General features: G+C 45.2%; 50 protein-coding genes and 1 tRNA gene (1 of these 51 running past the window's edge). 33 read left to right on the forward strand and 18 right to left on the reverse strand.

Features of this window, described 5'->3' with window-relative positions:
* The first annotated feature begins 406 nt into the window (after positions 1-406).
* The 6 genes from I5M27_RS04065 (at position 407) to I5M27_RS04090 (ending at position 6,969) form a co-directional block, all read left to right on the forward strand.
* Positions 407-2,419: a BatA domain-containing protein gene (locus I5M27_RS04065; RefSeq protein ID WP_234462393.1), complete on the forward strand. Its 2,013-nt coding sequence runs from the start codon at positions 407-409 to the stop codon at positions 2,417-2,419.
* 1 nt (position 2,420) lies between these two features.
* The gene (locus tag I5M27_RS04070) at positions 2,421-3,686 is read left to right on the forward strand and encodes a dihydroorotase (RefSeq protein ID WP_200504855.1); all 1,266 of its coding nucleotides are present in this window, start codon (positions 2,421-2,423) and stop codon (positions 3,684-3,686) included.
* Positions 3,687-3,747: 61 nt separating this feature from the next.
* Complete coding sequence (locus I5M27_RS04075; protein ID WP_200504856.1) at positions 3,748-4,263, forward strand: DUF4199 domain-containing protein; 516 nt, start codon at positions 3,748-3,750, stop codon at positions 4,261-4,263.
* 24 nt (positions 4,264-4,287) lie between these two features.
* The gene (locus I5M27_RS04080; RefSeq protein ID WP_234462394.1) at positions 4,288-4,833 is read left to right on the forward strand and encodes a DUF4199 domain-containing protein; all 546 of its coding nucleotides are present in this window, start codon (positions 4,288-4,290) and stop codon (positions 4,831-4,833) included.
* A gap of 6 nt (positions 4,834-4,839) precedes the next feature.
* The gene (locus tag I5M27_RS04085; protein ID WP_200504857.1) at positions 4,840-5,811 is read left to right on the forward strand and encodes a glycosyltransferase; all 972 of its coding nucleotides are present in this window, start codon (positions 4,840-4,842) and stop codon (positions 5,809-5,811) included.
* 15 nt (positions 5,812-5,826) lie between these two features.
* Entirely contained in the window at positions 5,827-6,969 is a 1,143-nt protein-coding gene (locus I5M27_RS04090; protein ID WP_200504859.1) for a glycosyltransferase, read from the forward strand.
* 155 nt (positions 6,970-7,124) lie between these two features.
* On the opposite strand, the gene I5M27_RS04095 is transcribed toward I5M27_RS04090, so the two are convergent.
* From I5M27_RS04095 to I5M27_RS04110, 4 genes are all read right to left on the reverse strand, one after another.
* On the reverse strand, positions 7,125-7,538 hold the full coding sequence (locus tag I5M27_RS04095; protein WP_200504864.1) for a hypothetical protein: 414 nt from the start codon (positions 7,536-7,538) through the stop codon (positions 7,125-7,127).
* 142 nt (positions 7,539-7,680) lie between these two features.
* Positions 7,681-8,052 (reverse strand): hypothetical protein, encoded by a 372-nt coding sequence (locus tag I5M27_RS04100; protein ID WP_200504866.1) that lies wholly within the window; start codon positions 8,050-8,052, stop codon positions 7,681-7,683.
* A 221-nt stretch (positions 8,053-8,273) separates the two neighbouring features.
* Positions 8,274-8,828 (reverse strand): hypothetical protein, encoded by a 555-nt coding sequence (locus tag I5M27_RS04105; protein WP_200504868.1) that lies wholly within the window; start codon positions 8,826-8,828, stop codon positions 8,274-8,276.
* 115 nt (positions 8,829-8,943) lie between these two features.
* Entirely contained in the window at positions 8,944-10,059 is a 1,116-nt protein-coding gene (locus I5M27_RS04110) for a glycosyltransferase family 9 protein (RefSeq protein ID WP_200504870.1), read from the reverse strand.
* Positions 10,060-10,398: 339 nt separating this feature from the next.
* On the opposite strand from I5M27_RS04110, the gene I5M27_RS04115 reads away from it, so the two are divergent.
* Positions 10,399-11,532 carry a COX15/CtaA family protein gene (locus tag I5M27_RS04115; RefSeq protein WP_200504871.1) on the forward strand — a complete coding sequence of 378 codons (1,134 nt, stop codon included), beginning with the start codon at positions 10,399-10,401 and terminating at the stop codon, positions 11,530-11,532.
* A 110-nt stretch (positions 11,533-11,642) separates the two neighbouring features.
* Entirely contained in the window at positions 11,643-12,116 is a 474-nt protein-coding gene (gene rlmH, locus I5M27_RS04120) for a 23S rRNA (pseudouridine(1915)-N(3))-methyltransferase RlmH (RefSeq protein ID WP_200504872.1), read from the forward strand.
* A gap of 126 nt (positions 12,117-12,242) precedes the next feature.
* Here rlmH and I5M27_RS04125 read toward each other — a convergent pair whose 3' ends face one another.
* Positions 12,243-13,226, reverse strand: a complete 984-nt coding sequence (locus I5M27_RS04125) for a TolB family protein (RefSeq protein ID WP_200504873.1) — start codon at positions 13,224-13,226, stop codon at positions 12,243-12,245.
* 331 nt (positions 13,227-13,557) lie between these two features.
* On the opposite strand from I5M27_RS04125, the gene I5M27_RS04130 reads away from it, so the two are divergent.
* Positions 13,558-14,754, forward strand: coding sequence for a hypothetical protein (locus I5M27_RS04130; protein WP_200504874.1), 1,197 nt, complete (start codon positions 13,558-13,560; stop codon positions 14,752-14,754).
* A 124-nt stretch (positions 14,755-14,878) separates the two neighbouring features.
* On the opposite strand, the gene I5M27_RS04135 is transcribed toward I5M27_RS04130, so the two are convergent.
* Positions 14,879-16,309 (reverse strand): gluzincin family metallopeptidase, encoded by a 1,431-nt coding sequence (locus I5M27_RS04135; protein WP_200504875.1) that lies wholly within the window; start codon positions 16,307-16,309, stop codon positions 14,879-14,881.
* 824 nt (positions 16,310-17,133) lie between these two features.
* On the opposite strand from I5M27_RS04135, the gene I5M27_RS04140 reads away from it, so the two are divergent.
* Positions 17,134-21,300, forward strand: coding sequence for an MBG domain-containing protein (locus I5M27_RS04140; protein ID WP_200504876.1), 4,167 nt, complete (start codon positions 17,134-17,136; stop codon positions 21,298-21,300).
* A gap of 109 nt (positions 21,301-21,409) precedes the next feature.
* Here the strand turns inward: I5M27_RS04140 and purB are convergent, their stop codons facing one another.
* The gene (purB, locus tag I5M27_RS04145; RefSeq protein WP_200504877.1) at positions 21,410-22,768 is read right to left on the reverse strand and encodes an adenylosuccinate lyase; all 1,359 of its coding nucleotides are present in this window, start codon (positions 22,766-22,768) and stop codon (positions 21,410-21,412) included.
* A 102-nt stretch (positions 22,769-22,870) separates the two neighbouring features.
* Here purB and I5M27_RS04150 point away from each other — a divergent pair, with 102 nt between their 5' ends.
* Both I5M27_RS04150 and I5M27_RS04155 read left to right on the forward strand, forming a co-directional pair.
* Positions 22,871-24,547, forward strand: coding sequence for an endonuclease (locus tag I5M27_RS04150; protein WP_200504878.1), 1,677 nt, complete (start codon positions 22,871-22,873; stop codon positions 24,545-24,547).
* 126 nt (positions 24,548-24,673) lie between these two features.
* Positions 24,674-26,656 (forward strand): transglycosylase domain-containing protein, encoded by a 1,983-nt coding sequence (locus I5M27_RS04155; RefSeq protein WP_317193549.1) that lies wholly within the window; start codon positions 24,674-24,676, stop codon positions 26,654-26,656.
* A 772-nt stretch (positions 26,657-27,428) separates the two neighbouring features.
* On the opposite strand, the gene I5M27_RS04160 is transcribed toward I5M27_RS04155, so the two are convergent.
* The 3 genes from I5M27_RS04160 to hemG all read right to left on the reverse strand — a co-directional run bounded on the left by I5M27_RS04160 (position 27,429) and on the right by hemG (position 30,540).
* Positions 27,429-28,373 carry a TerC family protein gene (locus I5M27_RS04160; protein WP_200504879.1) on the reverse strand — a complete coding sequence of 315 codons (945 nt, stop codon included), beginning with the start codon at positions 28,371-28,373 and terminating at the stop codon, positions 27,429-27,431.
* Between the two features lie 79 nt (positions 28,374-28,452).
* Complete coding sequence (locus I5M27_RS04165; RefSeq protein ID WP_200504880.1) at positions 28,453-29,184, reverse strand: polyprenol monophosphomannose synthase; 732 nt, start codon at positions 29,182-29,184, stop codon at positions 28,453-28,455.
* 18 nt (positions 29,185-29,202) lie between these two features.
* A complete protein-coding gene (hemG, locus tag I5M27_RS04170; protein WP_200504881.1) occupies positions 29,203-30,540 on the reverse strand; it encodes a protoporphyrinogen oxidase in 1,338 nt (445 codons plus the stop codon).
* Positions 30,541-30,770: 230 nt separating this feature from the next.
* Between hemG and I5M27_RS04175 the strand changes: the two genes are divergently transcribed.
* The 3 genes from I5M27_RS04175 (at position 30,771) to I5M27_RS04185 (ending at position 34,582) form a co-directional block, all read left to right on the forward strand.
* Positions 30,771-31,298 (forward strand): D-glycero-alpha-D-manno-heptose-1,7-bisphosphate 7-phosphatase, encoded by a 528-nt coding sequence (locus tag I5M27_RS04175; protein WP_200504882.1) that lies wholly within the window; start codon positions 30,771-30,773, stop codon positions 31,296-31,298.
* 219 nt (positions 31,299-31,517) lie between these two features.
* Positions 31,518-34,148 (forward strand): multicopper oxidase domain-containing protein, encoded by a 2,631-nt coding sequence (locus tag I5M27_RS04180; protein ID WP_234462395.1) that lies wholly within the window; start codon positions 31,518-31,520, stop codon positions 34,146-34,148.
* A gap of 122 nt (positions 34,149-34,270) precedes the next feature.
* Positions 34,271-34,582: a phosphoribosylpyrophosphate synthetase gene (locus I5M27_RS04185; RefSeq protein WP_200504883.1), complete on the forward strand. Its 312-nt coding sequence runs from the start codon at positions 34,271-34,273 to the stop codon at positions 34,580-34,582.
* Between the two features lie 206 nt (positions 34,583-34,788).
* On the opposite strand, the gene I5M27_RS04190 is transcribed toward I5M27_RS04185, so the two are convergent.
* On the reverse strand, positions 34,789-35,562 hold the full coding sequence (locus tag I5M27_RS04190) for a T9SS type A sorting domain-containing protein (RefSeq protein WP_200504884.1): 774 nt from the start codon (positions 35,560-35,562) through the stop codon (positions 34,789-34,791).
* 456 nt (positions 35,563-36,018) lie between these two features.
* Complete coding sequence (locus I5M27_RS04195; protein ID WP_200504885.1) at positions 36,019-36,414, reverse strand: DUF983 domain-containing protein; 396 nt, start codon at positions 36,412-36,414, stop codon at positions 36,019-36,021.
* 173 nt (positions 36,415-36,587) lie between these two features.
* On the opposite strand from I5M27_RS04195, the gene I5M27_RS04200 reads away from it, so the two are divergent.
* From I5M27_RS04200 to I5M27_RS04210, 3 genes are all read left to right on the forward strand, one after another.
* Complete coding sequence (locus I5M27_RS04200; protein ID WP_200504886.1) at positions 36,588-37,466, forward strand: AraC family transcriptional regulator; 879 nt, start codon at positions 36,588-36,590, stop codon at positions 37,464-37,466.
* Between the two features lie 315 nt (positions 37,467-37,781).
* Positions 37,782-38,669 (forward strand): hypothetical protein, encoded by an 888-nt coding sequence (locus tag I5M27_RS04205; protein ID WP_200504887.1) that lies wholly within the window; start codon positions 37,782-37,784, stop codon positions 38,667-38,669.
* A 144-nt stretch (positions 38,670-38,813) separates the two neighbouring features.
* The gene (locus I5M27_RS04210; protein WP_200504888.1) at positions 38,814-39,530 is read left to right on the forward strand and encodes an IS1 family transposase; all 717 of its coding nucleotides are present in this window, start codon (positions 38,814-38,816) and stop codon (positions 39,528-39,530) included.
* An 87-nt stretch (positions 39,531-39,617) separates the two neighbouring features.
* On the opposite strand, the gene I5M27_RS04215 is transcribed toward I5M27_RS04210, so the two are convergent.
* From I5M27_RS04215 to I5M27_RS04230, 4 genes are all read right to left on the reverse strand, one after another.
* Positions 39,618-39,701: transfer RNA gene (locus tag I5M27_RS04215), tRNA-Leu, on the reverse strand.
* 20 nt (positions 39,702-39,721) lie between these two features.
* The gene (locus tag I5M27_RS04220; protein WP_200504889.1) at positions 39,722-40,255 is read right to left on the reverse strand and encodes an iron-sulfur cluster co-chaperone HscB C-terminal domain-containing protein; all 534 of its coding nucleotides are present in this window, start codon (positions 40,253-40,255) and stop codon (positions 39,722-39,724) included.
* 64 nt (positions 40,256-40,319) lie between these two features.
* Positions 40,320-40,640: a putative quinol monooxygenase gene (locus I5M27_RS04225; protein ID WP_200504890.1), complete on the reverse strand. Its 321-nt coding sequence runs from the start codon at positions 40,638-40,640 to the stop codon at positions 40,320-40,322.
* Between the two features lie 141 nt (positions 40,641-40,781).
* Positions 40,782-41,558: an SAM hydrolase/SAM-dependent halogenase family protein gene (locus I5M27_RS04230; RefSeq protein ID WP_200504891.1), complete on the reverse strand. Its 777-nt coding sequence runs from the start codon at positions 41,556-41,558 to the stop codon at positions 40,782-40,784.
* A 101-nt stretch (positions 41,559-41,659) separates the two neighbouring features.
* On the opposite strand from I5M27_RS04230, the gene I5M27_RS04235 reads away from it, so the two are divergent.
* A complete protein-coding gene (locus I5M27_RS04235; protein ID WP_200504892.1) occupies positions 41,660-42,670 on the forward strand; it encodes a PhoH family protein in 1,011 nt (336 codons plus the stop codon).
* Positions 42,671-42,767: 97 nt separating this feature from the next.
* A complete protein-coding gene (locus tag I5M27_RS04240) occupies positions 42,768-43,196 on the forward strand; it encodes a GNAT family N-acetyltransferase (RefSeq protein ID WP_200504893.1) in 429 nt (142 codons plus the stop codon).
* Positions 43,197-43,362: 166 nt separating this feature from the next.
* Here I5M27_RS04240 and I5M27_RS04245 read toward each other — a convergent pair whose 3' ends face one another.
* The gene (locus I5M27_RS04245; protein WP_200504894.1) at positions 43,363-44,700 is read right to left on the reverse strand and encodes a M23 family metallopeptidase; all 1,338 of its coding nucleotides are present in this window, start codon (positions 44,698-44,700) and stop codon (positions 43,363-43,365) included.
* A gap of 222 nt (positions 44,701-44,922) precedes the next feature.
* Here I5M27_RS04245 and I5M27_RS04250 point away from each other — a divergent pair, with 222 nt between their 5' ends.
* The 13 genes from I5M27_RS04250 (at position 44,923) to I5M27_RS04310 (ending at position 57,186) form a co-directional block, all read left to right on the forward strand.
* Positions 44,923-47,034, forward strand: a complete 2,112-nt coding sequence (locus I5M27_RS04250) for a ComEC/Rec2 family competence protein (RefSeq protein WP_200504895.1) — start codon at positions 44,923-44,925, stop codon at positions 47,032-47,034.
* A gap of 215 nt (positions 47,035-47,249) precedes the next feature.
* The gene (locus I5M27_RS04255) at positions 47,250-48,023 is read left to right on the forward strand and encodes an enoyl-CoA hydratase/isomerase family protein (protein WP_200504896.1); all 774 of its coding nucleotides are present in this window, start codon (positions 47,250-47,252) and stop codon (positions 48,021-48,023) included.
* Between the two features lie 42 nt (positions 48,024-48,065).
* Positions 48,066-48,518, forward strand: a complete 453-nt coding sequence (locus I5M27_RS04260; RefSeq protein WP_200504897.1) for a sterol desaturase family protein — start codon at positions 48,066-48,068, stop codon at positions 48,516-48,518.
* A 16-nt stretch (positions 48,519-48,534) separates the two neighbouring features.
* Positions 48,535-49,416, forward strand: a complete 882-nt coding sequence (locus I5M27_RS04265) for a MerR family transcriptional regulator (RefSeq protein ID WP_200504898.1) — start codon at positions 48,535-48,537, stop codon at positions 49,414-49,416.
* A 583-nt stretch (positions 49,417-49,999) separates the two neighbouring features.
* A complete protein-coding gene (locus I5M27_RS04270; RefSeq protein ID WP_200504899.1) occupies positions 50,000-50,512 on the forward strand; it encodes an RNA polymerase sigma factor in 513 nt (170 codons plus the stop codon).
* Between the two features lie 87 nt (positions 50,513-50,599).
* Complete coding sequence (locus I5M27_RS04275) at positions 50,600-52,075, forward strand: phytoene desaturase family protein (protein WP_200504900.1); 1,476 nt, start codon at positions 50,600-50,602, stop codon at positions 52,073-52,075.
* 196 nt (positions 52,076-52,271) lie between these two features.
* Positions 52,272-53,105, forward strand: coding sequence for a phytoene/squalene synthase family protein (locus tag I5M27_RS04280; RefSeq protein ID WP_200504901.1), 834 nt, complete (start codon positions 52,272-52,274; stop codon positions 53,103-53,105).
* Positions 53,106-53,624 (forward strand): hypothetical protein, encoded by a 519-nt coding sequence (locus I5M27_RS04285; RefSeq protein WP_200504902.1) that lies wholly within the window; start codon positions 53,106-53,108, stop codon positions 53,622-53,624. It begins immediately after the preceding gene.
* Between the two features lie 188 nt (positions 53,625-53,812).
* Positions 53,813-54,310, forward strand: a complete 498-nt coding sequence (locus I5M27_RS04290) for a hypothetical protein (protein WP_200504903.1) — start codon at positions 53,813-53,815, stop codon at positions 54,308-54,310.
* On the forward strand, positions 54,310-55,002 hold the full coding sequence (locus I5M27_RS04295; protein WP_200504904.1) for a lycopene cyclase domain-containing protein: 693 nt from the start codon (positions 54,310-54,312) through the stop codon (positions 55,000-55,002). Before I5M27_RS04290 ends, I5M27_RS04295 begins: the two co-directional genes overlap by 1 nt.
* 26 nt (positions 55,003-55,028) lie before the next feature.
* Positions 55,029-55,874 (forward strand): 4-hydroxy-3-methylbut-2-enyl diphosphate reductase, encoded by an 846-nt coding sequence (locus I5M27_RS04300; protein ID WP_200504905.1) that lies wholly within the window; start codon positions 55,029-55,031, stop codon positions 55,872-55,874.
* Between the two features lie 96 nt (positions 55,875-55,970).
* Complete coding sequence (locus I5M27_RS04305; RefSeq protein WP_200504906.1) at positions 55,971-56,462, forward strand: VOC family protein; 492 nt, start codon at positions 55,971-55,973, stop codon at positions 56,460-56,462.
* Positions 56,463-56,472: 10 nt separating this feature from the next.
* Complete coding sequence (locus tag I5M27_RS04310) at positions 56,473-57,186, forward strand: fatty acid desaturase (protein WP_200504907.1); 714 nt, start codon at positions 56,473-56,475, stop codon at positions 57,184-57,186.
* Here the strand turns inward: I5M27_RS04310 and I5M27_RS04315 are convergent.
* Positions 57,183-57,671 carry the 3' portion of a DUF6544 family protein gene (locus I5M27_RS04315; RefSeq protein ID WP_317193550.1) on the reverse strand. The gene runs 333 nt beyond the window's last position, so only the last 489 of its 822 coding nucleotides appear in the window; the start codon falls outside the window, past its right edge; its stop codon occupies positions 57,183-57,185. The two genes, I5M27_RS04310 and I5M27_RS04315, sit on opposite strands and share 4 nt — an antisense overlap.

The raw sequence follows: 57,671 nt of genomic DNA on the forward strand, positions 1-57,671 counted from the left end.
GTGGGAGAGTAGGTAGCCGCCAACCCCATTTATCCAAAAACCCCAACTTAGAAATAGGTTGGGGTTTTTGCGTTTGGAGCTTGGTGGAATGGGAAGGATGATCCATAGTGAAAGAAATTTAGAAGCCTATGGGCTGAGTTTTGAGAGTGTAATAGATACCATTTAGGAACCGGCGGTAATTTGAACTTGAAGTATATTTTTAAAAATTGTTAAAGATCGTTACGGTAAATAGAAGTAATTATGGAAGTGTTTTCCAAACCGGTTTAGCTTTTTTTAGTCTTTTACATTCCGTTTAACTATATAGAAATTTTTTTCCTGAATAATTTTAACTGCTAAATACCAGAATATTAGATTCGGAGTTTATTATTTAACTTCCTTTGCCTAATTTCACCCAAAGTTTTCCGGAATGGTATTACAAACACCTTATTTTCTTTTTGGCCTCTTTGCAATTGCTATTCCGGTTATTATTCATTTGGTGCAATTGCGAAAACCGCAGCGCGTTCTTTTTACCAACGTGGCGTTTATCCGCCAGGTGGAGAAAATTACCTCCAATCAGCGCCGGTTAAAACATTGGCTCATCTTAATAAGCCGTATTCTTTTCCTCATTTTTTTAGTTCTTGTTTTTTGCCAGCCTTTTATTCCGGCTGCCGATAACAATTTTAGTAAATCTCAGAAGATCAAAGCCTATATTGATAACTCAGGGAGTATGCAAAATGTAGCGGAAACCGGCGGAGTTAGTCTTCTGGAAAAAGCTATTGATGAGATGACCCGGATCAGTAAAAATTTTCCGGAACAGGCAGGTATTCATTTGCTTGACAATGCTTTTAAAACGGGTAGTGGACAAAATCTGAATAAAAGGAATTTAAATCCTGCGCTGCATGATATTTCGTTTTCTCCTGCTAACCGGCAAACAGGGGTGATTTTATCGCGCCTGAGCCCGGATGCTACCCGAGATCAGGAACAGATTTTCTGGTTCTCAGATTTTCAGAAATCTTCATTTGATCCGGGTTTTTTAAGTAAAAACGATAGCGTTTCTGAAATTAACTTAGTAAAGTTAACTCCGGAGGCTGTTAATAATGTATTTATCGACAGTGTGGCCCTGGAAGATGAGTTGGTGCGAATAAATGAGAATAACCGGTTGTTGGTTAAAGTTTTTAACCTAGGAGCTGTAAAGAAAAGCAATATCAGTATAAAACTATTTATTGGCAACCGGCAGGCTGCAACTACTGCGGTTACGATTGAAGCAAATGGTTCTGCCAACGCGCAACTTGATTTCAGATTAACGGATTCTAAACTCCAACAAGGCCGGATCGAGGTAGAAGATCAACCGGTAACGTTCGATAATGTTTACTACTTCACCTTACAGCCAGCTACTGCAATCAGGATTCTGGATATCAGTAATGCGGCGCTGGCTAATACCAGCCGGCTTTTTTCAAACGAACCAATTTTTCAATATCAGCTTCAGAATGCAGGATCAGTAAACAGCCGTAGCATTATGCAGGCAGATGTAGTGCTGCTGAATGAAGTAGCCAGTTTGGATGCTGCGCTGCAGGATAATCTGAAAAAGTATGTTAAGGATGGGGGGAACCTAATTCTGATCCCAAATCAGAAAACTTCGGTCGCAGTTTATTCTAAGATGTTTAATGATCTTGGGCTACCTGTAAAAGTTTCTTCTGATACCGCTGTTTCGCAGTTGGCTTTGCCTGATATTAAGAATCCGTTTTTTCGGAATATTTTTTCTTCGCTGGACAAGCGCTTGCAAATGCCAAGAACGCCCAAAGTTTTAACCTGGCCACGGGCTGATGCCGATCTGCTAGTATTTAAAAACGGCAGCAATTTTCTGTCTCAGTTTAATTCGGGGAAAGGGAAAATATACGTTTTTGCCGCGCCATTTTCTGCCGAAAACAATGAATTTAGCCGCAATGCCTTATTTGTGCCGGTTATGTATAAACTGGCACTATCGAGTCATGCTGCTGCGCAACAATTAGCTTATAACTTCAGCCAGCGTACATTTTCGTTGCCGGTGCCGGCAGTAGATGTGCGAAAGAATGTGTTTAGCCTTGATAAGGACAGCCTGAAATTTATTCCGGAACAACAATTGCGCAACGGGAAAATGTATTTTACAGTGCCTTCCGAAATGGTTGAAGCCGGTTTTTATGCCCTGAAGCATAGCGATTCTACCCTTGCTACGCTGGCTTTTAATTATCCGAAAAGCGAATCTTACCTCGATACCTATTCCGCCGAAGAATTACGGCAATTGATGCCGAATAAAAATGTAAAGATCTTTGAAGCCGGTGCTAACGCCAGTTTCAGCGAGCAATTTATCCGCGATACGCAAGGCACATCGCTCTGGCAATATTGTTTGCTGTTGAGCTTAATTTTCCTTTTAGTTGAAATTCTATTAATCAGGTTCCTATAAAATGGATGTTCTTTTTAAAAACGTAAAGTTCTTCGCCCCCAATTCCCCTTTTCATTTACAATCGCAATCACTGCATATTCAAAATGGTAAGATCGTAACAATTGGGAAAGGAACTTCTCCGGCGGAAACGGAAGTGGATGCGGAGGGACTTTGGGTTTCGGCGGGTTGGTTTGATATGCACGCGGAAATTACAGACCCGGGTTTTGAGCACAAAGAAGATAGCGTTTCAGTGGCCAATGCTGCGGCAGCGGGCGGGTTTACCGAAATGCTTTGCTTTGCCAATACAGAACCCTTGCTGCAAACTAAAAATGCGCTGCAATCATTAACCCAACAAACCAAAAACCTGCCGGTAACTTTCCATGCGGTAGGCGGTGCGACGATGAATGGCGAAGGCAAAGACCTGACGGAAATCCTGGATATGCAGGCGCACGGAGCTATTGCTTTTTCGGATGGAAATATTGGGATCCAGCAGGCGGAGGTGGTTTTGAAAGCGCTGCAATATCTTCAGATCTCGGACGGTTTGCTGATTAACCGGGCGGAACACCTGAAACTGAACGACCGCGGGCAAATGCACGAAGGTTTGGTAAGTACCAGGCTTGGTTTGAAGGGGATGCCGGCTTTGGCCGAAGAACTGCACCTGACCCGCGACCTGGAATTACTGGCTTTTAACGGCGGCAAGCTCCACGTACCTTTTATTTCATCGGCAAAATCGGTAGAAAAGATCCGTGAAGCCAAAGCGAAAGGCATGCAGGTTACCTGTGGCGTAGCTACGTATCAGCTGGCTTTTACTGACGAACAAATTATTCCCTTCGATACGAATTACAAGGTGAATCCGCCGTTGCGTAGCGCTGCCGACAGAAAAGCGTTGATCGAAGGTTTGCTGGACGGAACGATCGATGTGCTGGTTTCAGGGCATAAACCGGAAGATGTGGAGAATAAGAAACTGGAATTCGACCATGCTGCTTTTGGGATGATCAATCTGGAAACGGCTTTTTCGGTAGCCCGCACTTTTGCCAGAGAATTGCCGCTGGAAGTTATTTTAGAGAAAATAATAACCAACCCGCGAAAGATCCTGAACCTGCCGCAACCGGAAATAAAGGAAAATTCCGACGCAAATCTGACCTTTTTTAAGCCGGATGGCACTTGGGTTTATGCTGAAAACAAGGTGCGCTCAAAGTCGAAGAACAGTCCGTTTATTGGCATGGAACTTACCGGAAAAGTCTTCGGAACGGTGCATAAAGGCCAATTTACCCGAAACGAAGCCTGATATGGTTGGATTTTCCCGAAACTGTTTTATCTTGCTTATCCATTAGTATATAATTTTCGCGATGCTCGACCAGGCAATTATCCGTACTGGAATTAAATTTGGTGTTTCCTGCGCACTGGCCGGCTTTTTAGTAGTTTTAGTGCTTTATTTTGCCGGGCTTAACCCATATGGCCAACTCATTATGTGGGGCTGGATCTTTATTCCGGTTGCTGTTTTCTGGGGGCTGAGCTATTTTAAAAAATTCAACGATCAGCAATTAAGCTTTATGAAAGCGCTGAAAGTGGGTTTTTCTATTGCCTTTTATTCTGCGCTCTGTTCCGCCATGCTGCTTTATGTGTTTTCGATCGTTGCCGGTTTCGAACCCATTCAGCGTCACATTACCGAGATGAAAGCGCTGATGGATGCCTCCCGCGAAGCAGCCCTGCAATCGAAAGTGATGACGAAAGAAGCTTTCGACCAAACGTATGCGCAACTCGATAAAACCACGCCCTATATGCTGGCTTTTGACGATTTCATCAAGAAATTTTTCGTCGGCTTTTTATCGGCAGTAGTAGGGGCGGTATTTTTCCGGAAATAAAACAGAATCTAAAACCATAAAACTATGAACGAAACAATGAATGAGACACTGAACGAGCAAAAGACGGTTACCATTTCAGCCACTGCGGTGCGCTATGGCTTAATTGTAGGCCTTATCTGCGTAATTTACAGCCTTATTCTTTCGCTGGCTGATCTTAGCATGAACCGTTGGCTCAGCTCCATTTCTTACCTGTTTATAATTGCGGGAATGGTTATGGCGTTCAAATATTTTAAAGCGCACAACGGTGGCTTTATGAGTTATGGCCAGGGCCTGGGAATTGGGACATTAATGTCGTTGATCGCGGGTTTTATTACCAGCGTTTTCATGTTCATTTATGTGAAGTTTATTGATACCACCATCATGGATAAAGCGATGGATATGCAACGGATAGAGATGGAGAACCGGGGGATGAGCGACGCCGAAATTGATCAGGCAATGGAAATGGCCGGTAAATTTGCTGGTCCGGAAATGGTTTTGATCGGCGGTACTTTTGGCTTTTTGTTCATCGGTTTTATAATTGCCTTAATTGTTTCTGCCATCATGAAGCATACGCGCCCCGAATTTGAATAATAATTAATGAATCAGCCTCAATTTGATATCTCGGTAGTGATTCCGCTTTTAAACGAAGCGGAATCACTACCGGAACTTACCGCCTGGATCACCCGCGTGATGCAGGCAAACAATTTTACTTACGAAGTGCTCCTGATTGATGATGGCAGCACCGATAATTCCTGGAAAATCATTCAGGAACTGAGCGCAAACAATGACGCGATAAAAGGGCTGCGTTTCAACCGGAATTATGGTAAATCGGCGGCGCTGAACGTGGGTTTTAAAGAAACCAAAGGCGAAGTAGTAATTACCATGGACGCTGACCTTCAGGACAGTCCAGACGAGATTCCGGAGCTTTACCGCCTTATAAAAGAAGAACAATACGACCTGGTTTCGGGCTGGAAAAAGAAACGTTTCGATCCGCTGAGCAAAACCATTCCTACCAAATTATTTAACGGCGCTACCCGCAAACTTTCCGGCATTAAACTGCACGATTTTAACTGCGGCCTGAAAGCTTATGACCAGCGCGTGGTAAAAAGCATAGATGTGTACGGCGAAATGCACCGCTACATTCCAGTAATTGCCAAATGGAACGGTTTCGGGAAGATCGGTGAGAAAGTGGTACAGCACCAGGAACGCAAATACGGCACCACCAAATTCGGACTGGAACGTTTTGTTTATGGCTTTCTTGATCTGATGTCCATTACGTTCGTATCGCGGTTCAAGAAACGGCCGATGCACTTTTTTGGCACCATGGGCACCATTTCGTTTTTTATTGGTATGCTCATAACGCTAGGCTTAATTGCCGAAAAAGTGGTGCGGGCCTTTAATAACGAAAGTGGTCGCGACGTAGTAGACCAACCGTTATTTTTCCTGGCTTTGGTGGCGGTAATTATTGGCGTGCAGTTGTTTCTGGCAGGTTTTTTAGCAGAAATGATCTCCCTTTCCGGTTCCCGCAAAAACGAATACCTGATCCGCGACCGGATTGGTTTAAAGTAAAAAACGCTAGGGAAAATGAGCAAAAAAGTCGTGATCATCGGACCGGCCTATCCGTTGCGTGGCGGTCTGGCCACCTTTAACGAACGCCTGGCGCGCGCTTTTAACGAGGCCGGCGACGACGCTGAAATTGTAACGTTCAGCTTGCAGTATCCCGATTTTTTATTTCCCGGCCAGACCCAGTTCTCTACCGATCCTGCGCCAAAGGACCTGAAAATCAAAGCGCTTATCAATTCGGTAAACCCGCTGAGCTGGCTCAAAACCGGTTTATATTTAAAAAAGCAGAAACCTGATATCGTGATCTTCCGGTTCTGGCTGCCTTTTATGGGCCCGGCCTTGGGAACCATTGCCCACATCATTTCCGGAAACAAACACACCAGAATTCTGGCCATAACCGACAACGTAATACCGCACGAAAAGCGCCCAGGCGATTGGGTTTTTACGAAGTATTTTCTGAGCGCTTGTCACGGCTTTATTACCATGAGCCGCTCAGTGCTGGAAGATCTGAAAAAGTTCGTACCCGAAAAACCGGCCGTTTATCATCCGCATCCGCTTTATGACAATTTCGGCGAAAGTCAGCCCAAAACGGTAGCCAAAACGGCCTTAAAACTCGACCCCGAAACCAATTACCTGTTATTTTTCGGGTTCATTCGCGCTTACAAAGGCCTGGATCTATTGCTCGAAGCGTTTGCCGATGAGCGGTTAGCGAAATTGAAAAACGTAAAGCTGATCATTGCCGGCGAATACTACGAAGATGCGGAACCGTACGAAAAACTGATTCAAAAGTACAACCTCGAAAACCGCCTTGTTCGGGCCACCGATTTTATTCCGAACAGCCAGGTAGCCACCTATTTCAGTGCCGCCGACTTAATTGTGCAGCCCTACAAAAATGCCACCCAAAGCGGCGTTTCCCAGATTGCCTACCACTTCGATAAACCCATGCTGGTTACGGATGTAGGCGGTTTAGCGGAATTAATTCCGGATGGAAAAGTTGGTTACGTAACGCAACCCAACACAAAAGCCATTGCCGATGCGATCTATGATTTCTACACTTCCGGTAAAGAAGCCTATTTTATTGAGCAGGTGAAGTTTTATAAGCAGCAGTTTTCCTGGAAGGCGATGTTGGGTGCGATTGAAGAAGTGGCGGGGAAGGTGAATTAAATCGTAACGTTTAGGCTTTGTGGTGGGCGGGCTGCGGAGTACAAAACTGGCTATGTCTTATGAACTTGATTTAAAGTAAAAAGCTAGTAGGCTGGAAGTGCTTCCGCCTAATATAAAGCCCGTGTTAGCGATTCGGTGTTTTATTTTTATTCTTCTTACTCTTCCTCTAAGCTTCTGCCATACCAATGGCTTTTCTCAAATGTCAAAGAGGCAAATTGTTTTAAGGCTGAACGCAATGGCTCAATTATTTCACCTTCATTTCCATTTATAGCCAATAAAACCTTAGGCTCTGAGATTTTGTCAAAAAGATCGTCTGTCTTAGAAATTGCCAAACTATAATTATTTGGATTTTTAGAAATATCAAAAAAATATGCAGGTACTTCAAGCCACCAGGTTATTCTTTTTGTTTCGTAATTTTGAAGTTTAGTTGTCACATAAATTAATTCGTCAATTGGGTCGTTAAGAACATTTGAGGCGTGGAAGTCAATTTTAAAGTCATTATGACTAAAAACCACAGGAAGCCATCCATATTCAGGTTTTTCGAATTTTATTGAAATCCTGTTGTTCATATTTTTTTGTCCAATTTGCAATTTTGACGATTTATTTGTTTTAATTTTCAATGACCGCCAACGTCCAGTGCATGAGGCGTGCAAGGCCGTCGGCCGAAGCATGGCTTATGCACTAGACGTTGGCGGTTCGGCGTTTTTTACTTTAATTTTTCTTATAATCAGGTATAAACTCTCGTGTATAACAAGTCTTATCTGTTTTAAATAAGCCTTTCTCAAATGCTTCCTTATGTAATTCTGGTAACTTCTTAAACCTTTTCATTCGGATTCTATCTACCTTCTTGAGTGTTATAAAATCATAGGTACCTCTTAACATCATTACAACCTCAACTTCATCACATTTATCATCAAGCCTTATAGATGCCCAATCTATTCCAACAGTACGAAACATAAGTTTTTTCACAGAAACAGGAAGCTCAATTTGGAAGAAACCATTTAAATCTGTTTTACCAACTTCAACTGTGTCGTTAATCACAATTGAAACATAGGGCAAGGTTTCCAAATGATTATCAACCACCCTTCCTTTAACTGTTTTGTCTTGAGAATACAGTCTACATATTGAAAGACTGAATACAATAAAAAGAATTAACAACTTCCTCATTCTGATATTATTCTCTTTCAGTTTGTATATCCTCTAAATCTTTGATTCTGCGCTGAGCGCTAACGGCTGGTGTATAATGTGAGTGAGGCAGAGCCGAAACTTAAATTATACACTTTGTTGGACAATGGTTTTCTTCATTATTGTTTCTTGGAAAGCTTTACTTGTATTCCATTTTGGGCTGGTTTCAGCATAAAATTGATGTAAATTCTATCTGATACTATGGTATCATTAAATTGTCTGTAAAACTTAACGCTATATAAAATACTATCAGCATCAGTTTTATATCCTAAAGGGAAAGCTACAGGATAATATAGTTGAGTAGGGTTTTGTCCAAGATAAATTGTCTTATAAAAATCGCTTTGGAAAACATTAATAAATGAATTCCAAGGTTCTTTTCCTTTTTCATAAACTTCCATTCCAATGTCGACACAAGAAGAGTCTTTTAAAGTTCTTACTGTGATTGGATAAGGAGATAAATTGGCTGCTTTAAATGAAATTAAATAATTGCTTTTTTCATTTGAGGGCATTGTTAGTTTCTGATTTTTGAATTCGGTAACTGAAATGTCTGTAATATTTATACCTTCAAATTCAGCATCCTCCTTTTTTTCTATAGGGTTGCTTAATTTAGACTTATTGCAGCTTAACAAACTTGCTAAAGCAAGGTGTATAAAAATTAGAATCGCAAATTTCATATTCATAAGGATTCTGATTGATTCTTATACTTTTTCAAACTTATAAATTTAACTATTGCCCAACTAGTATATAAACCGAATATTCGGCTTATCTCCACTATACTTGGAATAAACTTTACACCAACGGCTGCAAAATTCGATCCTCCGTAGCTAACGTTTTCTGCACAAATTCAAACACCTTCTCCGCCGGCAATTCCTCCATGCACGAAACGCCGAATTTACAGGTACCACGATAAAAGCATGCGCATTGCTTTTCCGGCTGCACAATAAAGCCGCGGCCGTAGAGGTCAAATTCGTAGGGGTTGAAGATGTTGTTCATGAGCACGATCTTTTTCTGCAGCGCAATGGCAATGTGCATGGCCATGGTAACCTGCGTCACGATCAGATTCATCTGGTACATCAGGTTGATGAACTTGGGCAGCTCAAAATAACCCAGGTACAAGGCATTGGTCACTTCGGCCAGGCGGTTGTTGCGTTCGTGTTCGGCTTCGCCACCTAAAAGCACCGGCTGGTAACCCGCATCTTCCAGCAATTCAATTAAGGTTATCCATTTTTCGTCGCTCCACAAACGGGTGGTCCAGCGGTCGCCGCAACCGGTGTTTAAACCAACCAGCGGTTTGCTGCGGTCCAGATTCCAGTTATAGCCTTTGTCTTCGTGATTGTCGAAAATGTATTCCTCGTGGTTAAATTCCCAGCCGCAGAGTTCAAAAATTTCCTGCACGTAAGGTTTTGTATTTTGCTGGCTCAGATCATCGAAAACGCCGGTTAGATATTTGTGATTGGCCAGGGCGTTGGAAGGAAAAGCGACGCCGTTTTTCAGCGTATAACCGAATTTATGGGTGGCTTTCAGCGAATCGTGCAGGGCACAGGCTTCCTTGTCTTTGTCTAAATTGAAAAGCACATCGAAATGCAGTTGCTGCAAATAAAGCACGCTGGCCAAATCAAATTTCAGAATTTCATCGATCGCATTTTTGGGCAAAATGGCCGGCGTAAGCGTAAGCCAGGTGATTTTCGCGTTCGGGTATTCGGCCCGGATCTTATGCAAAAGGGGCGTAGTTCTTATCACATCGCCGATGGCGCCGAGCTTGATAATAAGAATGCGTTTTTCAATAGGGCTATACGCCGGACAGGTGCAATGATAACCATGTTGTTTGTGCGGTAAACAAGGAAGATCGCCTTTAAAATAGATACAATCGGTATTCAGCGTTACGCCTTTTACTACATCAGCCATCAGGAAATTTGTTTTAAAAAATGGTATGGTTTGCGGCCGGAAAACTCAGAGGCCTTTTTATTTGAAAGAAAACGAAAATTAGGAAGAATTGCCGAAAGCGAAAAATAAGCGCCAGTCAGGATGAAAGAATTCTGCGTGAAAGGTGAGTTTTAGAAGCAAAAAAGATAGCGTTTTGAAATGCTAAACCCAAACCTGTGAGCTTTCTGAAACCTCACAGGTATAACGTACGCTTCACCCGATTTCAACTTCCGGCAAAACGCTATGCTTTTGACCGCAAAAACTGCCGAAAAACCGAAAAAGGATGGAATTCCGCGCCGCGTGTAGTACCTTTGCAGTGCCATGAAAAACAACACTTTACCGCGCAACTCCAAACCCGTAGCCATCTGGCTGTTGGTGGGCGTGGGCATGATCATCGTTCAGATTATTCTGGGTGGCATCACCCGCCTTACCGGTTCCGGACTTTCTATTACCGAATGGAAGCCTATTATGGGAGCGCTTCCGCCCATGGGCGAACAAGCCTGGCAGATCGCTTTTGAAAAGTACCAGGAAATTGCCCAGTTCAAAAAGCTAAATTCACATTTTACCGTTTCCGATTTCAAGTTCATTTATTTCTGGGAGTGGTTCCACCGGCTGTGGGGACGTTTGCTGGGCGTAGTGTTCTTCATTCCGTTCCTGGTTTTCTGGAAACAGGGCCGCTTTAAAAAAGACATGGTTGTTCCGCTCATCGTTTTGTTCGTGCTGGGTGGCCTGCAGGGGCTCATCGGCTGGATCATGGTAATGAGTGGTCTGAACGACGAAAGCCTGTACGTGAGTCATTTCCGCTTAGCCATTCACTTTATGGCGGCCATGGTGCTGCTGGTTTACAACTTCTGGTTTGCCCTGAAATTACTGGTGCCGGAAAAAGCCCTGGTGGTAGATGCTTCGCTGAAGAAATTTGCCTGGGTAATTATTGCCTTGCTTACGGTGCAACTGGTCTACGGGGCATTTATGGCCGGTTTAAAAGCCGGAGCCTTTGCCCCAACCTGGCCAAGCATAAACGGACAAATGCTCCCGGAAAACATGACCACCTTAGGCGAACGCCAGTGGTCCTTCTTTTCAGCCTTGGGAAATCACCCGATCGCCATCCATTTTGTGCACCGGAATATGGCATATCTGCTTACCGTACTCATGATCGTCTGGACCATGAAAGCGGTGCAAAATACGGGTAGCACTTTATTCAACAGAATCAAATTTCTGCCTTTGGCCTTGGTGCTGGTGCAGGTTTTCCTGGGCATTTTTTCGGTGCTCACAAGCCCGAAAGCTGTAAAGCAAGCCTGGGGAGTTTTTGAGTGGAACGCGCAATTGCACCAGATCGTAGCCATGCTGCTTTTGCTTTCTTTAGTAGCAGTGGTTTATGTATTGCGCAGTAAGAGAACGGTAGCTGTTTCAGCAGAAAAACCCGAAGAAATAGTTGTGCAATATCAACACCAATAGCGTAGAATTTAAGATTACACGCTACTAACATACTTTTTTATCTTAAAACCCAATCGTTTTCAACCGCAAGTTCAGGCCTTAATTGCTTTGTGATTTGTGAAAGCATTCAGATGAAAATAAAACTGATCGCCATTGGCAAAACCGACGAGAAATTTTTGGAAGAAGGCATCGAAAAATACCTGAAACGCCTCAAGCATTACCACACGTTCGAGTTCAGCATTATTCCCGATATTAAGCAGGGTGGGAAATTTACGGCCGAAAATCTGAAAGATGCGGAAGGAAAACTCATTCTGCAGAAAATTCAGGAAGGTGATTTTGTAATTCTGCTCGACGAAAAAGGCAAAGAATTTACTTCCGGAGAGTTTGCCAATTTCCTACAGAAAAAACTGAATGCCGTTACTACCAACTTGGTTTTTGTAATTGGCGGCGCTTTCGGTTTTTCGCCGGCGGTTTACGAACGGGCCAACGATAAAATGGCGCTTTCTAAAATGACCTTCTCGCATCAGATGGTCCGCCTGTTTTTCATCGAACAGCTTTACCGCGGTTTCACCATTTTGCGCGGCGAAAAATACCACCACGATTAAAACTGATTATTGATTTAGAAAAAAACCAAAAGGCCGGAGATTTCTTTCCGGCCTTTTGGTTTTACTACTTTTTGTTCTTAAAACGGTAGCGTTTTAAGAACAAAAAGTCAATTCATACCCTTGGGTTTAGCGCCAGGAAATATTGCCACGGCCTCCGCTGATGCGATAACCCTGCTGATCGCGGGGCCAGATAGCCGCTTCATTGGTTAGTACAAGGGCTTGGGCAGCATCTGCAGGAACAACGGCAATTGCGGTGTAATACGAGATCTCGAAAGATTTGAAACTCCACACGGCAATGTATTTTCCATCCGGCGACCAGGTTGAAAAGCTTTCCTCGTTGTCGTTATCCGAAGCGGTGAGCTGTTTCAGATTGGTGCCGTCGGTGTTTATCGTCCAGAGGTGTTTGTTCAGAATAAAAGCTATCCGTTTGCCATCCGGGCTTACCGAAGGCAGCAGCGGGCTCGGATTGGAAAGGGTAGGATTGATGTTGGTTAGGGTTGCGGTTGTGCCGGTTATCGTGGCAATGTGCAGGCCGGCTTTGGCCGATGGATTGCTTGGCGCCGCGCCATTCGATGAAAAATCGCCGGCTACCACCAGGCGGCCATCCGGCAGCCAAACCGCGTTATACATATCAGGTATTCCGGCTACATAATTTCCCTGCAGATCGATGATCACGGTGCCTTTTTTTACCGGATAATCGGATGGATCATAATATTTAAGGTGCGAAAAAGCGATTTTGGTACCATCCGGCGAAAGCTGCGGGGAATAAACGGCCGAAGTTTCTTTAGAATTGTAAATTACGGTGCGCTGCACGCCGTTGGCATTGGTCATTTCCAGCCGCTCGAAAACGCCGCCAATGTGGAGCGTATTGCCATTGGGCATGCGGTATGGCATCTGTCCTTCAAATAATTCGGGATCGACTTTAGTGGCAAAATTATATTCCCGGATGGAAGAAGACCAGTCATGAATCAGTTTGCCACTCCAGGTACTGGCAGGGGCGGGTTCAGGCTCAACAGCGGTGTCATCGTCGTTGCTGCAGCCTGAAAAGAGCAGGGCGCTGCCGGCCACCAGGAAAGGTAAAAACAAGCGGGTTCTTAATTTCAGTTTCATAAGGCAGAGTTAACTTAAAGCGTCAGATCTTCGGATTTTTGTAAAACAATCTAAATTTTTTTGTAATGGCCTTACACGCAGGCTTGTAATTGCAAAAACAAGCGTGCATTTTATCTGTTGTTTTTTGCATCAAAAATTAATGGTTTTATTCAACATTACATTTCTGAATCTTCAGGGAAATATAATAAAGTTGGTGAATGAAAATTGCAAATTTATAAATTACTGGTTATTAGATGATTAAAAATGTAGCATGAGCCGGATTTTGAGTTAAAATTTATTCGTTACACAAATTGTTACCTATTTTTACCGTAGCATTTAAACCCATAAGTCTATGTATAAAAGAATTTTACCCGCTGCCTTCTCCTTTATGCTCTTGTCCGGAATGGCAATTGCGCAGGATATCAATTTCGAAAAAGTGAATTTCGATTACGTGCGTTTGCCTATGCAGCCACTGCCGAAAGATCTGAAAACCTATTCAGGCAATGTGGTGCTGGTTTATAAAGACGAAGTAGAAGCAAACAAAGCGGCTCGTCAGCAAGAAGTTGCCGACCTGAAAGCTAAAGCTGCCGCAGACCAGGCGGAATACAAAAAGAAATCGTTGGGCGAAAAAGCGTTCAATAAAATTGTGCTGGAAGAAGGCAAACCGAAAGGCCCTTACATTGGCAGCGATCCTTATATGCCTAAAATACACGATGCCGGCGTACTGGCTAATTCCTACATTCAGGTTCCGGGCTACACTCGGCAAGATGCGAACGCCGATGTGCAGGTTTCAGTTTTGCTGAACGGTTTTTCTATGGTAGATATGTCGGAAAAAACCAAACAATCTTCCCTTAAAATTAATGGCGTAGAAACTTCGGTAACCAAGCATTACTACGAAGTTTCTTATAAACACCCCATCACGTTGCGCGTGCAAGACAAAACCGGCCGTATTCTGCAGGAGTCGCCGATCGAATCTTTAAACGAATCGATCACGGCCAATACCGGCGAATTTAAATCGAAAGATGCCCTGGAAAAATACTGGAGCGAAAATCAGAATTCATTCCTGCGCAGCCTCGACGAATCGATCATTACCCGCAACATGAACCTTGTAAAAGAGGAGCTGGCCAGCCGCTATGGTTTCGTTAAAATGCCAAGAGCCACCGCCGTAATCAACATTAAAGATAAAAAAGTTTCTTACGACGATTTTAACCAGGCTTTTGAAAAAGCAACTACGGCTTACAGCAAACTGGCCCTGCAGGAAAAACAAGCCGAAGCAACTGCTGAACTGGAAAAGGCGGTAGAACTGTGGAACAATGCGCTGAAAGAATCTGATCTGAAAAACAAGAAAGCCCGGGTAGATGCCAAAGTTACCGCCGCCACGCACTTGAACTGCGCCGAAGCCTATATGTGGCTGAACAATTACGAAGAAGCTGAAAAGCACATTAATAAGATAAAGGTGCTGGATATCAGTAAATATGAATCGCTGGCCAAAGAACTGAATACAGTAATTGTAGAGCAGAAAAACCGTTACAACAACAATAAGATGTAAGCAATTCCATACCTGCAATAAAAAAGGGAAAGACTAAAGTCTTTCCCTTTTTTATTGCATTTCAGACTTTTTCCCCTCAAAACTATACCGTTTCAAGAGGGAAAAGCCTGAAGTAAGAAACCATTTATAATGCGCTTTTGCCCGTTTCCGGCGAAGCCGGAGGTAATAGATCCTGCACTGCAGTTAGTAAATTTTCTTTCCGGTTGGGGTGATTAATAAAAGTGTCTTCGAAGGCCCGGTATTTTTTTTCTGAAACGCCGCTGTTAAGCAGGCTACTTTTAAAAAAGGCATAATTGGTAGTTGCGTTTTTGGAATTGGCTACCAGCGCAAGCCATTTCCACATCTGTTTGGTACCGATCTGTTTTTCCAGCGCGGTGAGCAGCAAAGGGGAATAGGAATACCGGTACATTTCATTTGTTTCCAGGCTGGAAACTTTATTAAGCGCCAGCACTTCGCCAGCGGCATTTATATTTTTAATGTATTGTAATAAACCTTTCTGATAAGCTTCTTTGCCTAACTTTTCCTTCGTGAATTGCAGCGACATATATTCGGTAAAGCCTTCTAAAAATACCCATTGCAGATCGGAGTTAGAATGAAATAAATTACCGAAATAATAATGCCCGGCTTCGTGGGAAAGATAACGCAGATTACCAGGTTCAATTTTTAGTTCAGTCGTTTTATTGAAAAAGCTGTTCAGCGTAAACAGGCGGCCGATCACGGCAATAGTAGGGTAAGAAACAAAAGCCCAGTTGTTTTCTTTGCTAACCGGGGTGGCCTGGATGTACGTAATGTCGCCTTTATAGGGGATTTTAAGTTTTGCGCTATAAAAGTCTTTCATGGTATTGGTCCAGTTGCATAATAACGTTTGCTCCCGGGTTGAAAGCCCGGTATTTACAAAGTAAACGCCCTGCTGTTTTTCGAACGTGAAAGCACCGGCAAAAAGTAACATGGGCACCGGGTTGGTGGAGGAAAAAGTATTACTGCTTCCCGCCTTCGGCACATCGCCGTTTACATACACGGTACTTCCCCCGTCGCTGATAACTTTAATGGAATAAGTGTAATTATTAATGATTTTATCCTGCTGCACATTATAAAGAATCGGGTACCAGGCCGATTGCTCCGACATTCTTACACTGGTTCCGTTAAAAGCAATATTCCCTTTCCAGTCTGCCCGGTCATACATCAGGGAAGTGTCGGAAATTACCGGGAAGGCACCGGTATATGCAAAGCGTAGCAAGCCGGGAAGCGCCTTTGGTTTTCCCTGCTCTACAAGGGTATATTGAAAAGCTTCATCGCTCTTTTGGTTATAGGTCTTTTCGTATTTATACTTGATTTTTTGCGTTTCATCGGTTATCCGGGCCATATTAAAACCTGCATGCAACCAGATGGTGTATTGCTCTATGGCGGGAATCTGAGATAGCGTAAAATCACAATTAATAATTCCTTTTTCTACGGATACCGTTATTTCGCCGGTAAGATGCGGGGTTTGAGAAAAAGCCGGCAGGCAAAAGAACGTACAGATCAATACCAGGAAGCTCATTTTTTTTATTCGCATTTTATCACGTTATCTAATTTGTAGACTAAAGCGGTTGTGAAAGTAATGCTAATTTTCAGAATGTTAATAAAATCGGATGTTTCAGGTTTCGGGTCGCCGCAAAAACCTGTTTTCCAGGTCCAGCCAGCCGCCGCGCAAATCATAAAAACCGGAAAACAAGCGCAGGTTTTTCAGTTTTCAGAACGGACTTTTTCAGCTTGAAACCCTAGCGTTTTCGAACAGAATACCCAGGTAAGATTACGATGTGAAAGCACCTGATTCGGTTTTAATACCTCGCTTGCGTTCAGGGCTTAGATAAATTCCTATATATTTTTCCGCAAAGCCTTTATTTTTTGCGAGCCAGATATCAAAGCATAATCATTCAGTATGAGCAGATCAGAGAATATGAAAAAGCTGTTTTATTTCAAGTGCAAAAAAATATTTAAATAGTATAAAATAATCAAAACTAATCTGAAGGCAGAGGGTTGTATTTGTATTAAATATGTGGAAACCCGATTGCAGTCATTTAAAGGGTGCTGATTTTAAGATTTTTCCAATCCATTTGATTATGAGCACCTCTTTATCTTGTCCGCTATTAGTTTCAAAATCCAAAAAAGGAAGTTGGGTAAATCAACTTCTTTTTTCTGCTTAGAAAGCTGTTTAAAATAGGTTCTGGTAGCGGGAAATATTTCGCCTATCTGCCTTTGCCGCTATCTCCTGAAGTGAATTCTTTTCGAAAGCATAATGACCATTCAGCGGTGAAAATTAAACAGTTGGCTCAGAACTAAAATCAGGATGATCATACCTGGCAAGCTTTTCAACCTCTAAATAACCTGAATATGCAAATGAAATCATTACCCGGGGAACTACAAATGAATAGTAAGCAGGTTCTGCTGTTCGTGGTGCTTTTTTTATTTTCTACGCTTGGCCTGCGGGCTCAGGTAACAACGGTTTCTAATACCGCTGCAGCCACCGTAACTTCCGATCAGGAAGATTATGCTCCGCGGTCTAACGCAGTTTTTACGGGCGCTAATTTTTCTCCGGGCGAAACCGTCGTATTAAAAGTAAAAAACCTGAACAGCCCTTGTAATACGGTAAATCCGGATTCTTCTTATCTGCCCTGGTCTGCCACTGCCGACGCCAGTGGCGGATTTGTAACGAACTGGACGGTCTGTGATTGTAACGGAGATTCTCTAAGGTTAAAAGCCACCGGGCAAACTTCCGGATCAGTTGCCTATGCTTATTTTAAGGATGCCGCCCGACCAGGCAGTATTTCTATTGGAAGCCAGAATGGCACCGCTTCCTTTGGCACAGCAAGCTCCGTAACGTTTAGTATAACGATTACCAGAGATGGGAATGGGGGCGGTGGTTTTACAACGAACCTCACCGCAAATGGATTACCCACTGGTGTGTCTATTTCGCCGGCCTCAGTTTCTTTTAGTGGAAATATCAACACAGTAACTACATCTGTAACGGTTACTTCCTTATCTACCACACCTGCGGGAAACTACCAAAGTTTTAGCATTACTGCTTCCGGGATTCCTGCTAGGACAAGTAACGCGACTACTTATTCAATAAACAAAGCAGAACAGCATATAACCTGGGCCGACCCTGCTGATATTCTTTATGGTACTGCCTTGTCTGCTACGCAATTAAATGCAGTGGCAACGGGCGGTGCAAGTATTACCTACGATCCTGCATTGGGTGCTATTCTTAGTGCTGGGACTCATATCTTAAAAGTTACCGCAGGGGAAACCTCTAATTTTAAGGAACGCACCAGGGAAGTGAACATAATTGTTTTACCTAAACCAATCACGTTAACTGCATCAGATCAAAGCAAGACGTATGGAGCTGCCCATTTATTAGGAACCACGGCCTTTACCTTAAACGCTTCTACTCCAATGGCAGCCGGCGAATCTATTGCATCCGTGACGTTAACAAGTGCAGGTGCAGCAGCGGCGGCAGCGGCTGGAAATTATGCTATTGTTGCTTCCGGGGCGTTAAGCGGCCCTAATACCAGCTTAAGTAATTATGCGGTTACTTACGCTGACGGTACCCTAACGGTAAGCAAAGCCTCAACTACTACAATTGTTACAGTTGCCAATGCCACTTATGATGGTACTGCCCATGGCGGATCAGCAGGCGTAACCGGTGCATGGGGACTAAATCAGGCAGTAATTGTAAGCTACACCGGCGTCAGTCCAACCGTGTATGCTGCTACTTCAACACCACCGACAAATGCTGGCACGTATAATGCAACTGCTACTTATGCGGAATCTGCCAACCATTTGGGTTCATCAGACAGTAAAACTTTCACGATTGAGAAGGCTGCCACTACAACCCTGGTAACTATAAACGGTGGCCCTTTTACTTACACCGGCTTAGCTCATACGCCGGCTACCGTCTCGGTTACGGGTGCAGGGGGGCTGAGCCTTACTCCAGCGGCTATCTATGCCGATAATACGAATGCCGGAACAGCTACGGCTAGCTACAGCTATGTAGAATCCGCTAACCACCTGGCTTCATCAGATAGTAAAACCTTCACGATTGATAAGGCTGCGACTACCACTGTAGTTACTATTAACGGCGGTCCTTTCACCTACACCGGTTCAGCCCATACTCCGGCTACTGTAAGCGTGACCGGAGCCGGTGGATTGAATCTGACTCCCATGGCTGCTTATGCAGATAATGTAAACGCAGGAACAGCTTCGGCCAGTTACAACTACCCGGGTAATGACAATTATGAGGCTTCTTCAGACAGCAAATCGTTTATAATCGGTAAAGCTGCAACGGTTACCACTGTAACTATTGCTCCGGGCACCTTTACTTATACCGGTTCAGCCCACACGCCAGCGAGCGTAAGCGTAACAGGTGCAGGCGGACTGAATCTTAGCCCAACTGCTGCTTATGCTGATAATATCAATGCCGGGACAGCTACAGCCAGCTATACTTATGCAGAATCTGCAAACCATTTCGCTTCCTCAGACAGCAAAACCTTCACTATTAATAAAGCTGCCACAACTACTGTCGTAACTATCAACGGTGGCCCTTTCACCTACACCGGTTCAGCTCACACCCCTGCAACGGTAAGCGTAACAGGTGCTGGCGGTTTGAACTTGACTCCTCCTGCTGACTACAGCAATAACGTTAATGCCGGAACAGCTACGGCCAGCTATAATTATACAGAATCTGCTAACCATTTAGCTTCTTCAGACAGCAAAACCTTCATAATCGGAAAGGCTGGCACTACTACCGTTGTAACTATTAATGGCGGTCCGTTTACATACACGGGATTAGCGCACACGCCGGCTAGCGTTTTGGTAACCGGAGCCGGCGGACTAAGCCTAACACCAAATGCCACCTATAGTGATAATGTGAATACAGGAACAGCAACTGCTGGTTACAACTATGCAGAGTCTGCTAACCATTTATCATCTTCAGATAGCAAAACATTCATTATTGGTAAAGCCTTATTAACGGTAACGGCCAATAACCTTGGTGATAATGCCTCCAAAGTTCAGTACAGCGACCTGGTGCCTGCCTTTACTGCTACCATTTCGGGCTTTAAGAACGGCGAAACGCTGGCAACCAGCGGCGTGACCGGCTATCCATCATTCGCTACTGAGGCGCTGATAGTTAATGGTAAAGTTGAAAGTCCGTCGGGTACATATAAAATTACGCCTGGCCCTGGAAGCTTAGCAGCTGCCAATTATGACTTCAATGCAGCTTCTTTTATACAAGGCGATCTGATCGTGCAAAAAGAAGATGCAGAAATCGTTTATTCGGGGCTTGAATACTTTACTACCGACGGGGCAACTTCAAATGCTGCAAAAGTAGAGTTTATGGCTTCTTTAAAAGATTCGGATGACGGCATTGCTACCAGAGGGAATATTTCCAGGGCGGTAGTAGATTTCTCTGCCACCGGAGGCCTAACCCTTGCTGCGCCAACTACCAATACTCCGGGAACCCTTACCCAGCGGACAGTAGGCCTGGTAGACCCGGCTGACCAGACCGTAGGTCTAGCGCGAACAGAACTGCTGAAAGTTCTTTTAAGTACAGCCGAAGTAAAAGACGGGGGCAAGATCGTGGAACTGAATGCTGAAGTTAGAGCTACCCCTACCAATAGTTTTTATAATGGCACGATGGCTCCTAAAACGGGTGCTATTAATTCAAACAGCGAAAAAACCTTGATCACGATTGCCATGCCGGGTCAGGATTTTGTATCGGGCGGCGGCCATGTAATAGCAACCAACCCGGCTGGTTCTTATGCGGCTGAACTGAATACGCGCGTGAAATTCGGCTTTACCATGAAGTGGAACAAATCCGGCAAAAACATTCAGGGTCAGACTACCGTGATCTTCCGGAAAATGGTAGGTAATGTGCTGAAAACGTACCAGATCAAGAGCAATTCCATTAATTCGCTTGGTACGGCAAACGTAACCGGAGGCCGAAGAGCTGACTTTAATACCAAGGCCACGTTAACGGATGTAACCGATGAACTTAACCCAATAACGGTTAGCGGAAATTTAGACCTTACCATGCAGGCGTTTGAATCTACCAATCCTTCGGTGCCCAGCGAGATCAGTATAACCCTGCGGAATGGCTCCCTGCTTTTATTCAGCAGCCACTGGGACAAGAATACTTCGGCCAGAAAAGGTTTAGGCAAGGGTGCCATCCGGATCTTAAATGCTTCTACTCCAACTTCAACTACAGCCCGGATGACTTCTCCGGCCCCAGCTTTGCAACCTGAATTTGCAGCACAGTTCGAGAGTTATCCGAATCCGTTCAGCAATGCGGCCGCCTTCCGGTTTGTACTGGAAACCGACCAGGATTATGAACTGGCCATTTACGATACCCGGGGCATGCTCGTTAAACGCGTTGAAACTGGTAGAGCAGAAGCCGGGAAGCTTTACGAAGTGAATCTGGACGGAAAATACCTGGCGCAAGGCATTTACGTTGCGCGCCTTATTACCAGCCATGGCGTAAAGCTGCTGCGCATTGTGAAACAATAATGCTGTAAAAATTAGTGCCTGAAGCCAGGTAATATAAAAAGCCTCTTCCGGATTTTCGGAAGAGGCTTTTTTATGCAGGCAATTTTTGAGACTTTTTCAGTCTTAAACCCTAGCGTTTTTCAAACAGAATGCCGGTGTAGCTGTAAGGAGAAATGGCGCGCAGTTCTGTTTTTACTTCCTCGCTCACGTTCAGGGTCTGGATAAATTCCTGAATGGTTTTTTCGGAGATCTTTTCGTTTTTGCGGGTCAGGGCTTTCAGGGCTTCATAGGGCTGCGGATAACCTTCGCGGCGCAGAACGGTCTGGATGCCTTCGGCCACAACGGCCCAGTTATCTTCCAGGTGCGCTTTTAAAGCGTGTTCGTTCAGCTGCAATTTGCCGATGCCTTTTTCCAAAGATTTCAACGCGATTAAGGTATGTGCCAGCGGCAAGCCTAAGTTTCTTAATACGGTAGAATCCGTTAAATCGCGTTGCAAACGGGAAATGGGCAGTTTGGCAGCGAAGAATTCTAATAAAGCGTTGGCTACTCCCAGGTTTCCTTCGGCGTTTTCAAAGTCTATCGGGTTTACTTTGTGCGGCATGGCCGAAGAACCGATTTCGCCGGCTTTGATCTTTTGCCCGAAATAACCCATGGAAATATACTGCCAAACGTCACGCGAAAAATCTACCAGAATCGTATTCAGGCGCTTTAAATTGTCGCAGTAAGCTGCTAAGTCGTCGTATGGTTCGATCTGCGTGGTTACGCGGGTGCGGTTCAGACCTAAAGTTCCGTCTACGAATTTCGTGGCAAAGTTCAGCCAGTCGGTTTTTGGGTAAGCAATAAAATGGGCGTTGAAATTGCCGGTGGCGCCGCCGAATTTGGCCGAAAACGGTATGGTTTTAAGCGTTAAAAGTTGGCGGTGCAGGCGGTCGGCAAATACCATGATCTCTTTGCCCAGGCGGGTAGGAGAGGCCGGCTGGCCGTGCGTATGTGCCAGCATCGGGATATTGGCCCAGGTCTGGGAAAGTTCGGAAAGCGTATTTTCAATGCCTTCAAAAGCCGGAAGCAATACTTTTTCAGTAGCTTCTTTTAAGGAAAGCGGAATAGCGGTGTTGTTAATATCCTGGGAAGTAAGCCCGAAGTGAATGAACTCGGCAAACTGGTTCCAGTTATTGTCTTCGAAACGCTTTTTCAGGAAATATTCTACCGCTTTTACGTCGTGGTTTGTGGTTGCTTCCAGGGTTTTGATTTCCTGCGCATCCGCTTCCGTAAAATTGGTATAGATTTCGCGTAAAAAAGAATATTTATCTTTCGGAAAATCAGCGAGTTGCGGCAATGGAATTTCGCATAGGGCAATAAAATATTCTACTTCTACCAGTACGCGGTAGCGGATCAAACCGAATTCGGAAAAGTATGCGGCTAAGTCGGCGGTTTGCCTGCGGTAGCGGCCATCGGCCGGCGAAATGGCAGTAAGGGAATTAAGATTCATAAATATGCGTTAAAGGCCAAAGATACTGCGAAACAGTATAACTTTTAAAAGAGAATTATTCCTAACTTTACAGGCTTTTTTGACCCTTTTTTTAAGTAGTTTATGAACAAATTTTACGGCGGTCTGCTGGCTGCTTTTTTCGGGATTTCGGGTTTACAGGCCCAGACGCTGCAAACCAACAAAACGCAGCTCGCTTTTGGTAATGCTACCGAAATTGCCCCGGTTACGCAGCAAATAACTCTTTCCAATCCGCTGAATTACGCGGTAAACGTAAAAAACATCCGCTTTTTTACCATTTATGGGGAGCCGGCTTTTTCGGTAAGCAATACCTTCCCGATCAATATTCCGGCCGGTGGTACGCAAACCTTAACGGTTACGTTTTCGCCGCTGCACAATATTGCCCACAACACCGAAATGGTGATCGAAACCGATTCGCACGGCGGCGACCTGGCCGTGGATCTTACCGGACAGGGAAAATATTCGAAAACCTACTACAACAATTCGGAAAATAAAAGCGAAGAACAACTCAAAACCGCTTTAAAAGGCATTACTTCCAATCCATATACGTCGTTCAGCTACAATGCCGCCCGCGATAAGATGTTCATGGAGTTCGATAACTGGAAAGTGAATGGCCGTGGTGCCACGGTAAATACACTGGAATGCATTTATACAGGCCGCAAAATTACGGGTTATACCAGCCGTTCGCAGGCGCAGAACTCACCGATGAACTTTAATACCGAGCATACGTTCCCGCAAGGTTATTTCAATGAAGCTCCGCCGATGGTTTCGGATATGCACCATTTATTTCCTTCCGATAACCCTGCAAATGGCAGCAGAAGCAACTACCGGTTTGGCATGGCAACTACTCCTTATAAGAACGATGCCATTAATACTCCTTCGCATCTAGGCGCTAATAATCACTACGAACCGCGCGATGCTCAGAAAGGTGCTACTGCCCGGGCCATGCTTTATTTTGTGATTCGCTATTCCGATTATCAGAACTTTTTCGCCCCGCAGGAAGCCATCTTAAAAACCTGGAACCATGATTTTGCGCCTACTGCTGTAGACGTAAAACGCAACGACGATATTCATGCACTGCAACGTAACCGTAACCCGTTCGTAGATTATCCGCAACTGGCCAGCCGCATCACCAATTTTGTTGCCACTTCTGCCGCAGCCCCTTCTTACGAGCTGTACAATTCGCCGGTAATTAACTACGGCACCATTCCGGCCAATACTACTTTTACCTACAATTTTGTGCTGGTAAATAACGGTAACCAAACCATGAACTTCAGCGGTGCTACGCTTTCCAAGCCGGCTATTCTGACCTTTGCGGCCGGAACCAATACCACTTTCAGCATTGCTCCCGGCGAAGCCCAGATCGTAAAAGTAAACCTGAAACTGGCCACTACCGATTCTATTTCCGAAATACTGACTTTGCAAACCAACATTCCGAACCGCAATACGCTCAATATTCCGATCTACGCGAATAAGAAAGTAACGCCGCTGCCGCTGGGCGCCGGCGAAGAACTTGCCAAAGCGCAATTCAACCTGTATCCGAACCCGGTAAACGAGGAGCTGATCGTGGCGCGCGGCAACCAGTTCGGTAAAAATGTTTATGCCCTGGAAATTGTAGATGCGCTGGGTAAAACCGTGAAACGCGTTACGGCCACCGGCGATGTTACTACCGTAAATGTAGCAGAACTGAAGCGGGGCGTTTATTTCCTGCGCATAAACTCCGGTGCTGAAACCCAGGTGAAGAAGTTTATCAAGCTATAAGCCTTAAGACTTTTTAAGCGGTTTTTCCTACCGTTTTAAACGATTTAAACCTTCGGCGTGTCTTTTAGTAAAAGAGAGGCGTTGAAGGTTTCGTTTTTTCTATATTTGTACGATAAACCCTGAAGAGTGCCAGATTACAATAAACAACTGCTTATCCGGCGGAGCCTGCAAGTGCTGGCCGGTCTTTTAATTTTATTTGCCATTACGCTTGCCGTGCTCTTTATGTACCGCCAGCGTTTGCTTAAATACGCCGTAGAAACTGTGCAGGATAAAGTGGAAGCCAAATACCCGGCGAAACTGCACGTCGGCAAAGCCGCTTTCGAAGACCTGAATACGGTGCGCATGGAAAACATTGCGCTGGTACCCAACCAGGGCGATACCTTGTTGCGCACGCAGGAAGTTTTTGCCGAGATCAGTTTGCGTACGCTTTTTAAAGGCCGGGTTATTTTCAACGAGCTCCGCATTCAAAATGCCTATTTAACGGCAGTGAAAAACCCGGACGGCACGAATAATTATTCGTTTTTGCTGGGCAAGAAGAAAGCAGAGCCGGTAGATACTACCAAAAGCCGCAACTACGGCAAGCTACTCAACGACCTGATCGAGAAAGCCTTTGAAAGCGTGCCGGACCAGTTAAGTTTTAAAAACCTGAACGTAAGCTACGCCTCGGAGCGGCGGAATATTAATATGAAAATGCCTTCGCTGCAAATAGAGAACGGCGAAATTAAAACGGCGCTCAGCGTAAAAACCGATTCGCTGGTGAATAATCTGCAGGTGCACGGCACTATTAATCCGGCTAAATATTTCATTTCGGCGCGGCTTTATGCGTTAGATTCCGGTGGCATTAGCCTTCCTTATGTGAAACAGAAGTTTGGCGGCACGGTGGCTTTCGATACCCTGGCGGTGAGTTTAACGAGCAAAGACTTTTCGAAAGATATGCTTACCGTGCGCGGCGATGCCAGCATCACGGATCTGAAAGTACACCACCCGCGTATTTCCGATTCTGATGTGAAAGTGAAAAGCGGCTCGGTACATTACGTGGTATCTCTGGGGCCCGATTATTATGCGATAGATAGTTTAACCGAAGTGCGCGTAAATAAAATTAAGGCTTATCCGGTAATCCAGCTGCGCACCAAGCCGGCCAGAGATCTGATCGTGCGATTGCGTACTGATGTTACCCCGGCCACCGATTTCTTTGCGAGCTTGCCAACCGGCGTATTTGAGAGCGTAGAAGGCATGGAAGGAACCGGCGGGCTTTCCTATAAACTGAAATCGCACATAAACTTTGCCGACCTGAAACATTTAACCTTCGATTCTGACCTGGAAGGCCACGATTTCAAGATCACCAAATATGGCAACGAAGACCTTTCCCTGATCAACAAGCCGTTCGTTTACACAGCTTACGAGTATGGTAAACCGGTAAGAAACATTTTGGTAGGGCCGCAGAACCCTTATTTTGCGCCTTATAATACCATTTCCCGCTACCTGAAATATGCCATTTTAACTTCTGAAGATGCGGCTTTTTTCCGGCACAAAGGTTTTCACGAAGAAGCGTTCCGGCAGAGTATTGCTACCAATATTAAAGCGAAGAAATTTGTGCGAGGCGGCAGTACTATTTCCATGCAGCTGGTAAAAAACGTATTCCTGACCCGCAAGAAAACCATTGCCCGCAAAGCCGAAGAAGCATTAATTGTGTGGCTGATCGAGAACAACAACCTGGTTTCTAAAACCCGGATGTATGAGGTTTATCTGAATATAATTGAATGGGGGCCGAATGTGTACGGGATAAAAGATGCGTCGCGGTTCTTCTACGGCAAACAACCTTCGGAATTAACGCTAGGCGAAAGCATTTTCCTGGCCAGCATTATCCCGAAACCCAAAGCATATAAAAATTCCTTCGATGCGCACGGTAATTTAAAGCCACGCGTGGCCTGGTATTTTAAACTGATCTCCGGCATCATGCTGCGCCGGGGCCAGATAAGTCAGGAAGAGTATGATGCGTTGCAACCGCGGGTGGAGCTTTACGGCCGCGCCCGCGACCTGATCGTAACCGCACCCGATACCACCACTTCCGATTCGCTGCAATTAGCGCCGATCGATCTTTTAGATTAATCTTTATTTTTTCAAAACTTCCTTTGAGTTATCAGAGGAAGTTTTTTGCTTTAAAAGCATAGCGTTTTTTTTGTCACACCAACTCTTTCTTTTTGTCATCCCGAAGATAGGAGGGATCTCATCAGGTTGGTAGTTTTGTTTGCTATTGACTTTTGAAGGCTGAAAGGATACCGTTTTTATAGCTGGCTTCTTTTATAACTTTTAACTTTCTATTTTCATAGGTAGTTTTCTCCCTCCAGCCGGGTGGCTTCGTTTCTGCGTTCGCGGCTGCAACCCTTCCTGCCCTTGCGGGCTGCCTCGTGCCTCGGCACCGGAAGTCTTGGAGGCCGCTCTCACAGAAACTGGTAGCATGCTCCTTTGTAGCTCGCTTCTTTTTAATTTAGTTTTCTTCAGTCCTTGATTTCAGGTTACGCTGCGCTGGCGATAGGCGTGAATGGAACTTAGGAGTGTATTTCTGGTAATTCTCAAATTCTGATTCAGATAAAAATTCTGATTCAGATAAACAATCCTGACAATCCCAAGAATCCTTAAAATCGTGTTCAGACAAAATTCGGTCAGACAACGTGCTGACAGGCTAAGCTCTGTCCCTACATGGTCACGAAAATTGTCATAATCATAAAGATCAACAGGATCACAGTTCCGACAAAATCCTGAAATCCTTGAATCCAATAAATTCTAATTCAGACAAATAAAAACATCCATCGAAAATTAGCAAAAAAAAAGCCTTTCCTGGTCAGGGAAAGGCTTTTGGAAGGGTAACTTAAACTGGCTTTTAATCTTTGTTTATGGGCAATTCAGGATTATCCTTTTTGGGGAACATCAGGGAGGCAACAACCGAAAGTATTAAAATACCACCTACAATGCCCAAAGCTACGCGCATATCGAAATGGTAAATATCCGAAAGCACGAGTTTGGTGCCAATAAAGACCAGGATCAGCGCCAGACCATAGTGCAGGTAATGGAACAGCTGCATAACGCCGGCCAACGCAAAATACAGGGCTCGCAGACCAAGCAACGCAAAAACGTTAGAGGTGTAAACAATAAAAGTATCGCGGGAAATGGCCAGAATTGCAGGAATTGAGTCCATGGCGAAAACCAGGTCGGTAGTTTCTACCATGATCAGCACAATGAAAAGCGGGGTGGCAAAGATCATTCCTTCGCGTTTTACGAAGAATTTTCCGCCTACCAGATCGTTGGTAACAGGTATAAACTTGCTGATCCATTTTACGATCGGGTTCGCTTTTGGATTGATCTCGGGCTCGTTGGAAGTAGTAGCCATTTTAATGCCCGTAAAGATCAGGAATGCCCCCAGAATGTAAATAATGAAGTGGAATTTAGCCAGAAGCGCTACCCCGACTACAATAAAAAAGGCCCGCATAACCAATGCTCCGATAATACCCCAGAAAAGGATCTTGTGCTGGAAAATAGGCGGAATCTTAAAGTAATTGAACAACACAATGAACACAAAGAGGTTATCTACGCTCAGTGATTTCTCGATCAGGTAGGCGGTGAGGAATTCCAGGGCAGGCTCAGTACCCATCGTGTAATAGATCAGTACATTAAAGGCCAGGGCTAGGGCAATCCAGAAAGCACTGAAGCCAAGCGCTTCTTTGATCTTTACTTCGTGAGCATCGCGGTGAAAAACAAAAAGGTCCAGCGCCAGCATAGCCAGCACGAAAAGGTTAAAATAGATCCAGAAGGATAAGCCAATTTCCATAATTTTTTTAAATAACGCTGTGGCTGCTAAAATCTATTAATAAAGCGTGCCGGAATTAAAGTTTGTAAAATATAAAGTATCAGCGGTTGAAGTGCCGGAAGAAACTATCGACTTTCATGCGGATCACCCCATAAAAAGCTTCCTGGATAATACCCTTGCTCATCTTCGATTCGCCCTTAGTACGGTCAGTAAAAATAATAGGTACTTCTTTTATTCTGAAGCCGTATTTGTAGGCCAGGAATTTCATCTCGATCTGGAACGCATAACCAATGAATTTGATCTCGTCGAGCGGAATGGTTTCGAGCACTTTGCGGGTGTAGCATTTAAAACCGGCGGTAGCATCCTGAATAGGCATGCCGGTTACCAGGCGCACGTAATAGCTGGCAAAATAACTCATCAGCACGCGGTTCATGGGCCAGTTTACCACGTTTACACCTTTAATATAACGGCTGCCGATGGCCACATCATATCCTTCTTCGGAACAGGCTTTGTAGAGTTTTATCAGGTCTTCGGGGTTATGCGAGAAATCGGCATCCATCTCGAAAATATATTCGTAGCCACGGGCCAGGGCATATTTAAACCCGTGAATATAGGCCGTACCCAAACCCAGTTTGCCCTGCCGTTCTTCCAGGAAAAGCCGGTCCGGGAATTCCTGTTGCAGGTTTTTAATAATGGCAGCGGTGCCATCCGGCGAATTGTCATCCACCATCAAAACATCGAAAGGTACTTCCAGCGATAAGACTTTACGGATAATTGCCTCCGCATTTTCTTTTTCGTTATACGTGGGAATTACCACAATTGCGTTATTCATAGCTTCAAAGATAAGCAATCAGCCGGTTTGGGAGGCAGCCAGTGCCTGAATTTTTTTTGCCACTTCGGCCGCCTGTTTCACGCACTCGGGTACAGAAATGCCGGAGTTCCAGTTGCTTGCCACAAAAACGTTCTCCGATTCAAGGGTTTTAACTAATTCCTGCGCGTCTTCAATAAAAATATCGAATTGCGGAATGGCGTGATTCCACATGTAAAAATGCTGAAAAACCGGCCTCTCGGCGGAGATCTGGTAATTGCGCTGGAGTTCTTCGTGCACGGCTTTCAGGATTTCGGCCCGCGGTTTCTGGGCATTTGCTTTTAACTTTGCCCCCCCGATCATGGTCGTGAACAGCACTTCATCTTCATAGCACCGGCCTTCAAAAACCGAGCTGTTCCACACCGATCCGACCGAAAACTGATGTTCTGTTTTCGGGTGCAGCGCCCCAAAGCCTTTTAAGGGAAATTTTACGTCGGTCCGGCGGTAAACCGAATGCACCACGCAAGCCGGCGGATAATTTACGTTGCGCAAGGCAGCCGCCACGCCGGGAAACGTAAATTCGAGCAGGGATGTAGCCCGATGAGCCGGGAGCGCGAGCACCAAAATGTCGTATTCGGAGCTGGTATATTCGGGCGAAGAAGTGCTGATAATGAATTTGCCGTGCGATCTGGTTACCATTTCTACCTGCGCGTTTGTATGCAGCTCTATCAGCTTGGAAGCAATAACCAGGGGCAGGGTTTGCAGACCGTTTTTAAACGAAAAAATGCGCCGGCCTTCCGCTTTAGATTTCATGAGCCCTTTCAGAACCGAACCGTATTCTGCTTCAAATTTTACCAGTTGCGGAAAGGTTTTCTGGATAAGTAACTGCTCCGGGTCGCCGCCAAATAAGCCCATTACCAATGGTTCTACGGCTTTTTCTACCACTTCACGGTTAAAACGACGCTCAATAAAATGACTCACGGTTTCGAGCGGATCAGCTGGCTGGGGTTCCAGAAAGCGTTCCTGCATAATTTTATAGCGGGTTTTCCAGCTGAAAAAATTGCTGCTTATCAGCTGCAAAATGGTTTCAGGAAGTTTCTGGTAATGGCCATGCTGCAGAATAAACCGGTTGCCGGCCTCGGCTTTGGGTTCAGTTATTTCGTCTTCCAGCTTTAATTCCCGGATCAGCGTTTCCAGTTCGGGTGTCATGTGCAGGGCGTTTGGGCCCATTTCCAATACGTAATTTTTGGTGATCGTAGATTTTATATTGCCCCCCGGAAATTCCCCCTGCTCAAAGATGTCGTACGAAATGCCCATTTTCTGCAGATAATAAGCCACCGTGAGCCCCGAAATTCCGCCGCCAATAATGCCTGCTTTCATGCTTTTAAACCTGATAATTTGAAACTGCGGAAATTTTAAACGGCAGCCAGGGCCTGAACTCGTAACGACCTGCCCTGAATTTTTAACCTGAAAAAGTGCCGGAAGTCCGCAGGTTCTTTACGGAAATAAGCGCAGAAGTTTCTAAGGGAAAATGGTATGGTTTTGGGCCCGAAAAGTCTTTCGGACCGAAACCGTGAAACCTGCAAAATGCTTTGTAGTTTTGAAACGCTATGGAAAACGATGGAAAAAGTAAGGCCGTATTTCTGGACCGCGACGGCGTGTTGAACGTGGAACGCGGCGAATATACCTTTCGAACCGAAGAATTTGAAGTATTGGCTGGTGTGCCCGAGGCCCTGAAACTACTGAAAGAGGCCGGTTATTTGCTCATTGTAGTTACGAACCAGGGCGGTATTGCCAAAGGGCTTTACACCAAAGCCGCCGTACTGGCCTGCCACGAAAAACTGCAGCAAGCCTGCGGCAACCGCCTCGATGCCTTGTATTTTGCGCCTTCCCACCCTTCGGTTTCCGAATCGCTGAGCCGCAAACCCGATTCTTTAATGTTGGAAAAGGCCATTGCCAGATTCAACATATCAACTGAAAATTCCTGGCTGGTCGGTGACCGCAAACGCGACCTGGAGGCGGCGGCAAGAGTTGGGGTTAAAAGCATTCTGGTCGGCGAAGAAGAAACTTATTCGCATCCTGTCCGGGAAAACGACCTGCTGGCGGCCGCTAAATTCATTCTGCGGCAGGAAAAATAAAATTGTATTTCCAATCTTTCAGAATTGTACCTCCCGGTTATTAAATACCGGGAGGTTTTTTTGTAACCGGTCCGTTTAATTTCGCTACAATTTCAGAACGTTTTGCTGCATTTCGGGTAAAGTAAACAGGCGCTTCCCATATTTAAACTTCCTGCTTCTGATTATAGCGATTGGTGGTTTGAGAAGCGCCGGAATTTACCTTTTTATGAAAGTAAACGCATGAAAAACCTGTTGCTAGTAGCGCTGTTTTTGTTTTTCAGCCAAAGCATCTTTGCCCAACACGAAGGTCATAACATGCCGGCAAAACAAACGCAGCAACCCGCAATTTATACCTGCCCCATGCACCCCGAAGTGCAAAGCACCAAACCCGGCACCTGCCCGAAATGCGGTATGGCGCTGGTAAAACAGAAAACTAAAACTACTCCCACACCTAAAAAAGAATCCCAGCCAAAACCGGAATCGAAACCCACGAAAAAGCCTGCCGCTAAACCAGTAGCTCCTCCTAAAAAAACGGTACCGGTTAGCCAGGAAAAACCCAGGCCGCCGGTTACCAACCAGGACGTACAAACCGAACCTGTAGAAAAAGCCGGTCATAAAATGGAAAGCCCGGGCCAAGCGAGCCAGCCCAGAACGGTACGCTATGACTTGTATGTACATGATACGATCGTAAATTTTACCGGTGAAAATAAAAAGGCCATTGCCATAAACGGCAGTATTCCGGCGCCAACCTTAACGTTTACCGAAGGCGATACCGCCGAAATTTACGTGCACAATAAAATGCATATGGAAACGTCCGTGCACTGGCACGGCGTTTTTCTGCCCAACCGGATGGATGGCGTGCCGTGGCTTACCCAAAAACCGATCAAGCCGCATAGCACCTATCTTTATAAATTTAAAGTTATTCAGAACGGCACGTACTGGTATCACAGCCATACCCATTTCCAGGAACAAAGCGGCATGTACGGCTCCCTTGTTTTTCTCAAACGCAAGGAACCCGAAATTCCGGCCATCCCCATTGTTTTAAGCGACTGGACTGATATGAAACCCAAAGAAGTGGACCGCTCGCTGCACAGCGCCACCGACTGGTTTGCCATAAAAAAAGGCGCTACCCAGAGTTACGCCGAAGCGATCAGAAAAGGACATTTTACCACCAAGCTGAAGAACGAATGGAAACGCATGACCGCCATGGATGTGAGCGATGTGTATTACGAAAGATTTCTGATGAACGGAAAACCGGTAGCGGAAGCAACGCAGTTTAAAGCCGGCGATGAAGTGAAACTCAGGATCGTGAACGGCGGCGCTTCCACGTATTTCTGGCTTACTTACGCGGGCGGAAAACTGATGGTAGTAGCCAACGACGGAAACGACGTGGAACCCGTGGAAGTAGACCGCCTGATCATTGCGCCTTCCGAAACCTATGACGTGATCGTGACCATTCCCGAAGACATGCAATACGAATTTCTGGCTACTGCCGAAGACCGCAGCGGCTCAGCTTCGTTGTGGCTGGGCTACGGCCATAAAATGCCGGCTCAACCGCTCCGTAGCCTGAAATATTTCGAGGGCATGAAAATGATGAATGGCATGATGAAAATGAACGGCGACATGGAACCGATGGGCATGCAAATGAGCAACCAGCAAATGGACATGAACGCGGTTATGTACCCCGAAATTACCGGCGAAGAACAGAGTAAGAAAGCTAAAAAACTTTCCGGTAAAAAGGGTATGCCTGCGGCCTCAGAAACTAATAAGGCCAGAAAAGAAGATCCCCATGCAGGCCACCAGATGCCCGGTCAGGCGCAGGATCACAGCATGCATCAAATGCCCATGAACGGTGAAGGAGACTTGGAAACCCTGAACTACGGCATGCTGCGGGCCACCGAAATAACCACCCTGAAACCCGGCCCGGAAAGGATCCTGCGCTTCGAACTTACCGGGAATATGAACCGCTACGTCTGGACGGTGGATAATAAAACGGTATCCGAATCGGATAGGATTCTCATTAAAAAAGGCGAGAACCTGAAGATCATCATGTTCAATAATTCGATGATGCGCCACCCCATGCATTTGCATGGCCACGATTTTAGGGTGCTGAACCGGCAAGGGGCATACGCGCCGCTCAAAAACGTGATAGACGTAATGCCCATGGAAACTGACACTATTGAGTTTGCGGCCACCGAGAGCGGCGACTGGTTTTTTCACTGCCATATTCTTTACCACATGATGAGCGGCATGGGCCGGATCTTCAGTTACGAAAATTCGCCGCCTAACCCGGAATTGCCCGATCAGAAAATGGCACAACGCATGCTGAACCGCGACGATAAAAAGTTTCACCTGATGGGCATGGTGGGGCTGGAAACGAACGGCACCGACGGCGAAGTTATGCTGAACAGTACGCGCTACCGCATTTCCACCGAATGGCGGGTTGGTTTAAAGGCATCGCACGGGCTGGAAAGCGAAACGTATTTCGGGCGGTATTTCGGTAAAATGCAGTGGCTGTTTCCTTTTATTGGCTTCGATTATCATTACAACAGCGTGAAAAATGAATCGGAAGAAACGTTGTTGGGCCAGAAAAGCAATCAGTATAACCGCAAAGCGATAGTAGCCGGGGTGCAATACACCTTGCCCATGCTGGTGATATCGGAATTTCGGGTTGACAGTAAGGGGAAATTCCGGGTGCAGCTGATGCGGGAAGATATTCCGATTTCGAGCCGCCTGCGCCTGAACCTGATGGGAAACTCCGATAAAGAATACATGGTTGGCCTGCGCTATATCGTTACCAAATATGTGGCGTTTTCCACACATTATGACAGCGATATGGATACCGGCATTGGGGTAACAATTGTTTATTGATCTGAATTTCGCCGCTAAAACCTTTTAAAAACGAATAGCGAAAACGGCAGGTTAACCGCCTGAAAAACCCGAAAAATTAATGCTTATTCTAAGCAAAAACGAAGAGCAAAATCGAAATAAATATGGAAAGATTTCATTACCAATCAGCCGCCGAAGCCCTGAACGATTTGAAAGCAAGGGGTTATACGCTGGATTTTAACCTGGCCGGCGATTGCCTGAAATGCCCGCAAATGCAATTGCAGCTGCACCCCCAAGACTTTTCGATTGAAGAAGTATACCGTTTTGAGGGTATGAGTAATCAGGATGACAGTTCGGTGGTTTACGGAATAGCTTCGAAGTCCGGTGAAAAAGGCGTGCTGGTAGATGCCTACGGTGTGTACGCCGATTCTATGTCGCCGGAAATGGCTGCCAAGCTAAAGGAAAGCTACCGGTAACTATTTTCCATCCTAAATGATCCGGATTGTTGCCATCTTACTCGGAAAAAGAGGCAAGGTTAAGAATAAAGGGCCCGCAAAATTGGCTGCAGACCTGCGTAATAATCAGGGTACTAATATTTTCAGGCTATTTGAGCCGAAATCATGAACCTGCGTTAGTGGTATTAAACGGCCACTGGCTGCGGAAACAATTGAATACCTGGATACTAGTGGACAACCATCATTTTCAGCATTTTGCTTTTGCCACCTTCCTTTAGATTTACAAAGTAAAGGCCGTTGCTGAGGTTGGTAGTATTTATTTTTATTTGGTTTTCACCGGTTGAAAGCGATCCGGAAAAAGCATCAGCAACTTTCTGGCCTACATGATTATAGACCTCGGCAGTAATTTTAGCTGGCTGTTTTAAACGGAGAGTAATTGTAGCGTTAGTTCCCGACGGATTTGGGGAAATGGAAGCACCTGAAAATGGGCCCTGGGCTTCGGCAAGGCCCATAGTGGTTGACAAGGCAGCGGTGATCGCATTCTTTAGGCTGGTTTGGTTTACGCTGTTGTTAGCATTGTAATGCACAGCATAATTTGGTCCTCCTAAAACCACCACTTTGGGCATTCCGGTAGAGCCATAATGGTTCATATTTATGGCAGAGTTTGAAAACCGGGTAGTATTGTTTAATCCGTTAGTTGTTGCCCAGGTATCGAGCGCCGCGCAGGTGGTATTGGCGTAATCATCCACCAAATACATTACCACTTTATTCGGGTTAGTGTTTTGGAAGCCCTGCACCACATTGTAAGTTGTAACTGCCGGGCCCACGCAGGCATGGCAAGGCATAACCCAAGAAAGTACGATCACTTTTCCGCCATCTAATTCGTTGAAAAGCGTATGGGAATTGCCGGCACAATCGTTGGCCGTAAAATTGGTTGCAGTTTGGGCGAAAGCAAATTTGGTTAAAAACAAGGCGAATAAAACCAGTAAATGTCTTTTCATATTTTCAATGGTTAGCAGTTATAGCAAGGATCGGAACTTAAATTTAAGCAAATTACCAATACGGGGGAAATTTATTCTTAAAAGCAGAAGGCCAGCTGTATAGCTGGCCTTCTGCTGAAAATATCCCGTTTAAAAGGTTACATTATTTCGGCCTTAAACCGGCTGCCCGCACCAGTTTTACAGATAAGCTTCGTTTAGTTCTTCGGTTGAAACCGTTAATATTTTTTGTGCATTACTGGTAGCTACGTGCCAATCTTTTATAGCAGTATCTCTCTTCAGAAGAAGTGTTGTTTTTTTGCAGCATTTCAAGGTTGGCTATGTGCGGAAAGGTACTTTTTACCCCTGAAAACATAGCGTTTTTTAGCTGAAGCAAGCCGGAATTTTTTTCTGAAATAGCCAAGAAGACAAGCTGTTGGAACTGCTACAAATTCAACGCCGGAATACTTTGTCTTACCTTCAGGCTTTTTTGGGAATTTCGCCGCTGGGCCCCTCGTAATGAACAAAAATACTGATCCAGAGCGCTCGGGATAACCGGAAAATAACGGGTAAAAATCCGATGATCGTTACCAGCAACACCCCGAGCATTAAAGTGGTGCTTACATCTTCCAGAAACTGGTAAAGCACCACCATGGCCGCCAGAAAAACAGCCACGTTAAAAGCAAAACTTACGTACATGGCTCCGAAATAATAACCTGGCTCCGGTTCAAAGGTTTGTCCGCAGTTGGCGCAGTTTGAGTGCATATCGGCAAAACTGGTGGTGTATAAAGTGCCTTTCGGGAACATGTTTCCTTCGCGGCACCGCGGGCATTTGGTATGCAGTATGGCAGATAATAATGATTTTGACTGACTCATAACGTTCGTTGATTTCAAGATAACACTACAAAATTACGCCTGAAAACCGGTAAACCGACGTAACAATTAACCCTTTTAACTGGACTTTTCAGCCGCAGAAATGAGGGTGCCAGAAGTGGATGAACGAAAAGTTATTAGTTATTCCTACCTTAGTTTCCCCGAAAATTAGTTGCATGCCGAAGGAACAAATACCGATTTACCAGATCCAGGATTTTAAAGCTCAGACCCAGAAGGAACGCTATTTTTACGCAAGCACGCTGGCCAAACACCTGGAAGAGCATTTATTTGCCCGCGAACCGCACAAACACGCCTTTTACATCGTTTTGCTTTTAACGCAGGGAAGCGGCACGCATACCATCGATTTTAAAAAATATGAAGTCCGGCCCAATACGGTTTTCTTTATGAAACCCGGGCAGGTGCATAACTGGGAGCTTTCCGATGATGCCGACGGCGTAATCATTTTCTTTACTTCCGAATTTTACCTGCAGGAGTTTCCGCACCGGAAACTGTACGATTTTCCTTTTTTTAATGCCCTGCTTTACCAGCCGGTGCTGCATGTTTCGGAAGCCGGAAAAAGCTTGTTGCTACAGACTTGTAAGGCCCTGCAGGCGGAATATGCCGGTAAGGCATTGCGGCGGAACGAAATGCTTAGCTGCCAGCTGAATGTGTTATTGATCCAGTTAACCCGCATCTACAGTACACGGGCCGAGATCGTGGAAATGCCGGGCGGCGAATTGGTGCTTTTACAGGCTTTGGAACAGTTAATCGAGCAGCATTTTAAAGCGCATTTGCCGGTAACGTTTTATTCCGAACAGTTAAACCTGACCACCAGGCATCTGAACGAGATCTGCAAGCGGTCTCTAGGCAAAACCACCACCGAACTGCTCCAGGAACGTTTGCTGCTGGAAGCCCAACGCTTATTGGTACACTCTGAACTCACCAGCTCCCAGATCGCCACCGAACTGGGTTATTTCGATACCACGTACTTTTTCCGGTTTTTTAAAAAGCATACCGGGCAAACGCCGGAGCAGTTTAGAAGTGAGGCGAAGTGAAGCAATCACAGAAGTTGTGGAGGAAATAGAGATGAGTTTTCATTCGAGGAGCTTTCGCCAGAAACTCAAAAAATCTGGATTGAAACAGGAATGGTAAATTCAGTAGAATGCTTCTTCTTTGTTGTGAATGTAATGAGCTTTTAGCAATCTTTGAAATAGAAGAATTAAAATTGAAAACCAGGTAACTCTGGTTTTTTGCGAATAAAATTTTGTATATAGAGTAATAATTTAATAAACTGGAAAAGCTAAGTACAAACTTAATGCAGATAACCGTAGTAGTGTTGTTTATCCCGTAATTAGTATTAATTAAAATCTATGAAGATAAAATATTTTGGCTTGATGCTTTTTTTATGTGCTTTCCAAAATTGTAACCAAAAAAAGGATGCTTCTCAACAGAGTCTTCTTAAAGAGAAACAAAGCGAAATAAGTTTTAGCCGTATCAATGAGAAAGAGCGGATTGATTGGAAGAAAATTGAAGTAACGGTAAGTGAGACAGAACGATCAAAGGCTGTAGAAAAACTTAAGAAGCACTTTGAATATATTTTTAATAATGAATATTATTCAGGTCAGCCATTCGAAAGAACTATCCATTTTTTAGATTTAAATGGTGATAAAGTCTTGGATGTGATTGTAGAAGGCTACAGCGGAGCTGAATCAGATAATACTCAAATTTTCCTTGCGGAAAACAATGATTTTAAAAAAGTATTAGAGAAATCCCAATACGTTAAATCAATTAAAATAAAGGATGGACAACTAGAATCTTTAACGATGTTAGATTTTGGTTGCTGTGCTGAATACGTGGAATATGAAACCAAGTATAAAATCACTTCTTCTTTCTCCGCTACACCAATTAATCAAAAAGCAATAGCTTCGTTTGAGAAGAAGCCAAAAAACAGCTTTCTTAAGAAACCTAAATCTATATTCATTCTTCAAGAGAATACAGCGTTAAGGTCTTCTCCAATTTTTGATGATACTTCAACCGTAATTTACGACTCAGAAGGAACTGGTAATGTTTTAGCAAAGTATCCTGAAAATTCTCCAGGATTTGCTTGGGTGTCGGAAACTGATAGCAATGGTAAAAAATGGTGGTATGTAGAAATTCAACCCGTTAAATCTGTAAAAGAAAGTTTGCTCTACCAAAAAGATGATATCCCTACAAATGGGATGGGATGGATGAGAGAAGATCAATTTGGAGTTAAGTAAAAACAACTCATACCAACAAAACTTAAAGCACATTAAAACGTGCCTTACCCAGTATGGTAATAGAAAATTATAAAAAATAATCTGGTAGAGGTTCAGAAAGTATGATTGGATAAAAAAAGGCAGTGAAGTGTTTAAGATGATGGAATGTTCGAAGTCCACATCAAAATAAACTGTCCTCACTGCCAGAGCAGCAAGATAGTAAAAAACGGAAAGAAAAAGAACGGCGCTCAGAATCTGTTGTGCCGAGCTTGCGGGAAGCAGTTTCAGCCTGTTTATCAGTACAAGGGTGCAGATCCGGGGGTGAAACAGACCATTTTGCGTCTTTTGGAGAGGAATAATGGCATCCGCGATATTGAGCAGATCCTGGGAATAAGCCGTAATTGCGTACTCAAAACGCTATTGGATCAAGGGAATGAGATCCAGATCAAGCCTTGGTTCAAGCATTATAAGTCAGTTCAGATAGATGAAGTGTGGAGTTATGTGGGCAGGCGCAAGAAAGGCAAATACTGGCTTTTATATGCTTACTGTCCTGAAAGCGATGAAATTCTGGCGTATGTGTGCGGCAGCAGAAGTGCTAAAACGGTACGGGCTTTAATGAAAAAACTGCAGGGAATAGAAATTGAGGAATTCTGCACCGACCATTGGAAAGCCTTTGCTCAGGTTTTGCCGGAGGAAAAGCACAAGATAGGTAAAGCTTATACCAAAAACATAGAAGGCGTAAATACCTGCATCAGAGCCAGAAACAGGCGTTTTGTAAGAAAAACCACCTGCTTCTCAAAGAAAAAAGAAAACCACTTAGCTGCTTTAAATATAATGTTCAACTACCGAAATAACCATAAAGCAAAGCATCATACTTTCTGAACCACTACCAATAATCTACAAACCGTCCTCTAAAAACAAAAAAGCCTTGTAAATATCTAATTTACAAGGCCTTATAATGTGTAATAGTACCCAGAGCCGGGGTCGAACCGGCACATCCGTGAAGATATTGGTGTTTGAGACCAACGCGTCTACCGATTCCGCCATCTGGGCATTTGGTAGCCACTCCTTTTTCAGAAACGGTTTGCAAATGTAGCCAAGGTTTCTTTAATGCGCAAGAGGTATTTGCGTTTCAGGTAATAATTTTTTACTTGTTCCAGCGCAGCAGGTTTTTCAGTTTCCGGCAGGTTTTCGTATTGCTCCAGCACGGGTCTGGTTTTGTTTTCCAGCGCATTCCAGATCTCTGAAAAGCCAGCCTGCAACGTGGCCACTGCTTCCGGCTCAAATTCGAATTCCAGCTCCATCAGCTTTTCGTTCAGCTCCATTACTTCCATCAGGAAAATGGGCGGCAATTCGTTCTTGGTGTTTTCGCCGGTTAAGTTATGCTGCTCCAGAATATAAGCCAGGCGGCTTTCGAAATTGCTGAGTGTTTTATAGGCGTTGGTGTTCAGGGTAGAAAGCTCCAGGATTTCGCGCTGTTTTTCCGGCGCAGCGGTGGCATGAAAATCGGGGTGATATTTACGGCTGTACTCATAAAATTTTGCCTTCACCAGTTTTTCATCCGGGAAAAAGCTTTCCGGCAGGCCGTAAAATTCAAAGTAATTCATAAGCTTGTTTGTAAAAATTTCCGCTTCGTTCTCCGACTTTTTAGTCCGAAACCATAGCGTTTTTTTAAGATTTTTGCAGCGTTTCGGCTACGAGCGCATCCGGAAACTGGCGCGCCGAAAAAGCAACCGGCGGCGCAGCAAAAAGTTTCTTCGTAGCCGGCCATACCTGCCCGAACAATTCCGATTTGCGGTAGTTGTTCAGGTGCGTTTCCGATTCCCAGTAACTGTAGGTCATAAAAATATGCGGGTCGTTAAAATCCTGCAGCAATTCCATGTGCCGGCAACCTTCAAAACCCCGGATCTGGTCTTTCGATCCGTTAAAAACCTCCAGAAACGCAGTTACTTTTTCCGGCTGAAATACCATGCGCACGACGCGGATCAACATCTTTAATAGTGATTAATGATTAATTTTTAATGGTTAATGTTCAATGAAAAATCTAACTTAAAACGCTAGGGTTTTGGTGCGAAAAAGTAGTTTGCTGAAAAACTGGTTCATGATCAGGAATTTAAAAACTGTATTCGAATATTAATCATTAACTATCGGGAAATGCACGTCTACCTGCGAGTCGAAATCGAGGCCTAAAAGTTCGGCGGCGCTGCCTTTGTTTATACCAATGCACAGGAAATTCTGGCTGTTGTACACGCACACGCATTCGCCTTCCGGCTGGTGGGTATAGCGCTCCGAAATGCGGTTTACTTTTTCGCGGGCAAAACTAATTGTAAAGCTGCGTTCGTGACCAATGGTTTCTATGCTGTCGCGGGTAATGTTTGTGATCAGGTTGCCGTAATGGTCTACGTGAATTACGTGGCCGGTAATGGCGTTATCGTTCAGGCGCAGCTGGCGGTTTAGCAACTGACGCATGTGCGTGGTTTTCGGACCCAGGTCTTCCAGTTTTCCGCCGCTGGCTAAATGCAATGCGGCCGGGCCCAGCCAGTCGCGGGTAGGAGAGGAAGTAGCAATTTCAGTAGCAATTTCTACCAGTTCTTCAGGTTCCGAATCGGTTAAAAGTGAAATTATGCCGTTGTCGGCAGCCAGGAAATAATGGCCCTGGAATTTCGCCGCGTGGTACTTTCCGGACTTTGAATTTTGCGTATCTACGGCCACCAGATGCACGGTTCCTTCAGGAAAATCGCGGAAAACGGCTGAAAGAATGTATACCGCATGCGCAATATCGAAAGGCTCTACGGCGTGCGAAATATCTACAAGGGGTGTGTTGGGCTGGCTGCTCAGCAGGCGCGCTTTTACCGAAGCCACGTAGTGATCGCGGTAACCAAAATCGGATAAAAAAGTAATGATAGGCATAGTGGCGAAACTATATTATGCTTACTATTGTAATATACAAAAGTAGTTTAATATTATTAGATACTGAGTTAAATCAAAGACTTAAATTAACGTAAATAAATTTGGTAGAGAAGGTAATAACACTCGAAAATATTTCCCTGATAGATTTTTTAGGAGTTGAAAATCAAAATATTAAGCAATTGGCAGCTGCTTTTCCGAGTAGCAAGATCATTTCGCGGGGAAACGAAATTAAAATTCAGGGCAAAACGCCCGAGATCACCCAGATAAACGAAATCCTTTCATCCCTCATCGAACATTATCATAAATACGGCAAAATTACGCACACCAGCGTAAACCGGTACCTGGCCCCTGATCTGGATGGCGATGAAGAGCTGATCCCGACTTCGCCGGACGTGATTTTGTACGGCAGCCGCGGCAACGTGATAAAACCTAAAACGCCCAACCAGAAAAAACTGGCTGAAGCGATCGAGAAGAACGACCTGGTTTTTGTGCTTGGTCCGGCTGGTACGGGTAAAACCTACGTGGCGGTAGCCATGGCCGTGCGCGCGCTCAAAAACAAGGAAGTGAAAAAGATCATCATTTCCCGGCCGGTGGTGGAAGCAGGCGAGAGCCTTGGCTTTTTACCCGGCGATATGAAGGAAAAAGTAGACCCGTATCTGCGCCCGATCTACGATGCATTGGAAGACATGATCCCGCTGGAAAAACTGAAGTTCTACCAGGAAAATAAGATCATTGAGATTGCGCCGCTGGCGTATATGCGCGGCCGGACGCTGAGCTCTGCTTTTGTACTGCTCGATGAAGCCCAGAACACCACCCCGATGCAGATGAAAATGTTCCTGACCCGGATGGGACAAGGCGCGAAAGTAGTGGTAAATGGTGACCGTTCGCAGGTCGATCTTCCGAAGAAGCAGAAATCAGGCTTAAGCGAAACGCTCAACATTCTGCGCGACGTGCCGGGCATTGGTTTTGTGGAAATGAAATCGGAAGACGTGGTACGCCATAAACTGGTGAAAGACATTGTGGCCGCTTACGAAAAGTTTGAAGCCCATGCCGTACCGGATTTTGGTCCAGACCGCCCGATCCGCCCGGCTAACCCAGATTACAACGCGTAATCGGTAAGTTTAAAAATTAAAATTTTGTAAATAATTTGAGACCGTTCTTAAAGCTGTAAAAGTTTTCGGAACGGTTTCTTTTTGCTTAAAAAATGCTATGGTTTCCGTACAAAAAACTGATAACGAACAAGCCCTGGAAACGGTATTCCAGATCCGGCAGAAAGTATTTGTGGAAGAGCAAAACGTGCCCCACGAAGAAGAATACGACGAATTTGAAAACATTGCCGCCCATTATTTAGCTTCCTACAACGGCGAGCCGGCCGGCGTAGCGCGGTGGCGCGAAACCGACAAAGGCGTGAAGCTGGAACGCTTTGCCGTACTGGAAAATTTCCGCAACAAGGCAGTAGGCAGCCATATTTTAAAACGCGTTTTGCAGGATGTAAAAGAAGCTCATCCTGGTAAAACCGTTTACTTACACGCCCAGTTCCGGGCCATTCCGTTTTATGAGCGCCACGGTTTTCAGAAAGTAGGCGATCAGTTTACCGAATGCGAGATCGAACATTTTAAAATGGTGCTGCAGGCGTGAATCTAAGAGATTAAAAACGCTATACTTTTAGCCTGAAAAACTCTTTTGTTTAGCCTGAACTTATACCGTGAATTTCTCGCGATCCGATTCAGACAATAAAAAAACGGAACGTAAAATGTTTTCATATTTGCGTTCCGTTTTTTTATGTGCTTCGTTTGAAGTGTTTTTAAGTTTGGGGCAGCCAGCCCAGGGTACCATCGGAAAGTTCTACCAGTTGAAAGGCTTCAAACAAACCCAGTACGGTAAAGCTGGTATGTTTTTTCAAGGCCGCAATCGGCATCGCCGTCAGGGAAGGAAGTTCGGTAAGTTCGGCATCCGTTTTCACGGTTTTGGTTTGCAGCGGTTTGGTCAGGGTTTCGAGATTATCTTTGTGCAGAAAGCCAGTCAGGCCATTGGGTAACTGAACCTTATACCAGGAACTAGTGCCGGCTAAAACCTGCACCGCGGTGCTTTTTGGTAATTTCGCTACCGTTTCCGCTTTGCCTTCTGGCGAATTTCTTAAAACTGCGTTTTTACCAGCAATCCTTGCCCAACTTCCCAAGTGCTTCTCATCTATTTTGAGCGTTGCGGGCTGCTGCGTATTTTGGTAAATGAACGGATAAGGATCTACCGCGCCCTGCCCGAAACTATAAATACCGAAATGCAGGTGAGGCGGCGTAGAGCGGGCGTTGCCGGTGTTTCCAACCAAACCTAGCGTGTCGCCGGGATTAACCTGTTGGCCGGGCTGAACCAATTGCTGCTCCAGGTGGGCGTAATACAAATTCTGGCGGTTATTTACATCGGTAAGCCATACCACTTTGCCGCCACGCGGGGTTTCTGCAACCCGCGACACCACGCCTTTGGCGCTGGCAATGGCCGGCGTACCTTTCGCTGCAAAAATATCCACCCCTTCGTGCCTGCGACTGCCATTATCGCGGTCGGCGCCCCAGAAGCTTTGCACCGCGCGGCTGTCCAGGCCACTTACCGGAAATCCTAATGATGGTTTGGCTTCAATGGTGGTGGTATAGCTGCCGTTGCTCAATAGTTCGGGTTGCAAACGCAATAAGTAAACCTGATCGCTTTCAGCCTGGTAACGTAACTGCAAACCGGTTGTGTCGGCGGCAGCTACATGCGTGGCGGTGCGCGGCCGGCCCGAAGCTGTCTCGAAAAGGTCGAGGAACAGCCTTATGTTTTGTTTGGTGCGCGTGGTTACCAGCACTTCCAGCATTTCGCCCTGGCGCGCCCTGAAAGCAACGCTGGCAGCTGTTGGTTGTTCGGCTTTAAAATATCCGGTTTCCTGGTAAGGCAACTGCACGAGCAAGGAATCCTGTAACGCTTTTTCGCCGGCTGCCATCCAGGTTTTTCCTAGCGCAGTTTGGTGCAATTTCGCTGTCTCCAGGTTCTGCACGTAAGCTTCGTACGGCGTACGTTTCTGAAAAATAGTTTGGGTAAATTGTTTGCCACCGCAACCGGTCAATAAAGTTATTACCAGTAAAAGCAACCACAATCCTGTTTTTATATGCATTTTTCGTTGTTTTCTGAAAGTTCGGTTTAAACAGTTGAAAAGCATTCTCAACGCTGCCATTTAACAATCCGGAAGCCGGAAGCATTCCAATTGTAGTGCAAATCCCGGCATTAAAAATTTCCCGCAGGCTGGAGCTGGAATTTAAAAGCGGCTGGTTTATCTTTTGCTATAATTCTGCGTAGAAGCTCCGGTAACATTTGTGCTGAAAACTGCTCGCTTCCGATGATCAAATGGGCGCCATATCCCTTCGTGCGGATCTCGCTGGCTTTTATTGCCGGCATCCAGCTTGCCCTTAAGTTCGAACGGGCCGGGCATGCTGCGCTTTGGGTTTTTCTGGCGGCTTTAGGCATTTTTCTTTCGCTTTATTTCCTGGCAAAAAAGAGGCGCTCGGCTTTTCTTTTTTCGATTTCAGGAATTGCAGCGCTGCTTTGTTTTGCTTCTGCCGGGTGGTTACTCAACGAGATCCGCACGGAGAAAAACCAGCCTGGCCATCTGTTTCACCAAACCGGCGAAATAACGCATTACACAGGTTTTATAGACGATTTTTTGCTCGAAAAGCCTACCGTTTTTCAGAGTACGCTCCGTTTGCAACAGGTTAAAATAAACGGAAAGTGGCAACCTGTAAGCGGTAAAGTTCAGGTAAGTTTCCGGAAAGAAAAAAGCCTGCAAAGGCCAAAGTACGGCGACGTGCTGCTGATAAAAGGAAGTCCGAAAGCCGTAAATCCGCCGCTAAACCCGGGGCAGTTCGATTACCGCCAATACCTGGCTACGCGCAACATTCACCACCAGCAGTATTTGTATGCCGGGCAGTTCGAAGTAGTGGGGCAGCAGGTAAGCAATCCGGTTATGGCGCTCAGCATTCAGCTGCGCCGCAACCTCGACCTTGTATTTAAGCAATTCGTGCCTTCGCACCGGGAATATGGCATTGCTTCGGCGCTGGTTTTAGGGGTGAAAGATGAGCTCGAGAACGACATAAAAGCTACTTATTCTAACACCGGGACTATGCATGTGCTGGCGGTTTCGGGTTTGCACGTGGGGCTGGTATTTTCCATTTTAAGTTTAGGCCTGAAACGCTTGCGCAATACTGCGTCGCACCGGTTATTTTCGGCGGCAATTGTTTTAACCGTGGTGTGGGGGTATGCGTTCATCACGGCGTTGTCGCCATCGGTTTTGCGGGCAGCGGTGATGTTTACGTTTGTGGTTGGGGCGCAGGTGTTGCAGAAGCGCAGCAATATGTACAACACGCTGGCCACGGCGGCTTTTGCCCTGCTTTGCTACGATCCGTTTTTCCTCTTCGATGTTGGTTTTCAGTTGTCTTTTGTAGCCGTTCTGGCCATTGTTTACCTGGCGCCGCGCATCTATAAATTATTCGATTTTGAAAACAAAGCCGCCGATACTTTCTGGGAAATGACGAGCGTTTCATTGGCCGCGCAGATCGGTACTTTTCCGCTGAGCTTGTATTATTTTCACCAGTTCCCGGTTTACTTTCTGATCTCGAATTTAATTGCGGTGCCGCTTTCAACCATCGTGCTTTATAACGGTTTGGCGCTGCTGGCTTTTTTCTGGATTCCGGGCGTAAATGTGGTTTTAGGCAAACTTATGCAGGGCCTGCTCTGGCTGATGAACGAAAGTATGATGTGGCTCGAAAAATGGCCCCTGGCGCTCCTCAACCGCATCCCGTTTTCGGGTATGGAAGCTATTCTGATCTACAGTTTTATTTTGCTTTTACTTGTGTTTATGGCCCGCCGCAAACTGAAATATTTGGCACTGGCCTGCAGCGTTTTATTGTTGTTTTCCGGAAGCCAGTTAAGCAATACTTTTTCTGGAAACACGAAACCGAAGCTTATTATTTTTGCGGTACCGAAGCAATCGGTCTGGAGTTTTTCGGGTGAAAATGCTACCGTTTTTGCCGATTTGGTTTTCCTGCAAAATAAGCAGGCCATTGCTTTCACCCTGGAACCCGTTTTCCTGGCCGCCCGAACCCGGAACGTACATTACCAAAGCTGGCATAGCAACAATGCGGATAAGATTCCCCAGATCAAAACCGAGGAAATGCGGGTGTTCAGCTGGCGGAGCCTGAAAATATTGTCGCTGGAAAAACCTTTGAAAAATGATCTGCAAATGCCACTGCAGGTAGATTACCTCGTGGTCCGGAATAATGCCTGGATATCGGCTGAAAAACTGCAACGTAATTTCCGTTTTCAAAAGCTGGTCTTCGATTCTTCGAACGAAACCTGGTACGTAAAGTGGCTTTCCAGGCAATTAAAGTCTGCCGCAATTCCGCACCATGATGTAAGCTCGCAGGGCGCTTTCGTTATTCAAACTGAAAAATAAGCGACCTTATTTTCGAGCGAACCTGGTGTTTCAGATCATACTTTTTACGCCGTTTTGCCTACCGTTTTGCGGTGGAGTTCCGTAAAGCAAGGACATTTTCCTGGCCACGATATAAGATCCTGAAATTTATCATGGGGAAAGGATCATTTTTGCCCGCTTCCTGCTGTAAATCCGGCAAGGTTCCTACTTTTGCAAAACCAAACAATAACTGCACCATGAGCTATATCCAATACGAAACCCAGAACCGCATTGCCTACATCACGCTGAACCGTCCCGAGAAACGTAATGCCCTGAATTACGAAGTGGTAACTGAGCTGAAAGCCGCTTTTACGCGCGCCGAAACCGATGAGGAATGTAAAGTGGTGGTTTTGCGGGCCAACGGTGCCGTTTTCTGCGCCGGCGCGGATCTGGAATACCTGCAGCAATTACAGGCCAACACCTACGAAGAAAACCTGGCAGATTCCACGCATTTGATGCAGCTTTTTCTGCAGATCTATAAACTAAAGAAAGTGGTGATCGGGCAGATCCATGGCCATGCCATTGCGGGTGGTTGTGGCCTGGCGACCGTGTGCGATTTTTCGTTTACCGTACCCGAAGCCAAATTTGGTTACACGGAAGTGAAGATCGGCTTTATTCCGGCCATTGTAAAAGTGTTTCTGCTGCGCAAACTCGGCGAAGCCAAAGCCAAGGAATTGCTTTTGACCGGCGATCTGATCAATGCGCCCGAAGCACAGAAGATCGGGTTGATAAACTACGTGGTTTCGGGCGAAGACCTGGAAAAAATCGTTTCAAAATTCGCCCAAAAACTCATTGCCGAAAATTCGGAGCAAAGCATGGCGCTTACCAAAGAAATGATTGCCAGCGTGCAAAGCATGACGCTGGAAAACGGGTTAAATTATGCTGCCGAAATGAACGCCCACGCCCGCGCCACCGCCGATTGTAAAAAAGGCATTGCTTCATTTCTGACCAAAGAAAAACTGAGCTGGTAATTTTACCCGAAACAAAAAAACAGATTGGCGGTTAGGAAAAGTATGTTGATCGGATTAGGAATAACGTTGCTTGTTTTTTTACTGATGGAAATAAAGGCCTGGCTCATGCACAAATACGTGCTGCACGGTTTTCTCTGGAAACTGCACCAAAGCCACCACGCGCCCCGAAAAACATTCTGGGAATGGAACGACCTTTTTTTTGCGTATTACGGCCTGTTGGCCATGCTATGTTTTATCTTCGGTACCGAAAACCTGGACTGGCGTTTCTGGACCGGTGTGGGCATCAGTTTATACGGGCTGGTCTATTTTGTAGTACATGATCTATACATTCACCGGCGGCTCAAAATTTTTGGTAAAACCGGGAACGCCTATTTGAGAGCGCTGGATATTGCGCACAAAGTGCATCATAAAACCCGCGGCCGCGATGGGTCCGAATCTTTCGGCATGTTGTGGGTGCATCCGAAATTCTTCCGTTTGGCTAAACAAAAAAAGTAGTATTTAAAGCAGCAACGTGGCACACTATTCCATTAAAGAACTGGAGCATCTTTCGGGCATTAAAGCGCATACCATTCGGATCTGGGAGCAGCGGTATGCTATCCTGTCGCCCAAGCGGACCGAAACCAATATCCGGTTTTACGATGATGCCGACCTGAAGAATATCCTGAATGTTTCTTTGCTGAACGAACGCGGGTTTAAAATTTCGAAGATCGCGAAAATGAAACCTGACCAGATCTCGGCCGAAATTATGGCGCTTTCCGAAGTGCCCGGCGACAATCAGGGCCAGGTTAATGCACTGATCGCAGCCATGCTGGATCTAAACGAAGAACATTTTGAAAAAGCACTTAACAAACCCATTCTGCAGCTCGGTTTCGAACAGGCTATTTTACAGGTGGTTTATCCGTTCCTGAGCAAGATCGGCATTCTGTGGCAAACCAATAATATCTGTCCGGCGCACGAGCATTTTGTGTCTAACCTCATCCGCCAGAAACTGATCGTGGCCATCGACGGGCAGGTTTTAGCACCTTCTGCCACTTCCGAAAAATTCCTGCTTTATTTGCCCGAAGGCGAACTGCATGAACTGGCGCTGCTTTTCATGAATTACCTGCTGCGTGCCCGCAAGCATCACGTTTTGTACTTGAGCCAGAACCTGCCTTTTGCTGACCTGGTGCGGGCTTTTGAGTATTACCAGCCGCAGCATATCGTAACGGTGCTTACTTCTTTTCCGGAACGGGACCAGGTGCAACATTACCTGGATAAACTTGCGCAGCAGTTCCACCGGACCCGGATATTGGTTTATGGGCACCAGACGCAATATAATTTCTTGAAATTCCCGGAAAACATAAAAAAGTTGCAATTCATTTCCGAATTTATTGATGCTGTTAGCCCTGCCTGAGGGCTGGCTCATTTTATTCTGGAGAAAAGCTCCCTCTTTCGGGTTTGTAAAATCCCGATGCAAGCTTTTGCAGGTTTATTGCCCAGTATCTTCACTTCAAAAGTTTGAAATGTAGATTTATAAGCCCGCTACCGGTTTTTTTTAATATAAATACCTGAAAAAGAGGGTTACGGGCCCTTTATTTCGGAAATTATAGAATCCATTTTGCTTGCCAGACTTCCTGGCTTATCGGTCTTACTTTTTCCAGCCTAAATCATAGCGTTTTCTAAGTTTGTTTTACTTTTTTAGGCAAATCTTCCAATTTTATACTTTTTTTTTTAGGCTATTGGCTAGCAGTTTCACGCTTATCCCCTAATAATTGCCAATTGCTGCAATCCGAGCAAAGATTTATTTCGTTACTCCCTAACCGAAGCGAAGATTCTGCTATGTGGTAGCTCTTCTATGCGCCGAATTTTTTCTTATTTCCACAGGCCTTATATTTTATTTTGTTTAAGTAATGTTTTATAAAATTAAACAAAAATTTGGCTTTATTTTAAATTGTCCGTACAATTGTTTCAGAATGTAAACTTAATTCCTAAACATCATGACTGCCGTAGAATTTACCAACCAGGTTCAGGAAATATCTGTTACGTTACGGCCGGCGGCCATGACGCTGACCCGCGATGCCGACGATGCCCGCGATCTGGTGCAGGAAACCCTGTTGAAAGCGCTTCTGAACCGCGATAAATTTAAGGCCGGCACCAACATGAAAGCCTGGCTTTACACCATAATGCGCAATACATTCATTAATAATTACAATAAAATAACCAAGCGCAGTACCAAAATAGACAGCACCGACTATTTTCAGTATTATACCACCGACGATAGCTTTATTACTTATAACCAGGCTACCGCCACGTTTATGATGGCCGATATAAACCGTGCCATTGCGGGTTTAAACGAAGATTTCCGGAAGCCTTTTGTGATGTATTACATTGGCTACAAGTACCTGGAAATTGCCGATCAGCTCCAGATTCCGATTGGTACCGTGAAAAACCGCATCCATATTGCCCGGAAAGAGCTTAAAAAATACCTGAAAATTTATAGTACAAACTAGGAAACTGCAACGTTCGTTTTTGTTTTCCGTTTAATATTTATTGTGAATTGTTTCACAGAAATTTCTACATCCGATTTAGCTTTCAATTTGCAGCCTAAAAAAGTAATAGTAATTGGGGCCGGTTTTTCCGGGATTTCAGCCGCTACCAGCCTGGCCCGTAAAGGGTACGAAGTAACAGTACTCGAAAAGAATGAAGGTCCGGGAGGAAGGGCGCGGGTTTTCCGGGAACAGGGTTTTACTTTTGATATGGGGCCAAGCTGGTATTGGATGCCCGATATCTTTGAAGCCTATTTTCAGAAATTCGGTCGCAAGCCTGCTGATTATTATGAATTGGTGCGGCTCGATCCTTCGTATACCGTTATTTTTGGCGAAAACGATTTTATGCCGGTGCCTGCCGGCTTGCCTGCTTTAAAGAACTTATTCGAAAGTCTGGAAAAAGGCAGCGGCGCGAAACTGGAAAAGTTTATGCAGCAGGCTGCTTACAAATACCAGGTTGGCATGCAGAAACTGGTATACAAACCCGGCCGTTCCTTCTCCGAATTCCTGGATCCCAGACTGCTCGCCGACATTATGCGGATGGATATTTTCAGCTCGATCCGGAGGCATATCGGTAAATATTTCCGCAACCCAAAGATCGTACAGCTCATGGAGTTTCCGGTGCTTTTTCTGGGTGCCGTTCCGGAAAATACGCCCGCCCTTTACAGCCTGATGAACTATGCCGATATGGCGCTGGGAACCTGGTACCCAATGGGCGGCATGCATAAAATTGTGGAAGGCATGGTGAAGCTGGCGGAAGAAGAAGGGGTGCAGTTTAAATATAACCAGGCGGTGCAGGAAATCGTGCTGGAAAACGGTAGGGCTACGGGCCTGAAAACTGCCGCTGGCTTGCTGACAGCCGATATTCTGGTGGCTGGGGCCGATTACCAGCACGTAGAAAGCAAACTGCTGCCGGAAAAATTCCGTAGCTATACGCCCGAATACTGGAATAACCGCGTTTTAGCGCCTTCTTCGCTTATTTTTTACCTGGGCATAAACAAAAAACTGCAGAATCTGACCCATCATAACCTGTTCTTCGACGAAGATTTCGGGCCGCACGCGCAGGAAATTTATGAGGATCCGGCCTGGCCCAAAAAACCGCTTTTCTACGTTTCCGTGCCTTCTAAAACCGATGATTCGGTAGCGCCGCAAGACTGCGAAAACCTGTTCATTTTAATTCCGGTAGCGCCCGGCTTAACCGATACCGAAACCATTCGTGAAAAATACTACCATTTGGTAATGGACCGGCTGGAAAAACTAACCAAGCAAAATATTCGGGAACACGTAGTTTACAAACGCAGCTACGCGCACAATAATTTTATTCAGGATTACAATGCTTTTAAAGGCAACGCTTACGGCCTGGCCAACACGCTTATGCAAACCGCCATTTTAAAGCCCGGCCTGAAAAGCAAAAAAGTAACAAATCTGTATTATACCGGCCAGTTAACAGTGCCGGGGCCGGGGGTGCCGCCTTCGCTTATCTCGGGGCAGGTTGTAGCCGAAGAGATCGCCAAAGAATATGGATAGTGATTCGTGATTTATGATCAGCGATAAGTTTTCCTCATGAAAAATACATTGCTGATCAGAAATGAAAACCGAACGGAAATAACCGGAGCGGGGTGGTAACTACTTTTTTCGCCCAAAAGTGTACCGATTTACTGCCGGCATTTATTAATAGATCACTGCTAATTACTATTCATTAAACCCTAATCGCCAATAAAAGATGGAGCTTTTTAACCAGACCAGTTTAGAATGCAGCCGCCTGATCACGCAGCGCTATAGCACCTCGTTTACGCTGGGCATTAAAACATTAGATAAGAAGTTCCATTTCCCGATCTACGGTATTTATGGGTTTGTGCGTTTCGCCGACGAAATTGTGGATACTTTCCATGCTTTCAACCGCGAAAAACTTTTTCACGAATTCCGGGAAAGTACCTGGCTGGCCATCGAAAATAAAATAAGCCTGAACCCGGTGCTGCACGCTTTTCAGTTGGTGGTGCATGCGTATAATATCGATCGGGTTTACATAGAAGCCTTTCTGAAAAGCATGGAAATGGACCTGGACGAAAAGCAATATTGCCGCGAACTTTACGATGAATACATTTACGGCTCCGCCGAAGTAGTGGGTTTAATGTGTTTGCAGGTTTTTTGCGAAGGCGATAAAACGAAGTTTGAAAGCCTGAAAGAAGCGGCGCGCAGTTTGGGGGCGGCTTTCCAGAAAGTGAATTTCCTGCGCGATATTAAAAGCGATTTTCAGGACCGCGGCCGCGTGTATTTTCCGAAAGTAAATTTTCACGGCTTCGATAATCTGGCAAAAAATGAGATAGAAGCCGATATTGAAGCTGATTTTGAAAAAGCGTACGCTGGCATTTTAGCCTTGCCGAAATCGGCGCGCATGGGGGTGTACCTGGCCTATATTTATTACCGCAAACTTTTCCGGAAAATAAAAGCCTTGCCGGCATCCCGGATTCTGAACGAACGCGTGCGCGTACCCGATAATGCGAAGCTCGCTTTGCTGCTGGGGTCCTATGTAAGATACCGACTGAATACCATCTAAATGATATTGTTCTTTACTTTCTGGAGCTTTTTCCATAGCGTTTTTGCCGCGCAGGAAATCAATATTCCGGCCCTCCGTCAATTGTTTTACGAAGCCCGCGACAGCGAAAAGAAAGCAGATTTGCTGTTTGAGAAAATAGGGAACTACGGCGGGAAGGAAGGAATTCTGATCGCGTATAAAGCCGGCGCTTATGCCCTGAAAGCCAAATATGGCGCTAACCCGCTGAATAAACTTAAAAATGTGAAAAAAGCACAGCAATATTTTTCGGAGGCAGTGCAACGCGACCCGCAAAACCTGGAAATCCGATTCATGCGCTACGCCGTAGAAGTGCAAACGCCAGATTTTATTGGCTATAGCGAACACGTGAATGAAGATAAGAATTTGCTGCTGAATGGTTTAAGGAAGTTTCCCAATTCGGGATTTACCCTGGAAACCGCTACCATTGCGCGCGATTTTATGCGGCAGTATTGCGAATGCTCGGAGCAGGAAAAGCAATTCGTGCAACAATTAAGGCTATGAGCCCGGCAAAACAAGCAATTAGCTGCAATGTTTCGTTAGTGCATTAAAAACCTACGTGAAAGTTTCAGCCAACAAGGCAACCAATCCGTAAAAATAAAGGTTAATCGGTAAGAGGACATCCGGTGGTTACCAGGGTTTTATGGTTTTTAATTGTTGGCGTTATGGGAATGATTTTACTTTATATCTTTTTGAGCTTCGGAGCCGGGCGCGGCACCACAGAAGCCTATAAAGTTTCGGAATTACGCACGTATTATCAGAAAGCAAGTAAATGTGCCGAAACCGGCCAGTCGTTCCATAAACTAATGGCCCGATACGAAGGCAAGGAACCCGTAATTCTGGGATTTAAAGCGGTTTCGGAAGCAATAATGGCCAAACATGCCTGGGGGCCGTACAGCAAACTGAAGCACCTGAAAAATTCGGCCGCTTTGTTTGATCAGGCCGTAAAATTGGATGCCGATAACCCGGAGATCCGGTTTCTGCGCTACACAGTAGAATATTATATTCCGCGTTACCTCAACCTGAGCAGCCACGTGGAACAAGATAAAATAATGGTAATGAATAGCCTGTTGAAATATCCGAAATCGGGCCTAGATGCAGAATCCTATAAACTGATGCGTGACTTTCTGCTGACTTCCGACCATCTGAATGAAACTGAAAAACAACAACTCCGAACTGTAAAAACCTGATGTATATTTATTTATACCTGAATTTGTTTACCATATTTTTCCCGCTGGCGCTTTCCTTCGATAAGCGCGTGGCATTTTATAAAACCTGGCCGGCATTGTTTCCGGCCATTTTTGTAAACGCTGCCGTTTTTATTCCCTGGGATATTTATTTCACGCAGCGCGGCATCTGGGGCTTCAATCCGGAATATTTGCTGGGAATAAACATTTTTGGCTTGCCTCTGGAAGAAGTGATGTTCTTTTTTACCGTGCCTTATGCCTGCCTTTTCATTTATCAATGCCTGAATGTGTATTTCGGCGAAAGCATTTTTCAGAAACACGCCCGGGTTTTTACCTTCGTTCTGATAGCGTTTTTAGCCATTCTGGCTGCGGTTAATTTGCCCCGCCTTTACACTTCGGCTACGGCGGTTTTCCTGATCGTAATGTTTGTGCTGCATTTTAAATTGTTTGGTTTTGCTTTGCTGGGAAAGTTTTACCGGGCGTATCTGGTGCATTTAATTCCTTTTCTGCTCGTTAACGGCGTACTTACAGCTATTCCTATTGTGTGGTACAACAACGATTTTAACCTCGGCCTGCGGGTCTACACCATTCCTATAGAAGATTCCTATTATTCCATGCTCTTGCTCTTATTGCCGGTTACGGTTTTCGAATTGATCCGGGCGAAACGGAAACATTTAGCAGTAAATACTGTTTAATTAATTAAATTTAACTTTAGACAGACATGCAAAACCTCCGCATACAGATCGATCCCGGTTCCGGCTTTTGTTTCGGTGTGATCTATGCCATTCAGATGGCGGAAGATATGCTGGATGAGCAAGGCTATTTATATTGCCTCGGCGATATTGTACACAACGACGAGGAGGTGCAACGCCTGGAAAAACGTGGCTTACGCATTATCGATCACGCAGCTTTTAAGGACCTTCGTAATGAAACGGTGCTGATCAGGGCGCATGGCGAACCGCCTCGTACTTACCAGACCGCGCTGGAAAATAACCTGCGGCTGATTGATGCTTCTTGCCCGGTAGTGTTAAAATTGCAGAACCGCATTAAGGCATCGCACGATAAAAACGAACAGATCTACATTTACGGCAAGCATGGTCATGCGGAAGTGCTGGGTTTGCTTGGCCAGACGCAAAATGAAGCCGTGGTTTTTGAAAGTATGGATGAGCTTTTGCAGCACGACCTTCCGGAAAATATTACGCTTTACAGCCAGACCACCAAAAGCACGCACAATTTTTATCATGTAAAAGGCACGCTCGAAACCGCCGGGTATAAAGTTGAAGCCAACGATACCATTTGCCGGCAGGTAAGCAACCGCGACAAAGAGCTCCGTAAATTTGCGCAGCAGTTCGATAAAGTAATTTTTGTTTCGGGCACCAAATCTTCCAACGGTAAAGTGTTGTTTAACGTTTGCAAGGAAACCAACCCGAATACCATTTTCATTTCAGCGGTAGATGAACTCGATAAAAACTGGTTTGCACCTGGCGAAAGCGTTGGAATCTGTGGTGCTACGTCTACGCCCATGTGGCTGATGGAGGATGTGCAGCGGGCCTTGCTTTCATTCTGAGAATATTTATTTTATGATCTTGCCGGAAACGCTGGAGTCTTACAGATTCATCTGAAAGCGCTATGGTTTTAAAGCAAAAAACTCTAACCTGAATTTATGGCTGAAAAATACATTATTCCGGCTGAAACCCGCATCGGGCACGTGCATTTAAAAGTGGCCGATCTGCAGCGCGCCATGGATTTTTATTGCGATCTGCTGGGCTTTGAACTCATAACCATGTACGGCGATCAGGCAGCTTTTATTTCGGCGGGAGGCTACCACCATCACATTGGTTTAAATACCTGGTATAGCAAAGACGGCCCACCGGCGCCAAAAAACAGCGCCGGGTTGTTTCATACGGCCATTTTGTACCCTACCCGTAAAGATCTGGCAGCTATTTTCACTCGGCTGCACGACCATAAGTATCCGCTTACCGGTGCTTCCGATCACGGCGTTTCCGAAGCCTTGTACCTGAACGATCCGGACGATAACGGGGTGGAACTTTACTGGGACAAACCGCGCGAGGTGTGGCCGAAAAAGGCGGATGGCAGCATTGATATGTACACCCGTCCGCTGGATTTGCAGGGTCTGTTAAGTACCCTGAAGTAATTTATCTGAAGTGAGTTTCCGGAAGAAATATACAGGTGTTTTTATTGCGGCATTAATCGTAGCCGGCTGGTTTGGTTTACTGACTTTTTCGCTGCAATTCCCTACCGTTTTTACCCGGCCGTGGCCGTATATTTTGTTGCTGCTGCAAACCCATTTATACACGGGTCTTTTCATTACCGCCCACGATGCCATGCACGGCGTAGCGGCTCCCGGCAATAGAAAGCTGAATAATTTTATTGGTTTTGTGTGTGCGCTGCTGTTTGCTTTTAACTGGTATCCGCGGTTGCTGCCCAAACACCATCAGCACCACCATTTTGTAGCTACTGAAAAAGATCCTGACTACCATGGCGGTAATTTCTGGCTCTGGTATTTTAGTTTTCTGAAGCAGTATATTACCTGGCCGCAAATGCTGGCAATGGCCGTTACCTTCAATCTTTTAAAGTATTTCTTTCCGCTGGAAAACGTGGTTTTGTATTGGATGCTGCCTGCCATTTTCGCCACGTTCCAATTGTTTTATTTCGGTACCTACCAACCCCATAAAGGCGAACACGAAAACAAGCATAAATCAACTACCCTGAAACGAAATCACGTCTGGGCTTTTGTAAGCTGCTATTTTTTCGGTTATCACTACGAGCACCACGATAAACCTTTCCTGCCCTGGTGGAAATTGTATCAGGAAAAAGATCTGCTAGCCAAGCAAAAAGTCGTTCCTAAACAACTTTAGAATAATTTCGGCTGATCGTATTCTAGTTCTGTAACGTTAAAGCGGGCGTACGGGTGTTCCTGTCCGTTCATGATCCAGGCGCCTTCAGCTTTAGTGGGCACTAAAACGCCATTAATTTTACGGTAATCGCTGTATTTTCCAATCCAGCTTTCCAGGTTAGTATTGCCCAGGTAACGTTTGGTTTCAAAGGAAATTATCTCGCCGGATGGATTGAAGCGGACTTTATAATTTAATTTCAGATCGTTGTATTGATAGGTTAAATGGGCTGTTTCCGCGTCTATTGGCCCCCATTTTAAATTGGGTGATGGCAACAAATTAGTAGGAAACCAGGCGCTTTCGCCCAGCCATCGGAGCAATTCGCCCTGATTATATTTTTCGCCTTTGGCATTTACAATTCTAACGCTGGATAATAATTTTACTGAAAGACTGCCATTCCCGTTCGTTAATTTATCGGTAGCAGTGAACACCGATGTTTTGCCTCGCCA

Origin of the sequence: Adhaeribacter terrigena, assembly GCF_016623615.1 — a bacterium.
In the GTDB taxonomy this organism is placed as follows: Bacteria; Bacteroidota; Bacteroidia; order Cytophagales; family Hymenobacteraceae; genus Adhaeribacter_A; species Adhaeribacter_A terrigena.

What these genes read in the sequence shown, in the direction of transcription:
- I5M27_RS04065 (WP_234462393.1), top strand. Translation starts at nt 407, where the DNA reads ATGGTATTACAAACACCTTATTTTCTTTTTGGCCTCTTTGCAATTGCT.
- I5M27_RS04070 (WP_200504855.1), top strand. Translation starts at nt 2,421, where the DNA reads ATGGATGTTCTTTTTAAAAACGTAAAGTTCTTCGCCCCCAATTCCCCT.
- I5M27_RS04075 (WP_200504856.1), top strand. Translation starts at nt 3,748, where the DNA reads ATGCTCGACCAGGCAATTATCCGTACTGGAATTAAATTTGGTGTTTCC.
- I5M27_RS04080 (WP_234462394.1), top strand. Translation starts at nt 4,288, where the DNA reads ATGAACGAAACAATGAATGAGACACTGAACGAGCAAAAGACGGTTACC.
- I5M27_RS04085 (WP_200504857.1), top strand. Translation starts at nt 4,840, where the DNA reads ATGAATCAGCCTCAATTTGATATCTCGGTAGTGATTCCGCTTTTAAAC.
- I5M27_RS04090 (WP_200504859.1), top strand. Translation starts at nt 5,827, where the DNA reads ATGAGCAAAAAAGTCGTGATCATCGGACCGGCCTATCCGTTGCGTGGC.
- I5M27_RS04095 (WP_200504864.1), bottom strand. Translation starts at nt 7,538, where the DNA reads ATGAACAACAGGATTTCAATAAAATTCGAAAAACCTGAATATGGATGG.
- I5M27_RS04105 (WP_200504868.1), bottom strand. Translation starts at nt 8,828, where the DNA reads ATGAAATTTGCGATTCTAATTTTTATACACCTTGCTTTAGCAAGTTTG.
- I5M27_RS04110 (WP_200504870.1), bottom strand. Translation starts at nt 10,059, where the DNA reads ATGGCTGATGTAGTAAAAGGCGTAACGCTGAATACCGATTGTATCTAT.
- I5M27_RS04115 (WP_200504871.1), top strand. Translation starts at nt 10,399, where the DNA reads ATGAAAAACAACACTTTACCGCGCAACTCCAAACCCGTAGCCATCTGG.
- rlmH (WP_200504872.1), top strand. Translation starts at nt 11,643, where the DNA reads ATGAAAATAAAACTGATCGCCATTGGCAAAACCGACGAGAAATTTTTG.
- I5M27_RS04125 (WP_200504873.1), bottom strand. Translation starts at nt 13,226, where the DNA reads ATGAAACTGAAATTAAGAACCCGCTTGTTTTTACCTTTCCTGGTGGCC.
- I5M27_RS04130 (WP_200504874.1), top strand. Translation starts at nt 13,558, where the DNA reads ATGTATAAAAGAATTTTACCCGCTGCCTTCTCCTTTATGCTCTTGTCC.
- I5M27_RS04135 (WP_200504875.1), bottom strand. Translation starts at nt 16,309, where the DNA reads ATGCGAATAAAAAAAATGAGCTTCCTGGTATTGATCTGTACGTTCTTT.
- I5M27_RS04140 (WP_200504876.1), top strand. Translation starts at nt 17,134, where the DNA reads ATGAAATCATTACCCGGGGAACTACAAATGAATAGTAAGCAGGTTCTG.
- purB (WP_200504877.1), bottom strand. Translation starts at nt 22,768, where the DNA reads ATGAATCTTAATTCCCTTACTGCCATTTCGCCGGCCGATGGCCGCTAC.
- I5M27_RS04150 (WP_200504878.1), top strand. Translation starts at nt 22,871, where the DNA reads ATGAACAAATTTTACGGCGGTCTGCTGGCTGCTTTTTTCGGGATTTCG.
- I5M27_RS04160 (WP_200504879.1), bottom strand. Translation starts at nt 28,373, where the DNA reads ATGGAAATTGGCTTATCCTTCTGGATCTATTTTAACCTTTTCGTGCTG.
- I5M27_RS04165 (WP_200504880.1), bottom strand. Translation starts at nt 29,184, where the DNA reads ATGAATAACGCAATTGTGGTAATTCCCACGTATAACGAAAAAGAAAAT.
- hemG (WP_200504881.1), bottom strand. Translation starts at nt 30,540, where the DNA reads ATGAAAGCAGGCATTATTGGCGGCGGAATTTCGGGGCTCACGGTGGCT.
- I5M27_RS04175 (WP_200504882.1), top strand. Translation starts at nt 30,771, where the DNA reads ATGGAAAACGATGGAAAAAGTAAGGCCGTATTTCTGGACCGCGACGGC.
- I5M27_RS04180 (WP_234462395.1), top strand. Translation starts at nt 31,518, where the DNA reads ATGAAAAACCTGTTGCTAGTAGCGCTGTTTTTGTTTTTCAGCCAAAGC.
- I5M27_RS04185 (WP_200504883.1), top strand. Translation starts at nt 34,271, where the DNA reads ATGGAAAGATTTCATTACCAATCAGCCGCCGAAGCCCTGAACGATTTG.
- I5M27_RS04190 (WP_200504884.1), bottom strand. Translation starts at nt 35,562, where the DNA reads ATGAAAAGACATTTACTGGTTTTATTCGCCTTGTTTTTAACCAAATTT.
- I5M27_RS04195 (WP_200504885.1), bottom strand. Translation starts at nt 36,414, where the DNA reads ATGAGTCAGTCAAAATCATTATTATCTGCCATACTGCATACCAAATGC.
- I5M27_RS04200 (WP_200504886.1), top strand. Translation starts at nt 36,588, where the DNA reads ATGCCGAAGGAACAAATACCGATTTACCAGATCCAGGATTTTAAAGCT.
- I5M27_RS04205 (WP_200504887.1), top strand. Translation starts at nt 37,782, where the DNA reads ATGAAGATAAAATATTTTGGCTTGATGCTTTTTTTATGTGCTTTCCAA.
- I5M27_RS04210 (WP_200504888.1), top strand. Translation starts at nt 38,814, where the DNA reads ATGTTCGAAGTCCACATCAAAATAAACTGTCCTCACTGCCAGAGCAGC.
- I5M27_RS04220 (WP_200504889.1), bottom strand. Translation starts at nt 40,255, where the DNA reads ATGAATTACTTTGAATTTTACGGCCTGCCGGAAAGCTTTTTCCCGGAT.
- I5M27_RS04225 (WP_200504890.1), bottom strand. Translation starts at nt 40,640, where the DNA reads ATGTTGATCCGCGTCGTGCGCATGGTATTTCAGCCGGAAAAAGTAACT.
- I5M27_RS04230 (WP_200504891.1), bottom strand. Translation starts at nt 41,558, where the DNA reads ATGCCTATCATTACTTTTTTATCCGATTTTGGTTACCGCGATCACTAC.
- I5M27_RS04240 (WP_200504893.1), top strand. Translation starts at nt 42,768, where the DNA reads ATGGTTTCCGTACAAAAAACTGATAACGAACAAGCCCTGGAAACGGTA.
- I5M27_RS04245 (WP_200504894.1), bottom strand. Translation starts at nt 44,700, where the DNA reads ATGCATATAAAAACAGGATTGTGGTTGCTTTTACTGGTAATAACTTTA.
- I5M27_RS04250 (WP_200504895.1), top strand. Translation starts at nt 44,923, where the DNA reads ATGATCAAATGGGCGCCATATCCCTTCGTGCGGATCTCGCTGGCTTTT.
- I5M27_RS04255 (WP_200504896.1), top strand. Translation starts at nt 47,250, where the DNA reads ATGAGCTATATCCAATACGAAACCCAGAACCGCATTGCCTACATCACG.
- I5M27_RS04260 (WP_200504897.1), top strand. Translation starts at nt 48,066, where the DNA reads ATGTTGATCGGATTAGGAATAACGTTGCTTGTTTTTTTACTGATGGAA.
- I5M27_RS04270 (WP_200504899.1), top strand. Translation starts at nt 50,000, where the DNA reads ATGACTGCCGTAGAATTTACCAACCAGGTTCAGGAAATATCTGTTACG.
- I5M27_RS04280 (WP_200504901.1), top strand. Translation starts at nt 52,272, where the DNA reads ATGGAGCTTTTTAACCAGACCAGTTTAGAATGCAGCCGCCTGATCACG.
- I5M27_RS04285 (WP_200504902.1), top strand. Translation starts at nt 53,106, where the DNA reads ATGATATTGTTCTTTACTTTCTGGAGCTTTTTCCATAGCGTTTTTGCC.
- I5M27_RS04295 (WP_200504904.1), top strand. Translation starts at nt 54,310, where the DNA reads ATGTATATTTATTTATACCTGAATTTGTTTACCATATTTTTCCCGCTG.
- I5M27_RS04300 (WP_200504905.1), top strand. Translation starts at nt 55,029, where the DNA reads ATGCAAAACCTCCGCATACAGATCGATCCCGGTTCCGGCTTTTGTTTC.
- I5M27_RS04305 (WP_200504906.1), top strand. Translation starts at nt 55,971, where the DNA reads ATGGCTGAAAAATACATTATTCCGGCTGAAACCCGCATCGGGCACGTG.